Source organism: Erythrobacter sp. JB1-15, from assembly GCF_057365035.1.
This window is the reverse complement of record NZ_CP200295.1, coordinates 1314186-1371397: the sequence shown is the minus strand read 5'-3', so window position 1 is coordinate 1371397 and position 57212 is coordinate 1314186. Positions and strand designations below refer to the sequence as shown.

General features: G+C 59.2%; 52 protein-coding genes and 2 pseudogenes (1 of these 54 only partly in view). 31 read left to right on the top strand and 23 right to left on the bottom strand.

Going from position 1 to position 57212, the window contains the following annotated elements; translation table 11 throughout:
- Positions 1 to 428 precede the first annotated feature (428 nt).
- The gene (locus AC0V6L_RS06585; RefSeq protein ID WP_486153522.1) at positions 429 to 1895 is read right to left on the bottom strand and encodes an alkaline phosphatase; all 1467 of its coding nucleotides are present in this window, start codon (positions 1893 to 1895) and stop codon (positions 429 to 431) included.
- 130 nt (positions 1896 to 2025) lie between these two features.
- Here AC0V6L_RS06585 and xth point away from each other — a divergent pair, with 130 nt between their 5' ends.
- From xth to AC0V6L_RS06570, 3 genes are read left to right on the top strand one after another with little or no spacing between them, the layout of a single operon-like run.
- Positions 2026 to 2814, top strand: a complete 789-nt coding sequence (gene xth / locus AC0V6L_RS06580) for an exodeoxyribonuclease III (protein WP_486153521.1) — start codon at positions 2026 to 2028, stop codon at positions 2812 to 2814.
- A complete protein-coding gene (ribA, locus tag AC0V6L_RS06575; protein ID WP_486153520.1) occupies positions 2811 to 3881 on the top strand; it encodes a GTP cyclohydrolase II in 1071 nt (356 codons plus the stop codon). The genes xth and ribA overlap by 4 nt, the downstream gene beginning before the upstream one ends.
- Complete coding sequence (locus AC0V6L_RS06570; RefSeq protein ID WP_486153519.1) at positions 3878 to 4405, top strand: GNAT family N-acetyltransferase; 528 nt, start codon at positions 3878 to 3880, stop codon at positions 4403 to 4405. The genes ribA and AC0V6L_RS06570 overlap by 4 nt, the downstream gene beginning before the upstream one ends.
- A 6-nt stretch (positions 4406 to 4411) precedes the next feature.
- Here AC0V6L_RS06570 and AC0V6L_RS06565 read toward each other — a convergent pair whose 3' ends face one another.
- Positions 4412 to 5641: a hypothetical protein gene (locus AC0V6L_RS06565; protein ID WP_486153518.1), complete on the bottom strand. Its 1230-nt coding sequence runs from the start codon at positions 5639 to 5641 to the stop codon at positions 4412 to 4414.
- 37 nt (positions 5642 to 5678) lie between these two features.
- Entirely contained in the window at positions 5679 to 6632 is a 954-nt protein-coding gene (locus AC0V6L_RS06560; protein ID WP_486153517.1) for a right-handed parallel beta-helix repeat-containing protein, read from the bottom strand.
- A gap of 163 nt (positions 6633 to 6795) precedes the next feature.
- Between AC0V6L_RS06560 and AC0V6L_RS06555 the strand changes: the two genes are divergently transcribed.
- The 6 genes from AC0V6L_RS06555 (at position 6796) to AC0V6L_RS06530 (ending at position 12286) form a co-directional block, all read left to right on the top strand.
- A complete protein-coding gene (locus AC0V6L_RS06555) occupies positions 6796 to 7179 on the top strand; it encodes a hypothetical protein (protein ID WP_486153516.1) in 384 nt (127 codons plus the stop codon).
- The gene (locus AC0V6L_RS06550) at positions 7169 to 7423 is read left to right on the top strand and encodes a hypothetical protein (RefSeq protein ID WP_486153515.1); all 255 of its coding nucleotides are present in this window, start codon (positions 7169 to 7171) and stop codon (positions 7421 to 7423) included. The genes AC0V6L_RS06555 and AC0V6L_RS06550 overlap by 11 nt, the downstream gene beginning before the upstream one ends.
- Positions 7424 to 7556: 133 nt before the next feature.
- A complete protein-coding gene (locus tag AC0V6L_RS06545) occupies positions 7557 to 8762 on the top strand; it encodes an acyl-CoA dehydrogenase family protein (protein ID WP_486153514.1) in 1206 nt (401 codons plus the stop codon).
- A gap of 202 nt (positions 8763 to 8964) precedes the next feature.
- Entirely contained in the window at positions 8965 to 10206 is a 1242-nt protein-coding gene (locus AC0V6L_RS06540; RefSeq protein WP_486153513.1) for a CoA transferase, read from the top strand.
- Positions 10207 to 11433, top strand: a complete 1227-nt coding sequence (locus tag AC0V6L_RS06535) for an acetyl-CoA C-acetyltransferase (RefSeq protein ID WP_486153512.1) — start codon at positions 10207 to 10209, stop codon at positions 11431 to 11433.
- Between the two features lie 10 nt (positions 11434 to 11443).
- Positions 11444 to 12286, top strand: coding sequence for an HTD2 family dehydratase (locus AC0V6L_RS06530; RefSeq protein ID WP_486153511.1), 843 nt, complete (start codon positions 11444 to 11446; stop codon positions 12284 to 12286).
- A gap of 134 nt (positions 12287 to 12420) precedes the next feature.
- Here AC0V6L_RS06530 and ppk2 read toward each other — a convergent pair whose 3' ends face one another.
- Positions 12421 to 13155 carry a polyphosphate kinase 2 gene (gene ppk2, locus AC0V6L_RS06525; RefSeq protein WP_486155066.1) on the bottom strand — a complete coding sequence of 245 codons (735 nt, stop codon included), beginning with the start codon at positions 13153 to 13155 and terminating at the stop codon, positions 12421 to 12423.
- A gap of 96 nt (positions 13156 to 13251) precedes the next feature.
- Here ppk2 and phhA point away from each other — a divergent pair, with 96 nt between their 5' ends.
- The gene (gene phhA, locus AC0V6L_RS06520) at positions 13252 to 14190 is read left to right on the top strand and encodes a phenylalanine 4-monooxygenase (protein WP_486153510.1); all 939 of its coding nucleotides are present in this window, start codon (positions 13252 to 13254) and stop codon (positions 14188 to 14190) included.
- Positions 14191 to 14197: 7 nt separating this feature from the next.
- On the opposite strand, the gene AC0V6L_RS06515 is transcribed toward phhA, so the two are convergent.
- The 3 genes from AC0V6L_RS06515 to AC0V6L_RS06505 all read right to left on the bottom strand — a co-directional run bounded on the left by AC0V6L_RS06515 (position 14198) and on the right by AC0V6L_RS06505 (position 17192).
- Positions 14198 to 14455, bottom strand: a complete 258-nt coding sequence (locus AC0V6L_RS06515) for a hypothetical protein (RefSeq protein WP_486153509.1) — start codon at positions 14453 to 14455, stop codon at positions 14198 to 14200.
- 90 nt (positions 14456 to 14545) lie between these two features.
- Positions 14546 to 15403: an undecaprenyl-diphosphate phosphatase gene (locus AC0V6L_RS06510; protein WP_486153508.1), complete on the bottom strand. Its 858-nt coding sequence runs from the start codon at positions 15401 to 15403 to the stop codon at positions 14546 to 14548.
- Between the two features lie 58 nt (positions 15404 to 15461).
- Positions 15462 to 17192 carry an ABC transporter transmembrane domain-containing protein gene (locus AC0V6L_RS06505; RefSeq protein ID WP_486155065.1) on the bottom strand — a complete coding sequence of 577 codons (1731 nt, stop codon included), beginning with the start codon at positions 17190 to 17192 and terminating at the stop codon, positions 15462 to 15464.
- 350 nt (positions 17193 to 17542) lie between these two features.
- Between AC0V6L_RS06505 and AC0V6L_RS06500 the strand changes: the two genes are divergently transcribed.
- Both AC0V6L_RS06500 and AC0V6L_RS06495 read left to right on the top strand, forming a co-directional pair.
- Positions 17543 to 18814, top strand: a complete 1272-nt coding sequence (locus tag AC0V6L_RS06500; protein WP_486153507.1) for a polyhydroxyalkanoate depolymerase — start codon at positions 17543 to 17545, stop codon at positions 18812 to 18814.
- A 55-nt stretch (positions 18815 to 18869) separates the two neighbouring features.
- Entirely contained in the window at positions 18870 to 19928 is a 1059-nt protein-coding gene (locus AC0V6L_RS06495; RefSeq protein ID WP_486153506.1) for a DUF1176 domain-containing protein, read from the top strand.
- Positions 19929 to 19931: 3 nt separating this feature from the next.
- Here AC0V6L_RS06495 and AC0V6L_RS06490 read toward each other — a convergent pair whose 3' ends face one another.
- Positions 19932 to 20981, bottom strand: coding sequence for a TonB-dependent receptor plug domain-containing protein (locus tag AC0V6L_RS06490; RefSeq protein WP_486155064.1), 1050 nt, complete (start codon positions 20979 to 20981; stop codon positions 19932 to 19934).
- Between the two features lie 450 nt (positions 20982 to 21431).
- Positions 21432 to 21814 (bottom strand): annotated as a pseudogene (locus tag AC0V6L_RS06485) (TonB-dependent receptor plug domain-containing protein); the annotation flags it as partial.
- 170 nt (positions 21815 to 21984) lie between these two features.
- Here AC0V6L_RS06485 and AC0V6L_RS06480 point away from each other — a divergent pair.
- Entirely contained in the window at positions 21985 to 24090 is a 2106-nt protein-coding gene (locus tag AC0V6L_RS06480; RefSeq protein WP_486153505.1) for a PQQ-dependent sugar dehydrogenase, read from the top strand.
- On the opposite strand, the gene AC0V6L_RS06475 is transcribed toward AC0V6L_RS06480, so the two are convergent.
- Positions 24087 to 24680 carry a DUF4126 domain-containing protein gene (locus AC0V6L_RS06475; RefSeq protein WP_486155063.1) on the bottom strand — a complete coding sequence of 198 codons (594 nt, stop codon included), beginning with the start codon at positions 24678 to 24680 and terminating at the stop codon, positions 24087 to 24089. The genes AC0V6L_RS06480 and AC0V6L_RS06475 overlap by 4 nt on opposite strands.
- Positions 24681 to 24921: 241 nt before the next feature.
- Here AC0V6L_RS06475 and AC0V6L_RS06470 point away from each other — a divergent pair, with 241 nt between their 5' ends.
- Positions 24922 to 25260 carry a hypothetical protein gene (locus tag AC0V6L_RS06470; RefSeq protein ID WP_486153504.1) on the top strand — a complete coding sequence of 113 codons (339 nt, stop codon included), beginning with the start codon at positions 24922 to 24924 and terminating at the stop codon, positions 25258 to 25260.
- A gap of 120 nt (positions 25261 to 25380) precedes the next feature.
- On the opposite strand, the gene AC0V6L_RS06465 is transcribed toward AC0V6L_RS06470, so the two are convergent.
- The 4 genes from AC0V6L_RS06465 to AC0V6L_RS06450 form a co-directional block, all read right to left on the bottom strand.
- On the bottom strand, positions 25381 to 26562 hold the full coding sequence (locus AC0V6L_RS06465; protein WP_486149362.1) for an acetyl-CoA C-acyltransferase: 1182 nt from the start codon (positions 26560 to 26562) through the stop codon (positions 25381 to 25383).
- Between the two features lie 108 nt (positions 26563 to 26670).
- Positions 26671 to 27120 carry a MaoC family dehydratase gene (locus AC0V6L_RS06460; RefSeq protein WP_486153503.1) on the bottom strand — a complete coding sequence of 150 codons (450 nt, stop codon included), beginning with the start codon at positions 27118 to 27120 and terminating at the stop codon, positions 26671 to 26673.
- 125 nt (positions 27121 to 27245) lie between these two features.
- Entirely contained in the window at positions 27246 to 28640 is a 1395-nt protein-coding gene (locus AC0V6L_RS06455) for a DUF5935 domain-containing protein (RefSeq protein ID WP_486153502.1), read from the bottom strand.
- Positions 28637 to 28885: a hypothetical protein gene (locus tag AC0V6L_RS06450; protein WP_486153501.1), complete on the bottom strand. Its 249-nt coding sequence runs from the start codon at positions 28883 to 28885 to the stop codon at positions 28637 to 28639. Before AC0V6L_RS06450 ends, AC0V6L_RS06455 begins: the two co-directional genes overlap by 4 nt.
- Before the next feature lie 152 nt (positions 28886 to 29037).
- Here AC0V6L_RS06450 and AC0V6L_RS06445 point away from each other — a divergent pair, with 152 nt between their 5' ends.
- From AC0V6L_RS06445 to AC0V6L_RS06410, 8 genes are all read left to right on the top strand, one after another.
- On the top strand, positions 29038 to 29781 hold the full coding sequence (locus tag AC0V6L_RS06445; RefSeq protein WP_486155062.1) for a class I SAM-dependent methyltransferase: 744 nt from the start codon (positions 29038 to 29040) through the stop codon (positions 29779 to 29781).
- 2 nt (positions 29782 to 29783) lie between these two features.
- Positions 29784 to 31046, top strand: coding sequence for a TIGR04063 family PEP-CTERM/XrtA system glycosyltransferase (locus AC0V6L_RS06440; protein WP_486153500.1), 1263 nt, complete (start codon positions 29784 to 29786; stop codon positions 31044 to 31046).
- 57 nt (positions 31047 to 31103) lie between these two features.
- A complete protein-coding gene (locus AC0V6L_RS06435) occupies positions 31104 to 32594 on the top strand; it encodes a hypothetical protein (protein WP_486153499.1) in 1491 nt (496 codons plus the stop codon).
- 231 nt (positions 32595 to 32825) lie between these two features.
- Entirely contained in the window at positions 32826 to 37490 is a 4665-nt protein-coding gene (gltB, locus tag AC0V6L_RS06430) for a glutamate synthase large subunit (RefSeq protein WP_486153498.1), read from the top strand.
- 102 nt (positions 37491 to 37592) lie between these two features.
- Positions 37593 to 39044 (top strand): glutamate synthase subunit beta, encoded by a 1452-nt coding sequence (locus AC0V6L_RS06425; RefSeq protein ID WP_486149346.1) that lies wholly within the window; start codon positions 37593 to 37595, stop codon positions 39042 to 39044.
- Between the two features lie 243 nt (positions 39045 to 39287).
- Positions 39288 to 40706, top strand: a complete 1419-nt coding sequence (locus tag AC0V6L_RS06420; protein ID WP_486153497.1) for a carbohydrate porin — start codon at positions 39288 to 39290, stop codon at positions 40704 to 40706.
- Positions 40707 to 41288 carry a hypothetical protein gene (locus tag AC0V6L_RS06415; RefSeq protein WP_486153496.1) on the top strand — a complete coding sequence of 194 codons (582 nt, stop codon included), beginning with the start codon at positions 40707 to 40709 and terminating at the stop codon, positions 41286 to 41288.
- Positions 41279 to 41512 carry a hypothetical protein gene (locus tag AC0V6L_RS06410; protein WP_486153495.1) on the top strand — a complete coding sequence of 78 codons (234 nt, stop codon included), beginning with the start codon at positions 41279 to 41281 and terminating at the stop codon, positions 41510 to 41512. The genes AC0V6L_RS06415 and AC0V6L_RS06410 overlap by 10 nt, the downstream gene beginning before the upstream one ends.
- Positions 41513 to 41599: 87 nt before the next feature.
- On the opposite strand, the gene AC0V6L_RS06405 is transcribed toward AC0V6L_RS06410, so the two are convergent.
- Together AC0V6L_RS06405 and AC0V6L_RS06400 are read right to left on the bottom strand one after the other, a co-directional pair.
- Complete coding sequence (locus AC0V6L_RS06405) at positions 41600 to 42220, bottom strand: ricin-type beta-trefoil lectin domain protein (protein WP_486153494.1); 621 nt, start codon at positions 42218 to 42220, stop codon at positions 41600 to 41602.
- 66 nt (positions 42221 to 42286) lie between these two features.
- A pseudogene (locus tag AC0V6L_RS06400) lies at positions 42287 to 42972 on the bottom strand (uracil-DNA glycosylase).
- A 115-nt stretch (positions 42973 to 43087) separates the two neighbouring features.
- Here AC0V6L_RS06400 and AC0V6L_RS06395 point away from each other — a divergent pair.
- From AC0V6L_RS06395 to AC0V6L_RS06385, 3 genes are read left to right on the top strand one after another with little or no spacing between them, the layout of a single operon-like run.
- Positions 43088 to 43723, top strand: coding sequence for a ribonuclease D (locus tag AC0V6L_RS06395; protein WP_486153493.1), 636 nt, complete (start codon positions 43088 to 43090; stop codon positions 43721 to 43723).
- 10 nt (positions 43724 to 43733) lie between these two features.
- Complete coding sequence (lptC, locus tag AC0V6L_RS06390) at positions 43734 to 44399, top strand: LPS export ABC transporter periplasmic protein LptC (RefSeq protein WP_486153492.1); 666 nt, start codon at positions 43734 to 43736, stop codon at positions 44397 to 44399.
- A 1-nt stretch (position 44400) separates the two neighbouring features.
- Positions 44401 to 45009, top strand: coding sequence for an LptA/OstA family protein (locus AC0V6L_RS06385; protein WP_486153491.1), 609 nt, complete (start codon positions 44401 to 44403; stop codon positions 45007 to 45009).
- Positions 45010 to 45025: 16 nt separating this feature from the next.
- Here the strand turns inward: AC0V6L_RS06385 and AC0V6L_RS06380 are convergent, their stop codons facing one another.
- The 5 genes from AC0V6L_RS06380 to AC0V6L_RS06360 form a co-directional block, all read right to left on the bottom strand.
- On the bottom strand, positions 45026 to 46429 hold the full coding sequence (locus AC0V6L_RS06380) for a sugar transferase (protein WP_486153490.1): 1404 nt from the start codon (positions 46427 to 46429) through the stop codon (positions 45026 to 45028).
- A gap of 167 nt (positions 46430 to 46596) precedes the next feature.
- Positions 46597 to 47637 carry a DNA polymerase III subunit delta gene (gene holA / locus AC0V6L_RS06375; RefSeq protein ID WP_486153489.1) on the bottom strand — a complete coding sequence of 347 codons (1041 nt, stop codon included), beginning with the start codon at positions 47635 to 47637 and terminating at the stop codon, positions 46597 to 46599.
- A complete protein-coding gene (lptE, locus tag AC0V6L_RS06370; RefSeq protein WP_486155061.1) occupies positions 47634 to 48176 on the bottom strand; it encodes an LPS assembly lipoprotein LptE in 543 nt (180 codons plus the stop codon). Before lptE ends, holA begins: the two co-directional genes overlap by 4 nt.
- Complete coding sequence (gene leuS / locus AC0V6L_RS06365; RefSeq protein ID WP_486153488.1) at positions 48176 to 50689, bottom strand: leucine--tRNA ligase; 2514 nt, start codon at positions 50687 to 50689, stop codon at positions 48176 to 48178. Before leuS ends, lptE begins: the two co-directional genes overlap by 1 nt.
- A gap of 45 nt (positions 50690 to 50734) precedes the next feature.
- A complete protein-coding gene (locus tag AC0V6L_RS06360; RefSeq protein ID WP_486151536.1) occupies positions 50735 to 51142 on the bottom strand; it encodes a DUF3576 domain-containing protein in 408 nt (135 codons plus the stop codon).
- A 455-nt stretch (positions 51143 to 51597) separates the two neighbouring features.
- Between AC0V6L_RS06360 and AC0V6L_RS06355 the strand changes: the two genes are divergently transcribed.
- The 5 genes from AC0V6L_RS06355 to AC0V6L_RS06335 all read left to right on the top strand — a co-directional run bounded on the left by AC0V6L_RS06355 (position 51598) and on the right by AC0V6L_RS06335 (position 53705).
- The gene (locus AC0V6L_RS06355) at positions 51598 to 51987 is read left to right on the top strand and encodes a hypothetical protein (protein ID WP_486153487.1); all 390 of its coding nucleotides are present in this window, start codon (positions 51598 to 51600) and stop codon (positions 51985 to 51987) included.
- A 43-nt stretch (positions 51988 to 52030) separates the two neighbouring features.
- Complete coding sequence (locus AC0V6L_RS06350; RefSeq protein ID WP_486153486.1) at positions 52031 to 52354, top strand: hypothetical protein; 324 nt, start codon at positions 52031 to 52033, stop codon at positions 52352 to 52354.
- Between the two features lie 115 nt (positions 52355 to 52469).
- Positions 52470 to 53192: an acetoacetyl-CoA reductase gene (gene phbB, locus AC0V6L_RS06345; protein ID WP_486153485.1), complete on the top strand. Its 723-nt coding sequence runs from the start codon at positions 52470 to 52472 to the stop codon at positions 53190 to 53192.
- Positions 53193 to 53259: 67 nt separating this feature from the next.
- Complete coding sequence (locus AC0V6L_RS06340) at positions 53260 to 53472, top strand: TIGR03643 family protein (RefSeq protein ID WP_486153484.1); 213 nt, start codon at positions 53260 to 53262, stop codon at positions 53470 to 53472.
- Positions 53469 to 53705 carry a ribbon-helix-helix domain-containing protein gene (locus AC0V6L_RS06335; RefSeq protein ID WP_486153483.1) on the top strand — a complete coding sequence of 79 codons (237 nt, stop codon included), beginning with the start codon at positions 53469 to 53471 and terminating at the stop codon, positions 53703 to 53705. Before AC0V6L_RS06340 ends, AC0V6L_RS06335 begins: the two co-directional genes overlap by 4 nt.
- On the opposite strand, the gene murA is transcribed toward AC0V6L_RS06335, so the two are convergent.
- Positions 53702 to 54985, bottom strand: coding sequence for a UDP-N-acetylglucosamine 1-carboxyvinyltransferase (murA, locus tag AC0V6L_RS06330; protein ID WP_486149316.1), 1284 nt, complete (start codon positions 54983 to 54985; stop codon positions 53702 to 53704). The two genes, AC0V6L_RS06335 and murA, sit on opposite strands and share 4 nt — an antisense overlap.
- A 198-nt stretch (positions 54986 to 55183) precedes the next feature.
- Between murA and galU the strand changes: the two genes are divergently transcribed.
- A complete protein-coding gene (gene galU, locus AC0V6L_RS06325) occupies positions 55184 to 56062 on the top strand; it encodes a UTP--glucose-1-phosphate uridylyltransferase GalU (protein ID WP_486149314.1) in 879 nt (292 codons plus the stop codon).
- Between the two features lie 72 nt (positions 56063 to 56134).
- Here galU and AC0V6L_RS06320 read toward each other — a convergent pair whose 3' ends face one another.
- A protein-coding gene (locus AC0V6L_RS06320) for a flotillin family protein (RefSeq protein ID WP_486153482.1) crosses the window boundary here: on the bottom strand, positions 56135 to 57212 show its 3' portion. It continues 644 nt past the right edge of the window; the window shows 1078 of its 1722 coding nt (coding positions 645–1722); the start codon falls outside the window, past its right edge; its stop codon occupies positions 56135 to 56137.

Here is a 57212-nt window from a genome sequence, read left to right as displayed (position 1 = left end):
GGTTGTAGCTTTGCGACAAATCTCGCGCGATATTCATATACACGAAAGCTGCACTTGCCTATTTTAAGTGTTCAAGCCGGTTGAAGGTGGGTTTCCCCCTGTTGCCCTATCCTTCGTGAAAGACCGTCTTGAACAAGCGTGACGAACGCTAACAAGGAAGCCCCTGTCTCATCGCCCCCGAGACAGGGGTTTTTTTGTTGCGCTTCGCCCGCCCGCTCGGATTGTGCTTGCCTGCGAGTGGCGTCGGCCTGCGCTTCCGGTGCTCAGGCACTTAACGTGCGCTGCGCGCCGGTTCTCGTCCCACACCAATCTTGGCCCACACCATTCTCGGGATACCCCAATCCAAGCTGATCTTGAGCATTCAATTGGCCTCCAGAAGCTCATAGGCTAGGATTTCGTCCCACGAATGGCACACGGGAGAAAAAGCCTTATTCCTCCCAGCCGAATGCGCCCGTGATGATGTCGTAAATCACGTTCTGCTCAATCACGCCGCGCGCTTTGTCCGCGCCCGGCCCCTGTGCATACAGCGCCACATCCTCGCCCGCATGGGTTTCGCTCGATAGCGGGATCAGCGCCTGCTGGCGCGCATCAATGCCGGTATCGGGCACGGGGCGGCCTTTGTCATGATCGTGTTCCACTGCGCCCGGCCCATTGGCGTAGCCAAGCGTTGTGTATGGCTTTCCATCGCGAGCCTTGGTGGGTTCTTCGGTGTTGGAGATATCGCCCGATGGCGGCACGACCAGCCCCAGAATATCATTGCCGCGCCGCGGATAGCCCGAAATGGTGAAAACGTGGCTGTGATCGGCGGTCACCATAATCAGCGTTTCAGCCGGGTCGGTGTTATCAATCGCATATTGGATCGCGCGCGCAAATTCGACCGTATCTTCCAGCGCATAACCCGCCTGGCCCATATGGTGCGCGTGATCGATCCGGCCCGATTCCACCATCAGGTAAAACCCATCGGGATCGGTTTTGAGCCGCGCGATGGCCTGGCTTGTCATCTCGGTGAGCGACGGCTCGCCCTCGCCTTTGCCTTTCGCGCGGTCGGCGGTGTAAGTCATATGGCTGGGCGAAAAGAGGCCGAAGACGGGTTTATCCTTCGGGGCATTTTCCAATGCGTCTGCACTACGCACAAAAGTGCCGCCGGTGCGCTGCGCCCACCGTGCAGGCAGATTGGCATCCGCGTCCAACCGGCGGCCTGTATCATCCGCGCTTTCGCCGTAAAACGCGCCGAGCCCCCCGCCAAGGGCCACGTCCCAATCCGCCTCGATCAGCTGGGCCGCGATATCCTTGCACCCTTTGCCGCGCTCATCTTCGGGGATCGCCGCATCGGCTTCCCAATTGCGATCAGCGCTGCGGGCATAGACGCTGGCAGGGGTCGCATGCGTGATCCGCGCGGTGGAAACGATGCCCAGTGCCAGCCCGCGCCGGGTCGCTTCTTCGCCCATCAAGGGCAGCGGATTTGCAAGCGCGCTTTCGCAATTCCCGCGCTCCGCATCAGGGCCGATCCCCAGCACGCCGATGCGAGTTTTCTTGCCGGAATGCATCGCGGTGGCCGTGCCCGCGCTATCGGGGACTTGTGCATTGGTGTTGTAGGTTTTGACCAAAGCGACATTGTCAAATGTCTCAAAGCTCAAAACCGTTTCTTCGCCTGTGCGCCCCTGTTTTTGCCCGGCATAAATGCGCGCGGCAGTGATAGTCGAAATGCCCATGCCATCGCCGATAAACAGGATCACATTTTTCGCAGTTTTCGGCTCTTCCGCCTGCGTTTCAACCGCAGGTGGGGCCGCAGATGCAGCCGTAGATGCACTGGCGATCCGCTGATTGTCAGCGGCCGAACAAGCGCCCAGAAAGACGGTGCATGCCGCAAGGCTGAGAAGGATGAGGTGTTTCATGGCGGTCTCCAATGGCTTTTGCGCGAAGGTGAGTGCGCGCGGCATCAAATCTGCCTATCGGACGCGAATGTGACGGGAAAGCGAAAGGTTTGGTTTGATTGGCGGGCTGCTGCGTCCTAAGCATTGCGGCATGATTTCTGTCACCACCTGGAATATCAATTCTGTCCGCCTGCGCCTTCCACAGGTGCTCAAATTCCTCGATGAAAAATCACCCGACATTCTCTGCCTGCAAGAGATAAAATGTCAGGAGGAGCAATTCCCGGCGAAAGCGCTGGCCGATGCGGGGTATGAATATCAGGCGATCTGCGGGCAAAAGGGCTATCACGGGGTTGCCACCATCAGCCGCGTGCCGATCCGCGAAATATCGCGGTATGACTGGCAGGCCAATGGCGAAGCGCGCCATGTCGGGGTTGAAATTGTCGGCAAGGATATGGCGGTCGAAAACGTCTATGTGCCCGCTGGCGGCGATATTCCGGATCGCGATCAGAATGCGAAATTTGGTCAGAAGCTCGATTTTTTGGAGCGGATGACGCAGTGGGCCAAGGCGCTGGATCGTCCCACTTTGATCGTGGGCGATTTCAACATCGCCCCGCTGGAAAGCGATGTGTGGAGCCACAAGCAATTGCTCAAAGTGGTCAGCCACACGCCGCTTGAAGTTGACACGTTGCAGCGGTTCAAGCGCGCGCATGGCTGGGTTGATATCGGGCGCGAATATGTGCGCGATCCCGAACGCTATTTCAGCTGGTGGTCCTATCGCTCGCCCGATTGGCGCAAGAATGATCGCGGGCGCAGGCTCGATCATATGTGGGCCAGCCGCGATCTGGCAGCCAAAGCCGCGCGCCATGACATATACGAAGACGCGCGCAGCTGGGAAAAGCCATCTGATCATATCCCGCTCACAACCGAGTTCGATATTTGAGCGACAGCCCATCCCCGGCCCGCCGCGCGGCGCAGGCGGTGGATGCCTTGCGTCATGGCTGGCCGCTTGCCTTTGGCAGCGGGCCGGTTCTGCTCCCGGTGGAAACCGCGATAGCCGCGCAGGCGACAGCGCCGCAAATGCTGATCTCGGCTGCGCGCGCGGCCACTTTGAAACTCGCCAATCAGCGCGAGGCCGCCAGCCCGCACGCGCCCGTTCTCATCCGCGGGGGCGAACATTTTGACATGCGCGCCGCTTTGCCAATCGCTGATCCCGCGCTTGATCTGGGCCATCCGTTAAAAGGCCCCTTTGCCGCTGAGCGGATCAGCTGGGAGGATACCGCAAGCGCCGCGATGGAATTGGCGCGTATTGCGGGCATTCTGCCTGCCTTTCTGGTCAATCCCGATAATGCGGACGAGGCGCATTTTCTCGAAGCAAGCGATCTTGCATCATACACTCAGGCGGGCGCGCTCAATATCATTACGCGGGCCAAATTGCCCGTTTCGGCCAGTGAGGACGCGCAGATCATCGCCTTTCGCTCCACCAATGACACGCGCGAACATGTCGCGCTGATTGTGGGAGAACAATCGGGTGATCGCGAACCGCTGGTGCGGCTTCATTCTGAATGTCTGACAGGCGATATTCTGGGCTCGCTCAAATGCGATTGCGGCCCTCAGCTTAACGCGGCTTTGCATGCCATGGCTGAACACGCGGCGGCAGATGGCGGATGGGGCGCGCTGCTGTATCTGCGACAGGAAGGGCGAGGGATCGGCCTTATCAACAAGCTGCGCGCGTACCGTTTGCAGGATCAGGGGTTTGACACGGTCGATGCCAATCAGCGCCTCGGCCTGCCGGATGAAGCGCGCGATTTTCCCGTGGCAGCGCGCATGCTCGAACTGATCGGAGCGGAGAAAATTCGCCTGCTCACCAACAACCCGGCCAAAGTCACCGCTTTGGCAAAAGCCGGCATCACAGTGACGCAGCGTGTCCCGCATCAATTGCCCGACAACCCGCATAACGCCCATTACCTCGCGACCAAGCGCGACCGCTCAGGACATCTCATCACATGATCGGCCCCGAAACCGCCATCACTTTGCGCCCCGAGGCAAAGGGCGATGAAGACACGATCTTTGCCCTGACAAAGGCCGCCTTTCACGACATGCTGTTCAGCGATGGATCAGAGCCGCACATCATCAATCGCCTGCGCGACGATGGCGATTTGACGCTGTCGCTGGTGGCCGAAGATGGCACGCGCATTGTCGGGCATATCGCGATATCGCCTGTGCGCATAAGCGGCGGCCCGCCCGATAATGACCGCGACAATTGGTACGGCCTTGGCCCGGTATCGGTCTGGCCAGACTTGCAAGGCCAGGGGATTGGCGGCGCGCTGATAACCCGCGCCATCGCCGATATGCGCGCGCGCGGGGCGAAAGGCATCATCCTATTAGGATCGCCCGAATATTACAGCCGCTTCGGCTTTCGCCACGAACCCGGGCTCGCTTATCCCGGCCCGCCGGCGGAATATTTCCAGGCGCTGCTTTTGGACGGCGACCTGCCCAGCGGCGTGGTGACCTATGCGCCCGGTTTTGGGTGAGGCTAATTACAGGCCGTCCAAAAGTCGCATGATATCTTTGTTTTCAGCCTCAATCGCAGCCTCTTGCTCTGGCGTTCCAGGGATACGCTCCGGTCGTTGAGGGATAGCGCGCGAAGGATCAATCCAGATCACTCTAGCACCGGTAGATTTCAGCAGAAGAGATATCTCATTAAAAGTGCCTTCTGGAGCCGCGACATAAAAGGAGGCATATGTCCACGCATTGCGTTCTGCATCCTTTGCAATCACGCGTACCGCTTGGATCAAACCGTCTGGATCGCAGGGCGACGCAAAAGCTTCGTTGCGGGGCTCGCTCCACGCATCTTCCAACCTCTCGCGAAGCCATCCTACCGATTCCTCATACCGCTCGTGATCGCGCGGAAATAGCACAGTTCTCGAAGTGAAATCAGAATAGGGATTGCCGGGCGTCAATCGCAAAAACGCCTCATTTAAATAGTCATGCCAAGGGCGGCGATCACAATTGGAAGGTGCCACTAACGGTTCTCGGAAAAAAGCCTCCCGCTTGCGCTGCGCCTCTTCACGCAAATGATTGACATTCGCCGCAGATACGAGCGCTCGTTCCCAAAGTGCGCCAGTTTTGGCGTCTACAGAGCCATCCTCCAGCGCGATTTGCAAAGATACGATCTCACCCTTGCGCGGATGCACATCGGGCTGGGGAACGAGGATATCCAATTCCAATGTCACACCATCAGCTAAGATTCGTGTGCCATCATTCCAGCTTGTTGAACTAACTGATCTCGGCAAAGCTGCGATGTGCACTTCATCCAAGACATCACTCAGCGCCATTGAGCGGATCATCACACCTTCCGCGCCATAAATGACGATTACGTTTTCGCCCCGTCCAATCGAGTGCCAATTGTCGAAGGTCACAACATAAGCGCCATCATCAGCCATGATTGCGCTTACCGGCGCAACCGCATTTGCAAGGGGTTTTGCCCAAACGGGCCTCCACTCACCATTAGGCAGACGCTTTTCTAGCAAACCGAGAGGTGCAGGGCGCTCCACTTCACGGCCCTCCTCGAGAGCCTCGATTTCATCGCGAAAATAATCAAGCGAGCTGCCAATCGGCGCAGGCTCAACTGTGAAACGAAATTGACCGTTCTGCGATGTGTAGGTTTTAGTTGAAGGAGGTGCCCAGCTATCAGCTAATGCGGGTTCTAGGCCGAAACCTGCAACAAACCCTAATATACCGATCATGATCAACAATAACTGACGCATGCCCCACACTCTCTAAAGTCGATGTCCGTCTTAAAAGTCAGCGCGCGTCAAACATTTCAATCCCTGCAGCCAGCGTGTTGCTGTCCATCACGATCCGGTCCCCTGTCCAATCCGCGACAAAGGATGTCTTGCGCTGCAAGCCGGGGACAAAGCGGGCATTGTTGTTCACAATAGCCAGCCCGTCGGATGAATTTTGCGTGCCTTTTGCGCCCAGCGCAATCAGCGCCGAATAATTCTCTTTATCGCGGCCCTGGATGAACCAATTGTTCGCAATCGTGCCCACACTGCCATTGGGCAGGTCGATCATGTAATTGGTCGAGCGGCCCTGCGCATCGTCAAAGCTATTGTTTTCAATGGCATTGCTCGGCGCGCGCGATTTGACGTAGTGGCCGCCCGTGCCGCGCTCAAACCGGCTTTGCGTGATGGTGAGCGATCCATATTTGCCGACATAGACCGAATGCGCGCACCCGGCGGAATTTTCGCAAGTGCCAAGCCGGCTGAAAGTGGAGCGGGTGATGTAAATGCGCCCCTCAGGGTCGTTAGCTGTCAAAATGCCCTGCTGGCTATCAAGGAACCGGGTGAAGGCGATGTTGAGATTGTTCTTCTCAAGCCTGATCCCTGCACCATTGCCATCGCGCACGCTGATCCCGGTAAAGGTCAGCCCGCGTATCTCTGCCCCTTCGCCGCGCAGCACCAGCGCCGCTTTGCCCTCGCAGGCTGTGCCGGAAAAGATCGCGGTGCCGTATTCCTGCGCGGCAAAGGTGATAACGCCTGCTTTTTGCACCGCGCATTGGCGATAGGTGCCCGGCGCAATCGCGATTGTGGCGGTGCGATTTCCCACCGCATCGACGGCGGCTTGCAAAGTGGAAAAGCTTTGCCCGGTTTCGGTGATGGTAAAGCTGCCCGCAGCGCCCTGCGCAAAACCTGCAGAAGCGAGAGCGATGGCAGCGGCAGCGGTGCCACTTGCGGCGAAGAATGTGCGACGTTTCATGACACACGGTTTAGCACACAAATCAGCCCATGTGTGTTAACGGTTAACTCGGCCCAGCGCGGGACAGGCCCGCTTTACTGCGAATTGCGCTTGGCGAGGGGGCACGAGCCGGGCTATTGTGCCTGCAGAAATGTGATTTGGGATCGCAAGGAGGAACCACCTGATGAAAAAATCCACCACTCTTATAGCAGCCCTTGGCGCCAGCATCGCGCTTGCAGCGTGCAGCGGCAGCGACAATGCCTCTGACGATGCAGCGGCTGAAACGGTCGAAGCGCCTGCCGAAGAGGCGCTCGAAGATGTCACCGAAGTGCCCGTTGAAGATGCCAGCGCGGCGGCGGCAACACCCTCTGAAGAGATCGAAGGCCCGCCTGCCGTCACCGAAGAAGTGGCGACCGAGGCGGCTGAACAAGGCGCATCTGTGGCCGCTGATGCGCAAAGCGCGCTGGATGCAATCGAAGCGGCAGAAGCCGCAGAGGCAGCCGAAGCCGCTGAAGCCGCGAGCGATATCGATGCGCTGATCGATACGGCGGACGACCTTGGCGACTAAACAGGTGATCGCATCGAAAAGCGCGGCAGGAAGGCATGCGGCAAAGCATGCCCTACCTGCGGTGCTGCTCGCCGCAGCGCTTGCTGCCTGTTCAGCAGATAACGACGCGCCTGCTGGCGGGGTGAGCGAGGGCGAGGCGGCGGCGCTTGATGATGCCGCCGCTATGCTTGACGAAACGCCTGCGCCCATCGATGCGATTGCGCCGCCCGGCGCGGATGAAGCGGGCGAAACTGAGGCAGAGTAACAACAGAAAAACAGATCACAATAAACAGGCGACCCCGGCCTGCCTCATGGCCCATAAAGTGGTCCACCCCCGCGGCCTCGCCGCGCCATTATGCCCCCGCGGTCCCGCCGCGCCATTATGAAAGCCTTCCTGTATGAATGTCGCGCCCGCGCACTCGAACCAGTTCAACACCGGCATGGACCCTGAAAGCTTTGAGCAATTTGCCGAGCAGCTGGAGCGTTATGTCAAAGAACGGCTGATCCCGGCTGAGCCTGATGTGATCGCCAAGGATGAAGTGCCCGCCGACATTGTGCAGGAAATGCGCGATATGGGATTGTTTGGCATTTCCGTGCCCGAAGATCACGGCGGCGCCGGGCTTAACACCAGCCAATATGCGCGCGTCGTAAACATCATGAGCTATGCCGCGCCCGCGTTTCGCTCGATCTTCTCGATCAATATCGGCATGTTTGCGAGCGCGCTTAAGAACGGGGCAACACCCGAACAACAAGCGCATTGGTATCCCAGACTTGTCGAAGGCGAGATTGCCTGTTTTGGCCTGACAGAGCCGGGTTCAGGCAGCGATTCGGCCGGGCTTGCCACAACCGCAGTGCCCGATCCGGATGGCAATGGCTGGATTTTGAACGGCACCAAACGTTACATCACTAATGCGCCGCATGCGAAAGTAGCGCTGATAATGGCGCGCACCGAAAAAGAAAACCTGCCCAAAAACGCCCATGTCAGCGCGTTTCTGGTTCCGATGGACACGCCGGGTGTTTCCACCGGATCACCGGACAAGAAAATGGGCCAGCAAGGCGCGCATATCTCGGACATTATGCTCGATGATGTGAAAGTGCCGGGCGAAGCTTTGCTGGGCGGGGAAACCGGCAAAGGCTTTCGTTTTGCCATGCAGAGCCTTGATAATGGACGTATTTCGGTTGGCGCTTCGGCCACCGCCTATGCGCGCCGCGCGCTCGATTCCGCGCTGCGATACGCCAATGAACGCCAAGCCTTTGGCGAACCGATTGCACGCTTTCAGCTGATCCAGGCCATGCTGGCCGACAGCGAAACCGAGATCTACGCCGCAGAATGCATGATGCGCGACGTAACAGCGCGCGCCGACCGGGGCGAAAATGTGATCGGCAAAGCGGCCGCGTTCAAAGTCTTTGCCTCCGAAATGTGCGGGCGCGTTGTGGACCGGGTCGTGCAGATCTATGGCGGCGCGGGATACCTCGCGGAATACGATGCCGAACGCTTTTACCGTGATGCGCGCATTTACCGCATTTACGAAGGCACAACCCAAATCCTCCAGCTCCAGATTGCCAAGCATATGCTGAGGGAGTGGGAGAGTTTGAATGGGTAGGTTTTTTGTTTCCGCACGCCATCCGGCGTGCGATGTCCTCGCTCACGCGACCTAAAGGTCGCATCGCTCAGTTTATCCTGAGCGGCTGGCTTGCCAGCAAGCCGAAGGGGCGGGCGGTCGCCCTTGCGGCTCGTTCCACGAGCCGATGTCAATCAATCTCCCCTCCCGCTTGCGGGAGGGGCCGGGGTGGGTCCACAACACTATGTATAAACTTCTATCCGACCTCTCGATCATCGAGGTTTCCAGCTTCGTCGCTTCCCCCACGGCAGGCCTTTACTGCGCGCAGATGGGCGCAGAAGTTATCCGCGTCGATCACAAGGCGGGCGGGCTCGATTATGATCGGTATATGCTGACCAAAGAGGGGCGCTCGCTTTCTTGGGAAAACCTCAACCGCGCCAAGAAATCGGTCGCGCTTGATCTGCGATCTGGCGAAGGGCGCGAATTGTGTGTGGAACTGGCGGCAAAGACCGGTCAGTGCATCACCAATCTGCCTGAAAAGAGCTTTATGAGCCACGCCGCGATGAAGGCCGCCCAATCTGAGGGCGCGACCGATATGACTTCGGTGCGCATTCTGGGCTGGCACGATGGCAGGCAGGCGATGGATTTCACTGTCAACGCGGCCAGCGGATATCCGCTGATGACCGGGCCGGATGATTGGGACATGGATACAGCACCTCCCGTCAACCAAGTGCTTCCCGCATGGGATTTCATCACGGGCGCCTATTGCGCTTTTGCGCTGATGGCGGCGCTTCGCCACCGCGATGCGACAGGCGAAGGCAGCGAAGTGCGCGTGCCCCTTGGCGATGTGGCCATCGGCACAGCGGCCAATGCGGGCATGTATGCCGAAATGCTCTACCGCGGGTCAGACAGAGAGCGGCTCGGCAATGCGATCTGGGGCGCGTTTGGGCGCGATTTCCGCTCAAAAGATGGCGTGCGCTTTATGGTTGCAGCATTGACGGGCAAGCAATGGGCAGGCCTTGTCGAAGCGTTCGGTGTTGCAACCCCCATTGGCCAACTGGAAGCCGAAACGGGCGTGCAGTTTGCCGATGGCGATGATCCGCGCTTCAAACACCGTGAGGCTTTGTTCGCCATCTTCCAGCGGGTCGCGGGCAGCCATGATTACAAAGCGCTGGAGGCGCGCATGAAAGCGTCCGCTTGCACTTTTGAAAAATACCGCACCGCGCATGAGGCGGCGAATGATCCGGCGCTTATTGGGGACAATCCCATGTTCAGCCAAACCACAAACAACCCGTCAGGCTTTGAATATCCCGCGCCGCGTTCATTTGCGAACCTGCCCGCGCACTCTGCCGGCGATCCCGCGCCCGCGCCTTACCTTGGCCAGCATTCCGAAGAGGTTCTGGCGACAAGGCTGGGGCTTTCATCAGGCGCCATCGGCAAACTGGTGGATGCAGGCACCGTCGCGCTTTCAGATAAGGACAGATAAATGACCAGACGCGCAGCCATCGTATCGCCATTGCGCACACCCGTGGGCAAATTCCTGGGCGGATTGTCCAGCCTGAACGCAGGCAAACTGGGCGCGATCATCCTGAAAGCGCTGGTTGAGCGCAGCGGGATTGATCCGATGCGCGTCGATGATGTCGTCTTCTCCCAAGGATACGGCAATGCGGAGGCTCCCGCGATCGGGCATTGGTCGTGGCTGGCGGCTGGCCTGCCTTTGGAAGTGCCGGGTTATCAGCTCGATCGCCGCTGCGGATCGGGCCTCCAAGCGGTCGCCAATGCGGCGATGATGGTGGAAACCGGCATGGCCGATGTCGTGGTGGCTGGCGGGTGCGAGAGCATGTCGAATGTTGAACACTACACCCTGCAAGGGCGCGGCGGGGCGCGAATGGGCGATATCACTCTGCATGACCGGCTGTCGCGCGGGCGATTGATGAGCCAGCCGATTGAACGTTTTGGCGTGATCACGGGCATGATCGAAACGGCAGAAAACCTCGCCAAGGATTACGAGATTACCCGCGAAGAAGCGGATACGTTTGCAGTGCGATCTCACCAGAACGCAGCCGCTGCCTGGGCGGATGGCAAATTTGAAGCGCAGCTTGTCAAAGTGGACGTGCCTCAGCGGCGGGGCGACCCTGTTACCTTCGATCACGATGAAGGCTACCGCGCCGATGCCTCGATGGAAACGCTCGGCAAATTGCGCCCCATCGATGGCAAGCGCGACGCGCAGGCCATCGTGACCGCCGGCAATGCCAGCCAGCAAAACGATGCGGCGGCGGCCTGTCTGGTGGTGGCGGAAGACAAGCTGGAAGAGCTCGGCCTTGAACCCATGCTCTATTTCGGCGGCTGGGCAGCGGCAGGGTGCGATCCCTCGCGCATGGGCATTGGCCCGGTGCCAGCAACCGAGCGCCTGTTTGAACGGCGCGGTTACAGCTGGGATGATATCGGCATGATCGAAGTCAACGAAGCGTTCGCCCCGCAAGTTCTGGCTGTGCTGAAAGGCTGGGGCTGGAGCGCGGATGACAGCCGCCGCGACATCCTCAATGTGAACGGTTCGGGCATATCATTGGGCCATCCCATCGGCGCGACCGGTGGGCGGATACTTGCCGATATGGCGCATGAAATGCACCGGAGCGGCGTCCAATACGGGCTTGAGACAATGTGCATTGGCGGGGGCCAGGGCATTGCGGCGGTGTTTGAACGAGCCAAGTGAGGACCAGGACGTGAGTTTGGATGCGTGGATCGGGCGCGGGGAACGGCGCAGCGACCGGCTCGATGAGGGGCTGGCGGCGCGGTGGCTCGCCACTTTTGATTTGCCCCCGTCCAATCCGCTGCCCCAAGGCATCCATTTCGCGCTGTGCGCGCCCGATGCACTCACAAGCGCGCTGGGCGAAGATGGCCACCCTGCGCGCGGTGACAGCGCCGACAGCTTTCTGCCTCCTTTCGAAATGCCGCGCCGCATGTGGGCCTCATCCAAGGTCACTTTTCGCGCGCCTCTCACCAGCGGCGCGGTGATTGAACGCACCAGCCGCATTGCCTCCATCGCGGAAAAAGAGGGCGGATCGGGCAAGCTCGCTTTCGTCAATGTCGATCATGAAACCCGCGCCAATGGGACGCTTTCAGTGCTGGAGACGCAGACGCTCGTCTACCGCGATGCGGCCGCGCCTGATGCGCCGCTCAGCCCGCCCGCGCTGGGCGATGAGACATTTGACCCGGTACGGTGGGACGCGCACCGCGCGCTCACCCCTGATCCGCGCCTGCTGTTTCGCTATTCCGCGCTCACATTCAACACGCACCGCATCCATTACGATGCGCCTTATGCGCAGGATGTGGAGCGGTATCGCGGGCTGGTGGTCCACGGCCCGCTTACCGCATCTTTGCTGCTGCAATTGGCCGCGAGCAAGCTGGGGGACAACGCCCTTCGCACATTCGAATTTCGCGGGGTGTCGCCCGCCATCGCTGATGAGCCGCTGCATCTGGTGATGCGCCGTTCGGATGAGGGGTATGATCTGGCCGCCTTTGCCGATGATGGGCGGCAAGTGACGAAGGCGAGCGCTCAAGTGTGATGCCGCTCGCCCTGAGCCTGTCGAAGGGCCGCATAATCTCCCACCCCCAGCCCCTCCCGCAGGCGGGAGGGGAGCGAGACTTAGCAAGCCGAAGGCGCGCTTACCCGCAGCGGGGTGGGCACCATGCTCGCATATCAGCCCACCGGAAAATCCTTGATCGGCTTCAACACGCCATAACTTTCCTCAAGCAGCTTGCCCTCAAACTTGGGAAATTCAATTTCCGGCGGCTCCACATGCGTATCGGGCAAGCGGTCCAGCAGGTCGCGGATCAGGGTTAGCCGCCCGCGTTTCTGATCGTTGAAATCCACCAAAGTCCAAGGCGCATGATCGTAATGCGTGGCTTTCAGCATCGCCTCGCGCGCGTTTGTATAGGCATCATATTGCTCGCGCGCAGCCAGATCTATGGGAGACAGTTTCCAGCGTTTGAGCGGATCATCCAAACGCTCTGCCAGGCGTTCTTCCTGCTGCGCCTGATCGGTGGTCAGCCAGTATTTGAACAGGTGAATGCCATCATCGGCGAGCAGCTTTTCAAACACCGGCACCTGCTGAAGGAACAGCGAAACCTGATCTTCATCGGCAAAGCCCATCACCGCCTCAACACCGGCGCGGTTGTACCAGCTGCGATCAAACAGCACGATCTCACCCGCACTGGGCAGATGCTGGATATAGCGCTGGAAATACCACTGCGTCTGCTCCGCCTCGGTCGGTTTGCCCAAAGCGACCGTGCGGCATTGGCGCGGGTTCAATTTGTCGCGCACAGCCCGGATCGCGCCGCCTTTGCCCGCCGTATCGCGCCCTTCGAACAAGACCACAATCCGCGCGCCCGTTGTCCGCGCCCAGCGCGCCATCCCGACGAGCTCTGCCGTCATCGGCTCCAGCAATTTGCGGTATTCCTTGCCTTTCAAACCCACGTCTGCGCCCCTTTTCGCTTGTCTCAGGCGGGTTGTAGTATCACATGATACCGTATGGCTACCCTTCCCCAGACCGAAACCGATTTTAGCACACTTCCCGAAATGCCGGGCGATGTGTTCACTGCGCCGCTGGCGAAACCCGCTCATATCGGAGACGATTGGCTGGAGCCTGCGCAAACGGTGTATTCCTCGGAAGAGAACGCGATCTGGGATGATCTGTTTGCGCGCCAGATGGATGTGCTGCCGGGCCGCGCGGCGAGCGCGTTTTTGAAAGGGCTCGACCGGCTTGATCTCGCGCGCGGCGGCGTGCCTGATTTTGCCGCAATGTCCGAAGAACTGGGCAGCCTAACAGGGTGGAGCGTGGTGCCCGTCCCTATGCTGATCCCCGATCACGTGTTTTTCTGGCACCTTGCCAACCGGCGTTTTCCCGCAGGCAATTTCATCCGCACGCGCGAAACATTTGACTACATCCAGGAACCCGACGTGTTCCACGATGTGTTCGGCCATGTGCCGATGCTAACCGATCCGGTGTTCGCCGATTACATGGCCGAATATGGCCGCGCCGGGTGGAAAGCGATGCGGTATAACAGGCTGAAATCGCTGGGCGCATTGTATTGGTACACGGTTGAATTTGGCCTCATCGAAGAAGCAGACGGGGTCAAAGCCTATGGCGCAGGCATCCTGTCCGGCCCGGCAGAGGCTGTGTTCGCCACCGAAGCGAAAAGCCCCAATCGCATCATGCTGAACGTGGACCGGGTAATGCGCACTGATTATGTCATCAGCGATCTGCAACCGACCTATTTCGTGATCGAAAGCTTTGATGACTTGTACCGGCAGACAGTGGAGCGTGATTTTGACCGGCTGTACCGAAATTTAAGCGCAGGATTTACCTATGCCAATTCAGCCGTGATCGACGTTGATAATGTGGTGCATCGCGGCACACAGGAATATCACCTGCGCGGCGGGCGCGGCAGCGGAGCGGTTCCGGTTTAGTCCGCGCCTACCAGCCTGATTTGCGGCGGATCAACAGGTGGTATGCCGCCAGCACCAATGCCGAAGCCCCCACGGCAATGCCAAGTGCGCGCAAGGACACGCCGCCCAGCATGGTGAAATCATTGACGATCAAACCGGATATCAAAGACGCCGCCAGCGCAAGCCCCATTTGGCCCATGATCTGACCTGCCGCCTCGGTCCGGGCAAGGATCGAAGAGAGCCAGCCAAATACAAGTCCAATTAGAATGAGCACCATAAGCGCCATCGGATGCGCGTCGCCTTTTTAAAAATGAGAGTTACTCTCACTACAAGCGACACGCGCACTTGGTTCCGCAGCTTTTGGGGCGCGGGCGGATTAAAACAGGTATAACAGCGCAATACCCATGGCCACCCGGTACACTACGAATACCATCATTGAGGCGCGCTTAAGAAAGTTCATCAGGAACGCCATCGTCAGGAACGCCGCGATAAAGGTGAACACGCCGGCAATCAGCGCATCCATCGCAAGCTGCGTTCCCGCCTCGAAAATCTCCGGCACAATCAGCACGCCTGCGCCTGCCACGGCGGGAATGGAAAGCAGGAAGGAAAACCGCGCTGCTTCCACCCTTTTATACCCCAAAGCGCGCGCCGCCGTCATCGTCACACCAGATCGGCTGGTGCCCGGAATAATGGCGAGCGCCTGCGCAAGGCCCACGATCAAACCGTCGCGCCAGGTCATATCCTCAAACACCTTAACCTCGCGCCCGAGATAATCGGCCAGCCCCAAAAGCAGCCCGTAAACGATCAGGTTGAAAGCGATGAGATCGGTAAAGCGAATGGAGCTCATCAGATCGCCATCGATAATCTCCACGCCGAACACGCCGGCCGCGATACCGTTGAACAGCCCCATCTTGATCGACAGGCCAAAAGCAACCGCGGGGATAGTGCCCAGCACAATCCACCAGAACAGACGGCGTTCGAACGGGGCATTGGGCGCTTTGGCTCCCACCCCGATACTGGCAAAGCCGCCGCGCGCCAGAACCAGCACATCTTTGAAGAAATAGACGATGATCGCGAGCAAAGATCCGACATGCACCGCGACATCAATCAGCGGACCCTGATCGGGAAAATCGGTGAAAGTCGGGATCAGGATCAGATGCCCTGACGATGATATCGGCAGAAACTCGGTGATCCCCTGCACCACGGCGATGATGAGCAATTGAAGCAATGTCATGGTGCGCACGCAATGGCAGGGGCGCGGGTCAAGTCAATACGTCTATACCAAATGGCCGTTAAACCGGCTCGCTTTCTCCAAATTGCAGCTTTGCCAGCCGCGCATACAATCCGCCTGCCGCCGTCAGCTCAGCATGGGTGCCCTGTTCGGCGATGCGGCCCTTATCAAGCACGATGATCCGGTCCGCTGCCCGCACTGTCGCCAGCCGGTGCGCAATCACCAAAGTCGTGCGCTGCGCCATCAGCGCATCGAGCGCCTGCTGCACCAATTGCTCGCTTTCGGCATCCAGCGCGCTGGTCGCCTCATCCAGCAACAGGATCGGCGCATCGCGCAGCAAAGCGCGCGCAATTGCCACGCGCTGGCGCTGGCCGCCCGACAATTGCGTGCCCCCTTCGCCAAGATATGTGTCCAGCCCCTCCGGCAGATCGCGCAGGAACGTCTCCGCATTGGCTGCGCGCGCTGCATCCCAGATCGCATCCTCGCCCGCATCCCAGCGGCCATAGCGCAGATTGTCGCGGGCATTGGCGCTGAACAGCACGCCTTCCTGCGGGACAAAAGCGATCCGCGCGCGGATATCGGCGGGGTCAGCCTGCTTCAATGGTACTCCATCCAGCCGGATCGTGCCGCCCTGCGGATCGTAAAACCGTTCAACCAGCTGGAACAAAGTGGATTTGCCCGCCCCTGATGGCCCGACAATCGCAATCGTTTCGCCCGGTTCAATCTCAAGGCTGAAATCGGACAATGCGGGCGTTTCGGGCCGCGCAGGGTAGCGGAAAGTCACATTGCGGAACGACAGACTGCCGCGCGGGGGATCGGGCAGTTTTTCGGGACGCTGCGGCGCGGCAATATCGGGCTTCGCTTCCAGCAATTCGGCAAGGCGGCTGGCCGCGCCTGCCCCGCGCAACAAATCGCCATACACTTCGGTCAAAGCGCCGAACGCGCCTGCGACAATTCCGCCTGTCAGCACGAATGCGGTGATCGTTCCGCCGGATATCACCCCTTCGGATACAGCGGTCGCCCCGCGCCACATCACCAGAGTGATCCCGCCGAAAATCAGCACAATCACAATCGATGTCATCGCGGCGCGCAGCATGATGCGCTGGCGAGCGGTTTCAAATGTGCGTTCAACCACGCCTGCAAACCGTTCGCCTTCGCGGGTCTCTTGGCCAAAGCTCTGGACGACTTTCATCGCGCTGAGCACTTCAGTCACATAGGCCCCGACATCGGCGACCCTGTCCTGGCTGGAGCGTGATATAGCTCTGATCTTGCGGCCAAAAAAGACGATGGGCGCAAGCACCAGCGGAATACCGACCAGCAGCCCCAAAGTCAGCGTCGGCGCAAGATATAACAGCAGCGCAGTGCCGCCTATCGCGGTCAGCATATTGCGCAAAGCCACCGAAACCGTCGTCCCCACCACCGTTTCGATAATGGCGGTGTCCGATGTCATCCGGCTGGAGATTTCCTTGGGGCTGTTATCCTCATAAAAGCTGGGCGACTGTCGCAGCAGGTTGCGCTGCACCTTGGCGCGGATATCGGCGACCACGCGTTCACCGATCCAGCTGACGAAATAGAACCGCAAAGCGGTGCCAACGCCCAAAATCACGACAATCATCAGCAGATATTGGAACGCAGTGGCAATCTCTTCTGGCCCCGCACCCCCGCCAAAGGCATCATCCACGATCACCTTGAAGCGCCAGGGTATGGCCAAAGTCGCGCCTGCGGTGACTATCAAGGCAAGCAGCGCCCAGCCGATTTGCGCCGGATATTTGCCCGCCTCGCGGTACACCATTGTCAGCGGGGCGAGCGAGCGGGGTTTTTTCTCCGGCGGGTTCTTCTCAGCCGCGTCCCCATCGCCAGCGACACCGACAACCGTATCGCCAGTGCCAGCGGCCTTAACGTCAGATATGTCTTGGGGTTCGCTAGCCATTTCAGCGCTCACTTAAGGACAGTGCGGCCAAATTTCACGTGCAAAAAGCGCCTCGTCCCCGTTCCATTTAAGGACCAGAAACAAATTGTGCATTGCACAATGGCAATAAAGCGCCCATTTCACGAGGTAACCAATTTAAGGTTTCGCGCATAATCCGCACGCGAACCGCACGGTCAGGCCGCCTTTTGGTGCGGCGCACAAAGGGGCACGCAATGCTTTACCACGCCTATGAACTTCAACGCAGCTGGATGAACAGCGCCAGCTCTTTGGCTGCGATTGGATCATCCATGCTGTCCAACCCGGCCAATCCGATGGGATATATGGGCCTCAGCTCGATGGCGGCCAATGCGCTTGATGTGTTTGCCCATGCCACCGCGCCTTATGCAAAGCCCGCCTTTGGCATCACCGAAATCGAACAGGACGGCGCGCCGGTATCGGTGATTGAAAGCACTGTGCTCAACCGCCCCTTTGGCGATCTGAAACGCTTCCGCCTCGAAGGGGTGGATGTAGTGGACGGCGAAGCCACCAGCGCGCGTCCCAAATTGCTGATCGTTGCGCCGATGTCGGGCCACTACGCCACTCTGCTGCGCGGCACGGTGGAGCGGATGCTGAAATCGTGCGAGGTCTATATCACTGATTGGGCCGATGCGCGCACGGTTCCCCTGCATGAAGGGCATTTTGATCTGGATGATTATATTGATTATCTGATTGAATTTCTGGAATATATCGCCGCGCAATCGGGCAAAGGCCGGGCCAAGGCAAGCCGGCCGCACATGATGGCAGTGTGCCAGCCATCGGTGCCCGCTTTTGCAGCGACCGCTCTGCTAAATCAGCGAAAATCACCCGCCAGCCCGGATACACTCACCATGATGGGCGGGCCGATTGATACCCGCGAAAGCCCCACGACTGTCAACGATCACGCGATGAACCGTCCGATTGAATGGTTCCGCCAGACAGTGATCGCGACCGTGCCGATGAATTATCGCGGTGCGGGCCGCCGGGTCTATCCCGGTTTCATGCAGCTTTCTGCGTTTATGAGCATGAACCTGCAAAGCCACATGATGAGCCATTACGAGATGTTCAAACATCTGACCGCTGGCGATGCGCAAAGCGCGCAGGCGACCAAGGATTTTTACGACGAATACCGCGCGGTGTGCGATATGACGGCGGAGTTTTATCTCCAAACGGTCGAGGAAGTGTTCCAGAAACACTCAATCCCGAACGGCACATTCGAACATCGCGGCGAAATCGTCGATCTGGGCGGGATCACGCACACCGCCTTGCTGGCGGTCGAAGGCGAGCGGGACGATATCTCCGGCATTGGCCAGACCAAGGCTGCGCTGAAACTCACGCCCAATCTCGCTGAGAGCAAAAAGCGCTATTACATGGCCGAGGGGGCCGGGCATTACGGCATTTTCAACGGCAGCCGCTGGCGCGACAAGGTTGCGCCCGTGGTCGAGGAATTTATCGAAGCCAATAGCTGATCGGGTGCGCGGGATAGTTGCGGCGCATTAAGCCTGCATCTGCTAGGTGCATGCCATGTCGATTATCCTCGCTCTAAGCCTTGCTGGCGCTGCCAGTTCGCCCGATGCCGCTGCCCCCGCTGCCTATCTGGTTGCCGAAATCCCTCAGCCAGCCGAATTTCGCGACTGGATCATTGCGTGCAACAATGTGCGCCATTGCGAAGCCTCTGCTGGCAAGGAAAACGGCGCAGCCCTCGATTGGACCTTATCCGTGGTGCGCGGCGCTGACGGGGATGCCGCACCCATTGTCAGCGCGGCCCCCGCTTTCGAAGTCTACAGCCAGCCCGCTCGTATCCGTGTGGATGGCAGGATGACCCGCTTTACGCTCAATGATGCAGGCTATGTCGAGGGTGATCAGGCCGTATTTCTCAAAGCCATCGCCCGCGCTCTTTCTGCTGAGGTTGTGGCAGCTGACGGCGAAGTGGTCGGCAGGTTGCCCGTCATGGGCGCCACTGCCGCTTTGCGCTGGATGGATGATCAGCAGCAACGCGCAGGGACAGTAACCGCCATTCTTGCAACCGGGCGAAAACCGGCAGATGCGGTGCCACCGCGCCCGCCTTTGCCCGTGATTGACCAGCCAGCCCCCTCCGCCGCGCCCCCACGCACGCTCGATGACGCCGGCATTGCTGCGGCAAAAGAGCTTGCGGAATGTTCCAATGCTCCGGGCGAGACCGAATTTTTCCGGCTGGATGCAGGGCATAGTCTGGGGCTTATCCCGTGCAATCTGGGCGCGTATCAGGGATATTCGATGGCGGTCCTGATTGATGAGGCAGGCGATTGGTCTTTTGCCCCGCTCGAACAGGGACGCGCCTGGCGCGAGGATTTTCGCCCCATTGAAGCGTGGATGGTTTCGGGTGTGACCATGGCAGATTTCGCCAGCGAGACGCGCATGCTGTCAGGATTTGCAAAATACCGCGGCCTTGCCGATTGCGGAGACAGCGCGTCATGGGCGTGGGATGGGGCAATGTTTCGCCTCGCCCGGTACAATGAAATGCGCGAATGCCGCGGCACTCCTCCGGGTGATTGGCCCTCGCTTTGGATAACGCAGAACGCGGCCGCGCCCGGCTCGCAATAATCGCTACATTTTCGCGCGCAGCCCGGCGAATACGTTGCGCCCCGGCTCGGTAAAACCGGCAGCGCGGGTGAAATCGGCATTGGCCGCATTGCGCAGCGATCCAAACAGCTCAAGGCCGTCTGAGACAGACCAGCTTGCATCCAGACCCAGCGTCTCAAATCCCGGATTGCGGACAAGTCCTGTTGGCACAGAGCTGTCATTGAACGCGCTCACAAATTGCGCGTGCCCCGTGATCGCCAGCCGCGCCGAGGCCTGCCAACGCACCGCCAAACGCCCGGTCCATTCGGGCCGAAACCGCAGCAGCGCCCCATCAGCAGACCGCGATGTCTGATACGTCAGAGCCGCGCGCGCGGTGATATCGCCTTGCCGCGCGGTGCCGGAAAATTCCGCCCCTTCCACTTCCACCCGGTTGCGATTGACATTGGTGAAGAGCGCAGGGTCAAAATCGATCAAATCGCGAAAAGTGGAGCGGAAATAGGTGGCCGACACAGCCAGCGGATCATCCGGCTCGCCATAAGAAATGCCTGCATCAAAAGTTTCGCTGCGCTCGTCTTCAAGATCAGGATTGGCAATCAGCGGAAATCCCAGCGCGAACAGGCTGGGCCGTTTGAACCCGCGCGCATAATTGGCAAGCAGAAACGCGCCAGACCTGCCCAAAGCGATGGCGGTGCCAAGGCGCGGGGTCCAGCGCGCATCGCTGCCTTCGGGCCAGTCCGCGCGCAATCCGGCGGACAGCTCAAACCCGCGCAAGGCTTCCGCTTTGGCGGTCACGAACAGGCCGGGCATATCGCGCTCAATGGTGAAAGCCGTCGGGATCAGCACTCCGAAATCGAGCGTCCCTTCGCTGACCCCATCCTCGCGCGAATACGACGCTCCGCCTTCGATGATCAGCCAATTGCCCGACGCGTATTCGATGCTCGCTACCGCTTCATAGCGTTTAAGGCGGCTATCGGTCACAATCGGCGGCACCGGATCAAGCGCGCCGATCACGGCGGATGTGCCGATACCAGGGGAGGCGGAGGCAAGCTTGCTTTGCGAAAAGCCCAGCCGCATATTCGCGGTGACACCTTGCCCCAAACGCGCCGCCATTGCCGCGCCCAGCGCCACCTGTTCGCGCTCGCGCGGCTCCAGCTCGCGGATCACCGCAAGCTCAGGCCCGCCGCTGTCTTCGGGAAAACCGGCGGAATTGCCGGCGGCATAAAGCGCAAACAGATCAAGGCTCGCATCCGCGCCCAGATCGGGGCTGGCCGCGGCCATCACGCTCGTGCGTTCTAGCGTGCTGCCGGGGTTCAAATTTGCGCTGTCGGAATAATCCGCCGCAATGCTCAGCGTGCCAGCATCGCCGCTTAATCCCGCAGCGCCGCCCAGCCGGTAACGGCCTCCGCTGCCAAGCCCTGCATAGGCGGACACTCCATCCGCGCGCGCGCCCAGTTCCAGCGCGATTACTCCCGACAAAGCATCCGCGCCATAAGCGGTGGATTGCGGGCCGGAGATCACCGCGAGGCTGCGCACCAATTCAGGCGGCACAAGCGTGAAATCAAACCCGCCTCCGCTCGAATTGAGCGGATCATCCACGCGCACGCCATTAATCGTGACAAGCGCGAAATTCGGCTCTCCCCCCTGATCGCAACATAGGAACCCGCCCCCGGCCCGCCATTTTCAAACGCCACCACGCCGGGCAGCAGCGACAAATCTTCGGTAACCGATAGGGCGCCCGCCAGCGCCAGCCGGTCAGGCCCAAGCGTTTTGACAGAGGCCGGATTGTCGCGCGCCGGATCATCAAGGCTGGCTTCAACCACGATTGCGCCATCTCGCGTTGGGGCCTGCTCCGAGGACCGCTCCTGTGCCTGTGCCGGGAAGGGTGCGGCAACAAAGGAGGCGGCCATAGCGGCGCGGACAAGCGGCTTTGGTAGATTTAACATTTGAACGGGTGATATTCGCTTTTGGCAGGGGCGCAGGAATGGTTTAATTGCTTAATCAGATTAGACGGTTAATGCCGCAAAAATTTTACGATCCGGGCCGATTTATGCATAGAATTCTGACAATAGCGATCAGCGTGGCCATCGCTGCCTTGGCATTGGCTGTGGGGCATTTCGCCGCCGATCTGGTCCACACAGTGATCCGCGTGGTGCTGCCATTGCCATCGGTGACCGTGTCGGGCGAGGATCTGATCACGACTGTCAAATACCTTGTGGGGGCAAGCATTGCGGTGTTCGCGCTGGTGTCTGTCTTCAATCCAGCGCCCCTTTTCGGCAGCGCGCGGCGCACAGCGGTGCAGATATTCGCCTGGGGCGCGGCGTGGGGCAGCGGATCGCTAGCGCTGTTCTTTATGAGCGCAAGCGTCTTTCCCCATCAATTGCTGGTCGGCGCGTTTGTCGTTGGGGTCGCCCTTTTCATCATCGGATATGGCGTGTTTGGGCGCGATCACACCGCGCCCATCTTTGGCCGCGCCTTTGGCGTTATCGGCGCGCTGTTTGGCCTTTTGGCAAAGCCGCTTTCCTGGCTTGCCATCCTCATCACGCTCGCCCCGCTGATTGCCGCGTTTATGTATGTGAAAAGCCAGGATTTCCGCGACGCGGTGGCAGAATTTCGCATCCAGCAAAATGTCTCGGTTGATGGTGACTGGATGACAGTGCCGGTCAACACGCAAACCCAATTGCTCCAGCCCATCATGATCCGGATGGAGCCGGGCAGCGATGCGTCCATGCTGGTGCTCGAACGCGCCGGGCGGCTTTACCGCATGGGCTATCCCGATAACGGGACCAAGGAATTGCTGATCGATTTCGCCGATCAAGTGGGCGAGGTGAACCTGGAAAACGGCGCGCTTGGCTTTGATTTTGACCCCCGCTTTGGCGATGGTGAGAACGATTTTGTCTATCTCTATTTCACCAGTTTTACGAGCGATGCGCAGACCAATTACCTCTCGCGCTTTGATCTGTCGGCAGGCAATGCAGATGCGATCCTTGCCACGCGGTATGATCTGATGGCCATTGGCCGCCCGCCGACGCAATATCACAATGCCGGCCATGTCGAATTTGGCGCAGATGGAATGCTCTATCTCGCGATTGGAGAGCTGGATATTGCAGACAGCCACCAGACGATAAACACCACTTTGGCAGGCGGCATCATGCGCATTGATGTGATGAACCAGGGCGGCGAAGTATCACGCCCCATCACCCGTCAGCCCGAAAACGGCGTGACGCAGGGCTATTCGGTCCCGCTCGACAACCCTTATGCCGGGCGAGACGATGTGCTGGGCGAGTTCTTCGCGCACGGCCTACGCAATCCGTTCCGCTTCGCCTTTGACCCGGCCAATGCCAATATCTGGGTGGGCGAAGTTGGCTCCACGGTGTGGGAAGAAGTCAATGTCATCGAGGCGGGCAAGAATTACCAATTCCCCTTTGTCGAAGGACGCGAGGCGACCACCGTTCCCAAACCCGATAAGGTCGAAGGGACCGAGCAAGGCCCCGTCTACACCTATCGCCACACAGCCTATGATCGCTCCGTCATCGGAGGCATCGTCTATCGCGGATCGCGCTGGCCGGGGCTCGATGGCAAATACATCTTTGGCGACAATTATTCGGGCACGTTCTGGGCGATCCCAGCGGTGAACGAAGTCACCGAAACGGTCGAGACTTTGGGACAGGCAACCAAATACGCCCAGCGCGGCTTTACCTCGCTGATCCAAACGCCCGATGATCGTATTTTGATAACGGTGATGGGTTCCTCCTCCTCGCCCAATGGCGCGATTGTCGAATTGGTGCGCAAAGATGCGGGCGCTCAGGCCAGCATTGGCGGCGGCGGAGCGGCTGCTGGCGTGGCCGAGGGCGCGCTTTCCTCAGCCGCCATCCGCGAAAGCTACATCACCAATTGCGCGCGCTGCCACGGAGTGGATGGATATGCCGACGGCCCCGATGCAGACATGCTGGAAGAAGCGGGCGCCCGGCCGAAAAGCTTCCACTCAGACGAATTCGCAAGCCGCAGCCGCGATCATGTGCGCACCGCCATCGTGGGCGGCGGAGAGGCCGTGGGCATGTCGGGCCTGATGCCCCCATGGGAAGGCGTGCTGACCGAAGACGAGATCGACGCGATCACGGATTACATCATCGCGATGCGCGAGGAGGAGAGCGGGGAGGAGAGCGGGGAGGCCGGCAGTAACTAGGTCTTGGGCGATCGAAAAAACACCCGCTTCACCACCCTACTCGCGGCCCACAAAAGCCCCAGCACCAGCACCAACAGCACCGCCGCAACACCAGCGGCGGCAGTGGGATATTCATACGCCACATAGAGCAGCCCCACGGACGCGACATCCTCTGCGCTGGAGGTCACCAGATTGCTCACAGGCTCAGGCGAGGTGTTTACCACCGCGCGCGCCGATGCCTTGCCGCCATGCGCCAGAAAGCTCGCCCCGCCGCCCAGCAGGAATGCAATAACCTGCGTTGCCGGATCAGACGGATCAACAATCGCCAAAGCCAGCAAAGCGCCGCCAACAGGACGGATAAAGGTGTGCACGCCGTCCCACACGCTATCGAGCCACATGACCTTGTCGGCAAAAAACTCCGCGCATGCCCCCACCAGCGCGATCCCCATCACCCACGGGTTTTCAAGCACGGCAAGGCTGGCCAGATGTTCGGGCACAGGCACCGCGTCCAATCGCATCGCCAGACCAGTGGCGAAAACGCACAGATAAAGCCGCCAGCCCGACAAAAGGCTGACGCTGCCTGCGATGCCGATGATTTCCATGATGCCCATGGTCTTCGATAATGCGATATCGCGCACGGTTTGGCCAGCCGGCGCTTACAAACATCGCAAGTATCTGATTTATAGTTAATTTTCCGGGCTCAAGGCATTGACCGCCCTCGATTGGTCGCGTCTCATGCACGCTTGCAACCGTTGGTCATAACACCGCGCACGGCTCATCCGATCCAATTGAACGATCACCAATGGCGCCCGTTGGTTTGGTAAGGTCACACGAAATGAAAGGAGAATGACCATGACAAAGACATTCACCACCGCCGCCGCCGCTGCGATTGCGCTTATTGCTGCACCAGCCGCCGCCGACGATGAGCCCAGCATTACTGTTCGTGCGGATGTGCTCGAAGAAGCACCCAATAACGACTCAAACAGCTTCTGGCTCGATTACAAAACCGATATCAGCGAGGCAGAGCGTGAGCTGAAAAGCGACCTTGAACGCGCGACCGATGAAGAAGACCGCCGCGAAGCCTATGCGGAATATTACAGCGAAATTCGCGATGCGAAAAGCGATTACCGCGAAGAAATGACTGAGCGCGGTTACCGCGTGGTCGATTTCCAAGAAGAGCCGGTATTGTAAGCATACCAGCGAAGGGCGGAGCACAACGCCGCTCTATCGCACATATGAAAAAAGGGCCGAACCTCTCAGACTGGTTCGGCCCTTTTTTTGTATCTTAAGCCCTAGGGCGAGAAGAGCGGCTTAGAAAACCTCGAACAATCCAGCAGCGCCCATGCCGCCCCCGACGCACATGGTGACGACGACATATTTCGCGCCCCGGCGTTTGCCTTCGATCAGAGCGTGGCCGGTGCAGCGTGCGCCTGTCATGCCGTAAGGGTGGCCGATGGAGATAGAGCCGCCATTGACGTTGAGGATATCGTTATCAATGCCCAGCTTATCGCGGCAATAAAGGACTTGGACAGCGAACGCTTCGTTGAGTTCCCACAAACCGATATCGTCCATTTTCAGACCCGTTTGCTTAAGCAATTTGGGGATCGCGAAAACGGGGCCAATGCCCATTTCATCAGGCTCTGTGCCCGCGGCCGCCATGCCGACATAGCGGCCCAAAGGCTCAAGGCCTTTTTGTTCGGCAAGCTTGGCTTCCATCAAAACGCTGGCCGACGAGCCATCGGAAAGCTGCGAGGCATTGCCCGCTGTGATGACTTTATCAGGGCCCATGACGGGGTTGAGGCTTTGCAGGCCTTCCAATGTGGTGGAGGGGCGGTTGCCTTCATCTTTGGTCAGAGTGTGCTCGACCATTGAGATTTCGCCGGTCTCTTTGTCTTTCACACCCATAGTGGTGGTGCATGGCACGATTTCATCGTCAAACTTGCCCGCTTCCTGACCAGCAGCCGTGCGCATTTGCGATTGCAGCGCATATTCGTCCTGCACTTCGCGGCTGATATTGTACCGCGCAGCAACCGTTTCAGCAGTGCTGAGCATGGGCATGTAGACATCCTTGTGCATCGCGATCAGCGAAGGATCGGGTGCGACACGCATTTCAGGCGTCTGGACCATCGAAATAGAATCTTGACCGCCGCCCACGACAACATCCATATTATCGACCACGATTTGTTTTGCAGCGGTCGCAATCGCCATCAGGCCCGATGAACACTGACGGTCAATGGTTTGGGCTGCAACGGTAACAGGCGCTCCGCCGCGAAGGGCGACCTGGCGGCCGATATTGCCCGCTTGCGTGCCTTGGGTAAGGACTGCGCCCCACACAACATCATCAACTTCTCCGCCTTCGATGCCGGCGCGTTCTACCGCGGCTTTATAAGAGAATGAGCCGAGCGTTGCGCCCGGTGTGGCGTTAAATCCGCCTTTATACGCGCGGCCAATAGGCGTGCGGGCGGTGGAGACGATGACTGCGTCACGTGACATATTGGGGGTGTCCTTGTTTATGGTGAATCCCAGCGAAGGCTGGGATCTTTTCAAATCTTGGTGCTTGGTTGAGGGAGGTCCCAGCCTTCGCTGGGACTCGCGCAATTCTCAAACGAAATACTGCGTGATCCATTCGCAGATCAGAGCGGGTTTTTCCTCGCCTTCGATCTCGATGGTGATTTCAGCGGTCTGCTGCCACTGGCCGGGGCGTTTTTCGATCATTTCAACCAGTTTCCAGTGGCCGCGAATGCGCTTGCCCACGCGAACAGGCGCGATAAAGCGGGTTTTGTTGCCGCCGTAATTCACGCCCATTTTCACCCCATCAAGCTTGGGCATATCGCTGTTCGCGCCAAGATAGGGGATCATCGAAAGCGTCATGAAGCCGTGCACAATGGTGCCGCCAAACGGGGTCATCTTGGCGGCTTCTTCGTCGATATGGATGAACTGGTGATCGCCTGTCGCATCAGCGAACATGTTGACCTTTTCCTGAGTCATTTCGGTCCACTCTGAGCTGCCGATATTCTCGCCGACCTTGGCGGCCAATTCCTGTGCGTTCATGCTGTGTCTCCTCTACCCTTACGCTTGCATGCCATATGCCGCGCAAGCCGGTTTACGTTTACGTTAACTGGCCGCCTTATTGGCAGGCGATTGAGCAGAACGCAATGATAAAGGTAAGGAGCGGTTTATGCCGTTACGGCATCCTCGCTTGGCTCATCTTCACTGGGGCGGCGGCGATGCCGACGGGGCGGTGATGCGCTGTGATCGGCCTGTTTTTCGAGCAGCCGGGTATAGCTCCACAGCCCCGCCTGAAACGCCAGGATCAGCATTATGAATGGCTGGAAGGCAATGCCCACAAACAGCGCGCCGACCAGGTAGATGATATGCGATTGCTGCAAAGCCATGGCGAGCGGCGAGACCCAGCTTTCCTGCGCGCTGGTGCGATTTTTCCAGCCCTTATACAGCTTGCGCATGTGATAAAGCCCGATCAGATGCAGCAGGCCAAACAGGCCAAGCCCCGGCCAGCCCTGTTCGCCCAGCATCTCAAAATAGCTGGAGTGATAAGCGCGCGCTTTATCGACGACCGTCTTTTCGCGCGTGACCGATGAATTGGCGCCTTGGCTTTCCTTGACCAGATCAACCTCAATCGAATTGCTGCGATAGGCGGTAAATCCTCCGCCCATGGGATTGTCGAGCGCATAGTCAAACGTCCACGCCCACACCGCCAGCCGGCTGGAAGCGGATTGGTCGCCTTCGTAATTCTGGATGGTCGCCATCCGATCGGTAAAAGAGGATGGCAGGAACGGGATCGAGACAATCAGCGCAAATCCCATCAGCGCGCCATACAAAACCCGGTTCTTCATCTGCACCAGCAGCAACAGTCCAAACACCGCCAGGCACACAAGACCCGTGCGCGCGCTGGTGCCGATGGGGATCAGAATGGCGGCAAAGGTGTAGCCAAGCGCAAACGCCTTGGTCCGCCAATCGCGCGGGAACACTTTGCCATGGGTCGCCAGCCACCAGATCATTGGGATTGCCGTGATCGCAGCGCAGGCGATGATCGAGCTTTCATAAAGGCCCGAATTGTCATCCACCAGCAGCCGCAAAGTGCCATAACCGCCGCCGCCCAGAAACGTCTTTACCCCGCCATTGATAACGATGACTGCCAGCGCGAGCACATAGAACAAGATCGCCCCTTCGAGCCGCATTCGCGATGTGAGAGTGAGCGGGAGGAAAGCTGCAAAGATAAGCGACTTCCACACCCAGGCCCATTTCTCTGCCGCCGAATCGGGGAAATCCGCCATCCCTGTGGTGATGTAGCAATAGAGCAGCAGCGCCATGATCAGCGCCTGCGCCATGCCAAATCGCGCTTTGCCCTTGGTGCGGTCAAACAGCAGCCAGCCGCCCACCATCACGCCAAATGCGATCAGCGACATTTGCAGGTCTGCAAGGATCTTTGTGCCGACTTTGCCGGGGGAGACGATCTCGACATAGAGATACAGCAGCACCCAGACGAATGGCTGCCTGAGGCCAAACAGCAAAAGGACCGCGAAAAAGGCGAGAAGAAACAGCTCTGTCATGAACCGCGCTCCGCACTACTGTGTGCTGGCCCCTGGCCTTGCATCTGCGCGCGCCGCCGCGCCAACCGCCGTGCGGAGGGGGACAAGGCCGCCTCTTCCGCCGCTCCAGCATCTGCGCCATTTGCCGCTTCGCCATCGCTTTGGGGCAAATCCGGATCGGCATCCAGATCGGTGCGCAGCATCAAGCGAAACGCCGCGATAAACAAAATCGCATGCACAAAGGCAATTGTAAGAATGTTTACCATCGGTGGGCCTTGGTCTTCTCAGCTGGTGCAAATCATGCTCTGACCCGCATAGGGAGTGGTAACGATTTTCGTTTAACAGGCTCCTAAGCGCTCGCCATCTTTAGCATGGTTTGAGCGTTTAGCATAAGCGCGAAGCGAGGCGATTGAGTTTGATGATTGGGTTCTGGACATCTGTATCCGAGCAGCGCCGCGCGTGGTTTCCTGCCGATACCCATCCCAATCAGATCCTTGAAGCTGAGGTGGAGCGGCGGCTGTCGCCCGGCTGCGCAGTGCTTGATATCGGCTGCGGGCGCACCGCGCCAAACTTGCGCAAACTGATCGGCAAAGCCGGCGCGTTATACGGCATTGACCTTGTCGATTTCACCGTGTCCGATCCCAATCTTAAGCTTCACACCAACAATATCGGCGCCATGCGCGATATTCCCGATAACGCCATCGACATCGCTTTTTCGCGCGCTGTGATGGAGCATATCGACAATCCTGACGAAGCTTTTGGCGAGATTGCGCGGGTTCTGAAACCGGGCGGCGTGTATATCTTTGTAACGCCCAGCCTTTATGATTACGGCACGCTGATCGCGCGGATCGTGCCCAATCGCTTCCATGCAAAAATCGTCCGCATGACCGAAGGCCGCGCCGAAGAAGACGTGTTCCCCACCGTCTATGCCTGCAACACTTTGCGCACACTGGACGCGCAAACCAGCAAAGCCGGGTTGAAGGTGCGCGAAGGGCGGTATCTGGGCCAATATCCCAGCTATTTCATGTTTAGCCGCGTCCTGTTCTGGATCGGCAGTGTCTATCAAAAAGCAATTGAGAAATTCGACCTCACCCAGCCCTTGCAGGGTTGGATTTATTGCGTTGTTGAGCGCCCCTTGGCGCCAAACCAAAAGGCTGTGTAACCATGCGTGTTCTCCACGTTCTTGACCATTCCCTGCCGATCCATTCCGGCTACACTTTTCGCACGCGCGCCATCCTGAAAGCGCAGGAAGGCCTCGGCATCGAAGTGCGCGGGGTCACCGGCCAGCGGCACGAGATTGACGCGCCCGAACCATCCGCGCCGGGCGCGGTGGACACCTGCGATGGGCTTACCTTTTACCGCACCGCCGGCACGCCCACAGGGCCCACGGGCCTGTCTGAAATGCGCGAGATCAAACGGCTTAGCGATAGCATCAAAGCAGCCGCGCGCGATTGGCGGCCCGATATCCTGCACGCGCATTCGCCATCCTTGAACGGCGCAGGCGCGCTGCAAGCGGCGAGCGCGCTGGGCATTCCGCTGGTTTATGAAATTCGCGCATTCTGGGAAGACGCAGCGGTTGGCAATCGCACTGGCCAGGAAGGCTCGGCCAAATACCGGCTCACCCGGTCACTGGAAACTCAAGTGGTGAAACGCGCCGATGCCGTGTTCACCATCTGCCAGGGGCTGCGCGATGATCTGATTGCGCGCGGAATTTCGGGCGGCAAAATCGGCGTAATGCCCAATGGCGTGGACTTGTCGCTGTTTGGCGATCCGCCGCCGCGCGATGACGGCTTGGCCGCCGAATTGGGCCTTGATGCGGGCGCGCCTGTCATCGGTTATATCGGCAGTTTCTATGATTATGAAGGCGTCGATGGCCTGATCGCGGCCATGCCGATCCTGCGCGAAAGCCACCCGAATGCGAAATTGCTGCTGGTGGGCGGGGGCGAAATGGACGCGGAATGGCGCGCTGCTGCTGCTGGCCTGCCCGATCCGAATGCGGTTATCTTCACCGGCCGCGTGCCGCACGCCGAGGTTGAGCGGTATTACTCGCTGATCGACGTGCTCGCCTATCCGCGCAAGGCATCGCGGCTGACCGATCTGGTCACTCCGCTCAAACCCTTGGAAGCGATGGCGCAGCGCCGCTTGGTCGCGGCCTCTGATGTTGGCGGGCACCGCGAATTGATGACGCATGGCGAAACCGGCACTTTGTTTGCGCCTGATGATCCCGCGGCTTGCGCACACGCCCTTGCGGACTTGCTAGACAACCAAAGCGGGTGGGATGCGATGCGCGCCCGCGCGGCGGAGCATGTGCGCAGCCGTCATGACTGGGCTATCAATGCTGAGCGTTATGCCTCTGTTTACCAACTCTTGTTAGCTGAAGGTCAAAGCGGCCAAAGCGCGGCCTCCCAGCCCGCTGCCGCACAATAGGCGCATTGCGGCATCTGCCCCCTTGCGCATCGGCAGCACGGGGAGCACATCAGGGTTATGCGCGCATTTTCTGGCAAGACAAAAACCGAGGACACTCCTCGATCAGGCAGCCGCAAAGCGGGCGGCCTGGCGATTGCTTCGCATCCGATCTTTACGCCTGCGCTGACCGGATGGGCCGCGGCCATTCTGGCGCTGGTCGTAGTGGTGCTGCCATCATCGCTGATTGCGCGGCTCGCAATGGTGAGCGGGCTTGAAATATTGGGCGATTTTGCCCGGTTCGCGCTGGCTGTGATTGCAGGCCTTGTGGGGGCTGGCATCGGATATGGTCTCGCGCGGCTGCTGAAAGGCGAATTGAACCGCACTGCCAGCTATGACGCAGATGCTGCAGCTGGCAATGAAGCGGCCGGCAACGAAGCGGCTGATGCGATCGAAGATGCGGAATTTGAAGAGGCCGATTGGGAGGATGACGGCGTGCGCCCGATTGATCCCGCAACCGAATTGGGCAGCGAATATCTCGATGCGCCAATCGAAGAAGCGGATTTTGAGGAATGTGCTGCCGAAGAATTTGGCGAAGAGCTGGGCGAAGCCGAAGCAGAAGCGCCTCAGATAGCGCCTATCCCGGCACCTGAACCAGAACCTGAAACCCCAGCGACATCTGGCCGCCGCAGAGGTTTGGCGCAGCTCGCGCGGGCCGAGGCGATGGCAAACGACCCGCAATTGTCCGAACCCGGTTATGGGGCCAGCAACGGGGACAATCTAGCGCACGACGCGCCCGAACCCGAGCTTGAACCCGAGCTTGAACCCGAGCTTGCTGGTGAAGCTGCCCCCGAGACAGAAAACGAAAACGGGCAAGAGCCTGAAGCAGAAGTTTCCGAAGAACCCGCTCCCCGCGCTCTCGCCGAGGAGCCTGAACAAGACCCGCACACTCAAAGCCGCCCTGCCGGACTGCCCGATGCAGCCGGGGCGCAATCGGCTCTCGATGCGCTGATTGAAACAGCCTCGGCCAAGCCTGTCGAACCGCTCATTGCGCAGGCATCCCCGGTTGAAATGGAATTGGAAGAATTTGGCGCTTTGGCGGGCCGCAATGGCAATTGGGTCGAAGATGAAGGAGCTGAGGCCACAACAGAGCCCGCACCTGCGCCTGCGCCCGAACCGGAACTCGAACCCGAACAATCCGCCCCGCCGCCCGCGCAAGATGCAGTCCCCACTGCGCTTGCCAAGCTGCGGGCAAAGCCCATCGAAGAGCTTAGCATGGTTCAGATGATCGAACGCTTTGCCGCCGCGCTTGAAGATCGCAAATCCGCGCGAGTCGCTGATCCTGAGGTGACCACCAGCCCAGCGCGTAAACAGGCTTTGGCCAACACCCTAAAAGGGCTCACCGGCGAGGCTGACACCGCACCATCCGAAGAAGAGCCTTTTTGGAACCTGAACAACGGGTCGAACGGGAAAACGCCAAGCTGCGTGATGCGCTTGACCAATTGGGTGACTTGCGCGGCGCTGCATAAACTTGGGCGCTTTGCCGCGCCCTATGCAACCGGCGGTGCCTAAAGGCATGCCTGCGCAATCAAACTAAAGCGAAAATATCCACCTGTGAAATAAAGCTACGCTATTCCCCATTGCAAAAACGCGTTTGCGTCGGCAAGAGGGTGGCGAAGGCATGGGAGACGGGCGACACGCTGACAGTCTCACACCCATTGCCTGCCTTGCATGGGTCTGGCCTCCCCTTTCACCAGGGGACGGCGCATCCTGACAAGGCATCTGACAGGATGGATATGCACTATGGGATACCCCAATTCCCAGGGTCTGTACGACCCCGCCAATGAACATGACGCCTGCGGTGTGGGCATGGTCGCCCATATCAAGGGTGAGAAAAGCCACGCTATCGTTGGCCAGGCGCTCGAGATTCTCGAAAAGCTCGATCATCGCGGCGCGGTGGGGGCTGATCCGCTGCTGGGCGATGGCGCGGGGCTTCTCATGCAGATCCCCGATGCGCTGATTCGGCGCTGGGCGGATGAAAAGGGCCACGACCTGCCGCAGCCCGGCGATTATGCGGTCGCCATGTGCTTTATGCCGCAAGACGAAGCATCGCGCGCGTTCTTCGCTGAGCGGTTTGAAACCTTCACTGTGAAAGAAGGCCAGCGCTTTATCGGCTGGCGCGATGTGCCTGTCACTCTGGATGGGCTGGGCGATGCGGTTATCGAATCGATGCCTGTCATCCAGATGGCCGTGCTAGCCCGGGGAGAAGCCTGCGCCGATCAGGACGCGTTTGAACGCAAGCTGATGGTGATCCGCAAGCAGGTCCAAAACCCGCTTGCCAAACTGGCTGAAAAGCATGGTCTGGCCGGACTAACCGAGACATATCTGCCCAGTTTTTCCAGCCGCACGATTGTTTATAAAGGTCTGCTGCTCGCCAGCCAAGTCGGCAGTTTTTACGATGATCTGCGCGATCCTGAATGCGTGTCGGCGCTGGGGCTGGTCCACCAGCGATTTTCCACCAACACCTTCCCCAGCTGGCGGCTGGCGCATCCGTTTCGTCTGATTGCGCATAATGGAGAGATCAACACGGTTCGCGGCAATGTGAACTGGATGAATGCGCGCAGGCGAACGATGGAATCGCCTTTGCTGGGCGCTGATCTGGATAAGATGTGGCCGCTGATCCCGCACGGCCAATCGGACACTGCATGCCTTGATAACGCGCTCGAACTGCTGCTGGCGGGCGGATACAGCCTCGCTCACGCGATGATGATGCTGATGCCAGAGGCGTGGGCGCAAAACGCGCTGATGGACCCGGCGCGCCGGGCATTTTACGAATATCACGCCGCTTTGATGGAGCCGTGGGATGGCCCGGCAGCGGTGTGCTTTACCGATGGCCGCCAAATCGGCGCGACACTGGATCGCAATGGCCTGCGCCCTGCGCGTTTCTGCGTAACCAAGGATGATATCGTGTGCCTCGCATCGGAAAGCGGCGTTCTGCCCTTTGCCGAAGAAGACATCACGCGCAAATGGCGCCTGCAACCGGGCAAGATGCTGCTGATCGATCTGGAACAGGGCCGCATCATCGAAGACGGCGAATTGAAAGCCGATCTCGCTGCCGCAGAACCCTACGCCAAATGGCTGGAAGAAGCGCAATACAAGCTGGACGATCTCGCGGTTGTTGATCCTGAATTTGAAGAACTGCCGCAGGACGAAAACCAGGAAACGCCAACTTTGCTGCAAGCTCAGCAGGCGTTTGGCTACACTCAGGAAGATCTCTCGCGGTTCCTCGAACCCATGGCGATCAAAGGCGATGATCCGCTGGGATCGATGGGCACCGATACGCCGCTTGCGGTTTTGTCGAACAAATCGCGCGTGCTGTATGATTACTTCAAACAGAACTTTGCGCAGGTCACCAATCCGCCGATTGACCCGATCCGCGAAGAATTGGTGATGAGCTTGCTCTCGATGATCGGCCCGCGCCCCAATCTGCTGGGCCATGATGCGGGCACGCACAAACGTCTGGAAGTGCAGCAACCGATCCTGACAAACGAGGATCTTGCCAAAATCCGGTCAGTGGAAAGCGCATTGGACGGGGCCTTCCGCTGCGCCACCATCGACATCACGTGGGATGCAGAAAGCGGCGCTGAGGGGATTGAGCTGGCGCTGAAAGAAATGTGCTGGGCCGCGACAGAAGCGGTGCTGCAGGATCACAATATCCTCGTCCTGTCCGACCGCGCGCAGAACGAAAACCGCGTGCCCATGCCCGCTTTGCTGGCGACGGCGGCGGTGCATCACCATCTGGTGCGTCAGGGCCTGCGGATGCAGACGGGACTTGTGGTGGAAAGCGGCGAGCCGCGCGAAGTCCACCATTTCTGCGTGCTGGCAGGATACGGCGCCGAAGCGATCAACCCCTATGTCGCGTTCGAAACGCTCGAAGATATCCGCGCGCGCAAGCACTCCGATGTGCCCGCAGGTGATGTTGAGCAAAACTATATCAAAGCGATTGGCAAAGGCATTCGCAAAGTCATGTCCAAAATGGGCATCTCAACCTATCAATCCTATTGCGGCGCGCAGATCTTCGATGCGGTTGGATTGTCATCCGCCTTTGTCGAGAAATACTTCACCGGCACCGCGACCACAATCGAAGGCATTGGCCTTGCCGAAGTGGCGCAGGAAACTATTGCCCGCCATGCGCAGGCTTACGGGGACAACCCGCTTTATGCCAGCATGCTCGATGTGGGCGGCATCTACCAATATCGCCTTCGCGGCGAAGAACACGCCTGGACCCCGGAAAACGTCGCCCAATTGCAGCACGCGGTGCGCGGCAATGATGGCAAAGGCGATGCGAAAAACTACGAAGAATTTGCCAAGTCGGTGAACGAACAGTCCGAACGGCTGCTCACCATTCGCGGCCTGCTGGAGTTTAAGAAATCCGACATCGCCATCCCCATAGAGGATGTCGAACCCGCCAGCGAAATCGTCAAACGGTTCAGCACGGGCGCGATGTCGCTCGGCTCGATCAGCCACGAAGCGCATTCGACCATGGCGCTCGCCATGAACCGCATTGGCGGGCGTTCGAACACGGGCGAAGGGGGCGAGGAACCGTTCCGCTTTACCCCGATGGACAATGGCGATTCCATGCGCAGCCGGATCAAACAGGTTGCCAGCGGCCGTTTCGGTGTGACCACCGAATATCTCGTCAATTCCGATGATATCCAGATCAAGATGGCCCAAGGCGCAAAGCCGGGCGAAGGCGGTCAGCTGCCGGGCCACAAGGTGGATAAACGCATTGGCGCGGTGCGTCATTCCACGCCGGGCGTGGGGCTGATCTCTCCGCCGCCGCACCACGATATCTACTCGATTGAGGATCTCGCGCAGCTGATCCACGATCTGAAAAATGTGCAACCGGAATCGCGCATTTCGGTAAAGCTCGTCTCCGAAGTGGGCGTGGGCACGGTTGCAGCCGGCGTATCCAAAGCCCGCGCGGATCATGTCACCATTTCGGGCTATGACGGGGGCACCGGCGCATCGCCGCTCACATCGCTCACTCATGCCGGTTCCCCGTGGGAAATCGGTCTTGCCGAAACGCAGCAGACCCTGCTGCTCAACAATCTGCGCAGCCGCATCGCGGTGCAGGTTGACGGGGGCCTTCGCACGGGGCGCGATGTCGCGATTGGCGCTTTGCTGGGAGCGGATGAATTTGGCTTTGCCACCGCGCCTTTGATCGCGGCGGGCTGCATCATGATGCGCAAGTGTCACTTGAACACTTGTCCCGTGGGCGTGGCGACGCAAGATCCGGTGCTGCGCGCGCGCTTTACCGGCCAGCCGGAGCATGTCGTCAATTACATGTTCTTTGTCGCCGAAGAATTGCGCGCGATCATGGCAGACATGGGCTTTCGCACTATGGACGAGATGATCGGGCGCGTGGACCGCCTCGATATGACGCGTGTGCATCGCCATTGGAAAGCGCGCGGCATTAATCTGGATCGTGTGCTGCACATGCCAGAGCTCGCCTATGGCACATCGCTCCAGCACACCGAAGGGCAGGATCACGGCCTTGGCGCGGCAATGGACAATGCGCTGATTGCCGATTGTCAGGACGCGATCGAGGCGAAAACGCCTGTGCAGCTCGATTACGAGGTCCGCAATGTGAACCGCACGGTCGGCACCATGCTCTCAGGCGAAATCGCAAAAGCGCATGGCCACGAAGGTCTGCCGCCAGAAACGATCCGCATCAATCTGACGGGCGTTGCCGGGCAAAGCTTTGGCGCATGGCTCGCCCACGGCGTCACGCTCGATCTGGTGGGCGATGCCAATGACTATGTCGGCAAAGGCATGAGCGGCGGCCGCATCATCGTGCGCGCGCCCGAAAACGCCCCGCGCAAAGCTGATGAGAACATCATTGTCGGCAACACCGTTTTGTACGGGGCGATTGCGGGCGAGGCGTATTTTGGCGGCGTTGCCGGGGAACGCTTTGCCGTGCGCAATTCAGGCGCAATCGCTGTCGTCGAAGGCGCGGGCGATCACGCCTGCGAATATATGACCGGCGGCGTGGTCGTGGTGCTGGGCCAGACGGGCCGAAATTTTGCCGCCGGGATGAGCGGCGGCGTTGCCTATGTCTATGATCCCGATGGCTCGTTTGCATCGCGGGTCAATCATGCGCAGGTCGATCTGGTGCCGATTGCCGCGGATGCGGATCTGGATGAGGGAACAGGCCGCCCGCAACAGCGCGGGCGTTCGGTTCACGATTTCGGAATGGGCGATATGCTGCGTCATGATGGCGAGCGGCTGCGTATCTTGATCGAACGGCATCAATTGCACACCGCCAGCGCGGTGGCGGCTGATTTGCTGGGCGACTGGGAGGCGGCTTTGGGCAAATTCGTGAAAGTGATGCCGCGCGATTACAAAGCCGCTTTGGAAGCTCTGGAAGCAGAGCGCAAAGAAGCAGAAACCGTCGCAGCGGAATAATGAGCAGTTTCATTCGTCATCCCAGCGAAAGCTGGGATCTCTCTCACCTCAGACCGACCCCTGCTTTCGCAAGGGCTTCGGCCAAATCGGAGATTTGACCTCGTGGGCAAAGACACCGGATTTCTCGAACTGGACCGGCGCGAGCGCGATTATATCGATCCCAAAGAGCGGCTCGAAAACTACCGCGAATTTGTGGTGCAGCCGGCTGATGATGTGCTCGCCAGCCAGGCGTCGCGGTGCATGGATTGCGGCATTCCTTATTGTCACAATGGTTGCCCGGTGAACAATATGATCCCGGACTGGAACCATCTGGTCTATGAAAACGACTGGAAGAACGCCTTGGACGTTCTGCATTCGACCAACAATTTCCCGGAATTTACCGGCCGCATCTGCCCCGCCCCGTGCGAGGCATCGTGCACTCTCAACATCATCGATCAGCCCGTGACGATCAAATCGATCGAATGCGCGATTGTTGATCGCGGATGGAAAGAAGGCTGGGTCACTCCGCAAATCCCGGAAAAGAAAACCGGCAAATCGGTCGCGGTGGTTGGTTCCGGCCCTGCCGGCATGGCCTGCGCCCAGCAATTGGCGCGCGCGGGCCACTCGGTCACTTTGTTTGAAAAGTCAGACCGGGTCGGCGGATTGCTGCGCTATGGCATTCCCGATTTCAAAATGGAAAAACACCTGATCGCGCGGCGCTGTCTTCAGATGGAAGCCGAAGGGGTTGAGTTCAAAACGTCCAAGGAAGTGGGCGTCGATGTCTCGTTCAAAAGCCTTCAGGAAAATTACGACGCAGTTGTCCTGTCAGGCGGCGCAGAGGATGCGCGCGCTCTGGCGATACCGGGCGCAGAAATGCCGGGCGTGCGGCTCGCGATGGAGTTTCTCACTCAGCAGAACAAGCGCAATGCCGGCGATGACGAAACCCGCGCCGCCCCGCGCGGCACGTTGAAAGCCACGGGCAAACATGTCGTCGTAATCGGCGGCGGCGATACGGGCTCTGATTGTGTCGGCACATCCAACCGTCAGGGCGCGGCCAGCGTCACCCAGCTTGAGATTATGCCGCAGCCTCCTGAAAAGGAAAACAAAGCGCTGACCTGGCCCGATTGGCCGGTGAAATTGCGCACGTCCTCCAGCCACGAAGAAGGCGTGGACCGGGATTGGGCGGTGCTGACCAAGCGCGTTATTGGCGATGGCGAAACGGTCACCGGCCTTGAATGCGCGCGGGTTGAATGGGTCGCGGATGAAACGGGCAAGCGCGAAATGCGCGAGATTGTCGGCAGCGAATTTACGCTGAAAGCCGATCTGATCCTGCTCGCCATGGGCTTTACCGGGCCGAAAAAAGCGGGCCTGATTGAACAATCGGGCGTTGAGCTTGGGCCGCGCGGCGCGGTTGCAGCGGACGAAGTGAGCTATGCCACCAGCGAGCCGGGCGTGTTTGCCTGCGGCGATATGCGCAGAGGTCAAAGCCTTGTCGTATGGGCCATTCGCGAGGGGCGCCAATGCGCTGCCAGCGTGGATGAAGCGCTGATGGGGGTTACCGAACTACCGCGCTAACCCCTAGCGTAGATCTCTGATATACTTAATAAAACCTTTGTACCAAAGCGAATATGTCGGACCAATACTATTGCAATTGGCCGGGATAGCTACAGCATGCGGCGCGCCAACAGCACACCTCATCGCCGAAGTGTTCTATTACTTGCGTCTTGGTTTGACTTTGGATTTTTCAAAGCTCAAACCGCAATCACAAAGTGGCCATTTTCAAGGCCCGCATAATCGGTACGGGGACACACATAAGCCATGGCTCATTCGTCACAAGGATCGCGCGCGCGCGCAATGCTCTTACGGTTTGGCTTTGCAGCATCCACGATTTTTGGCGGACTGGGAGCCATGCCTGCATGGGCGTCTGACGATGAGAAACTGCCTGAGCAGTCAGTTGAAGAAGCCAGCGAAGCACGCTTAGAGCCTGAAAATGTTCAGATTATCCGCACCAGCCCCCCGCGAACAGGATGGACAGAACCCTCTGCCCCCACCCTTTCGCTCGCACCGATTGCTCTTTCTGCTCTTCAGCAGGCCCCTTCCGCCCCTGCAACAACGCCCGCGCCCAAACCGGCCCCGCAGCGCCCGCCCTTTGACCCTGTCAAACTCGTCGTCTCCCAATTTGTCGATGTGCCGGTTGCAGGCAGCGCGCCGGGCACGCTGCGGTATTCAGGCCGCGCGGATGCCTATATCAAGCTGCGCGGCAGCACCTGGGGCGCAGATGACAGCTGGACGATCAATGTCCGGCCTGAATTCACTTGGGGCGAAACTTCGAACGGCGAAATTGGGCTGATCCCCGGCAACACCGCTTTGTTCCGGCCAGAGGGATCGGAAGATTACGACCTCTCGCTCTCGGTCAAAAAGCAATGGAAATCGGGCGCAAGCCTTGAAGTGGGCAAAATTAACGTGCTCGATATTTCGGGCGAATTGCCGATTGTGGGCAGCAATGGGCATTTCGGGTTCCAGAACCTTGGCATCGCGCTTCCGCCCACCGCAGTTGTGCCCAACACGCTGACCGGGGCCGCGCTGCAAATTTCCGAAGGCAAGATGATCTACCGCTTTTGGGTGTTCGATCCTGACAGCCAATATAACCGCACCGGCTTTGAAACCGCATTTGAAAGCGGCGTTGCGTTTATGGCGGCGGCTGCCCGGCGCACAAATATTGGCGGAAAGCCCGGATTGTTCAACTTTGCAGTCGTCGGATCGAGCCGGTCCGGCCCCGCATTCGACATTTTGCCGCGCGCCTTAACCCCGCCCCCCGGCGGCAATTTCGGCAATGAAGAAGGCGAGTTGGCGCTGCAATTGTCGGGCTTTCAATATCTCAAATTGAACCCGCGCGCACGCGGCAAAGGGCTGGGCATTTTCGCCCGGTTCCAGGCATCCATGGGCGATCCCACTTTCCTTGATTATTCGGGCTTTGTCGGCATTTCCGGTAATCCGGCCAAACGCCCGCAGGACCGCTTTGGCCTTGCCGCTTTTGTCTATTCGCTCACCGATGAACTGGTGGATGACATCGCTTTCCGTCTGCCCTTGGAAGATGAGCGCGGCGTGGAAGCCTTCTACACCTACGGCTTTGCCAAAGGGTGGGAAATGACTGCCAATGTGCAGGTCGTCGACAGCGCTATCGCCTTTCGCGACACCGGCGTGACAGTGGGAGCGCGGCTGACTACAAGCTTTTGAATGAAGCTTTCGCTACTTTGCGGCCTCGCGGTCCTGCTCATCGCCCCTAATTCAGCGCTGGCCCCTGCGCTGGCGCAAGACGAACACGCTGAACAAGACGCATCCGCACTTGCGCCCAAAGACGACAATGAAGCGCGGGCAAACTCGCCTTTCGTGGGGCGTTATGATGGCAATTCGTTCGAAACGGCAATGCGTATGGCAGTGCGCGCCGATGGCACGTGGGGATGGGAGCTGTCGGTGGGCGCGTTGGACATGCGCGCGATTGGTACATGGGAAGAACGGGACGGATTTCTCCATCTAACCAGCACGCCAAAACCGGTTGCACCTGAATTTAAATGGTCGGGGCTCGAAAAGACCGGCGTTTCCTCCGACAAAACGCCATTCATCACGGTGGTCTGGGCCGAAAGCGGCAAGCCGTTTCGATATGCCAGCGTGAACCTGCTGTGTGAGAACGGGCAGATCTTCTTCGGCCAAGTGCGAAGCGATGGCTATCCGTCTGCAAGCGAGCAGGATTGGGCCGCCCCCTCCCGCCCGGCAGCGATCCGCGCCAATCGTGCGATGCGCCGCAACAAGTGGTGCTGAAAAAGGAAACGCATGATGTCCGCTCCAAACCATTTGATCTCAAACAGCTGGGATGGGAACCGGGCACCACGGTGCGATTTGCCTTTCACCGCAATGATCTGGGTGTTGCCGATTTCACCGGAATGACCGGCTATCTAGAAGGCGGCATGCTGAAACTGACAGGCGGGCAATATCCGATGGAGCTTCGCAAGGTTGCAAGCAAGGCAGCTCAAAACAGCGAATAGTTTGGCAGCAAACAGTGTGGCTGCGAAAATGACAAAGGCGAGAGCAGCCGCCAAGCTGCCCCCGCCTCTATCCTGCGTTCAATTTGATTACGCGTCAGCAGCTGGTGCTTCTTCTGCAGTGCGACCGCCCCATTGTTGGCGCCCTGCCGCTTCTTCACTGCACGCTTCGACCGACAGATCGCGGATCTGGTGAACATCGCTGCGGCCAAAGCGGGATTCCTCACCAGCCGTCAGGCACATTTCGGGCGCGCCCGCTGGCGAAACCTCACCCGTTTCGGAAACGACAAAGGACTGCGCTTCGCTTTCGTCGCATGCGGCAAGGCCCACTTGCGAACCCGCTTCGATGCCGCTCACGCTGGCACACACATCATATACAGGCATATACAGCGTGCCTTCGGCAAGCTTGGCCGGATCAAACGCCTGATCGCTGCCCAATTGGCCCTGATAGCTGTAACAGGTGTGCGCTTGCAGGCCATTGGCCGGATCAACATCCTTGTTGCCGCCCGCAATATCGAGGCAATAACTGCTGGTCACCCCATCGAGCTTGTCCAGCAACGTGATTTCAACGCTGCCTGCGGGCACTTCGCTTGCTGTGGCCGCATCACCGCCGCTTGCATCGCCGCCGCCAGCCTCTTCGGCACCGCCTGAACAGGCCGCAATGGCCACGAATGCCGCACAAGCGGCGCTATTTCTTAGGAAATTCATCATGTGTCTTCCTCCAAATCAACCGCGCGGAAGATAGGCAAGACACAGACCATGTCAAAGACATTGCGATCAAAGTGACCAGTCGATCGGCTTGCTGCCGTGACTTTCCAGAAACGCATTGGCCGCGCTGAACGGTTTGGACCCGAAAAACCCGCGATAGGCAGACAGCGGGCTGGGATGCGCGGATTTGAGGATCAGGTGATCTGGCTTTTGGCCAAGGCCGCGCACCCGGCTCGCCTTCTTGGCCGCATGGCTGCCCCACAGGATGAAAACGCAAGGGTGATCGCGCTGCGCGACAGCCTCAATCGCTGCATCGGTGACCGCGTCCCACCCGCGCCCGGCATGGCTGCCCGCTTGCCCTGCCTCCACGGTAAGCGTGTTGTTCAAAAGAAGAACGCCCTGCTTTGCCCAAGGGCTCAGATCGCCAGTTTGGGGGCGCGCAAGGCCGAGGTCATCTTCAAGCTCTTTGAAAATATTCGTAAGCGACGGGGGCACTCGCACCCCGTCTTTGACCGAAAACGCCAGCCCATGCGCCTGGCCCGGCCCGTGATAGGGATCCTGACCCAGGATTACGGCGCGCACCTGCTCAAGCGGGGTCAGCTCAAACGCAGTCAATCGCTGCCCGCGCGGGGGTATACGGTGCGGCCTGCCGCTTCCTCAGCGCGCAGCCACCCGCCCAGCCTGCGCGCTTCTGCGCTCTTCAGCGCCGGTTCAAGCACCCCGTGCCAGCTTTCAGGGATCGCCTCTGTCGTCATCGCGCCTGTCCTCGTCTTAATTGGAGACTACACGCCCGCTCCATGCTGGTGCCACTCATGCCGCCTACGCTATCCCCCCTTTCCCTCCTGCACCATGTCGCGTAGGAGCGCAGCGATGACAGTGCATTTCCATGAAGAAGACCTGCCCGCTGGCGTGCTCGAAGGCACCAGCGCGCTTGCCGTAGACACCGAGACAATGGGGCTGGTGACGCACCGCGACAGGCTGTGCGTTGTCCAGATATCCGATGGATCAGGCGATGAACATCTGGTTCGCTTTTCGCCGGGCAGCGATTATGAAGCGCCCAATCTCACCAAAATCCTGAGCGATGAAAACCGGGTGAAGCTGTACCATTATGCGCGCTTCGATCTGGCGGCGATCCACTATTATCTGGGCGTGATGGCAGCGCCGGTGTTCTGCACCAAGATCGCGAGCAAGCTGGTGCGCACCTATACGGACCGGCACGGTTTGAAGAACCTGGTGGGCGAATTGCTGAACGCGGATATGTCCAAACAGCAGCAAAGCTCAGACTGGGGCGGGCCGGTGCTCAATGATGCGCAGCGCGATTATGCGGCTTCCGATGTGCGCTTTCTCCATGCTCTGCGCGATGAACTGGCGGTCCGGCTGGAACGCGAAGGGCGCACCGATATCGCGCAGGCCTGCTTTGACTTCCTGCCGACACGCGCCGTGCTCGACATTGCCGGGTGGGAAGATCGCGACATCTTCCACCACAGCGAAGGAAAGCACTCCTAAAGCGCCCGTTATGGTCATCAAACGCCGCATCGAAACCAGCGAAGCTGCCAATCTGCGCTCCCGCCGACAGGTGTTTGCGAGCCCGGGCGGATCGCATGATCGGCTGGTTGGTTTCCTCGCGCGGGCATTGCCCGTGGGCGTGGGCGTGATGGCGGCGCTGATGATTGTCACCCCGTTATCGCCGCGCGGAGAGATCAGCTTTCTGCTGGACCGCAACAAGGTCGCGGTGATTGATGAGCGGCTGCGAGTCGACAATGCCATGTATCGCGGGCGCGATGATACGGGCCGCCCGTTCTCGATCACGGCAGGCGAAGCGGTGCAAAGGTCGAGCGCCGAAGGGCTGGTGCGGATGGACGATGTGATCGCGCAGCTATTGATGGAAGATGGCCCTGCCAGGCTGCGTGCAGAAGGCGGCGTCTATGCCATCGAGGAAGAGACCGTCACCGTCGATGATGCCGTGCGCTTCACCGCGGCAGATGGCTATGCGATGACTGCGCGCGGGGTTGCGGTGAATCTGGAAAACCGCGTGATGACAGGCAGCGGCGGGGTCGAAGGCGAGATCCCTGCAGGCACATTCAAAGGCGACACCATGCGCGCTTCGCTCGATGATCGCACTGTCACATTGACTGGCAATGTCCGCTTGACCATGGTTCCGGGCAAATTGAGAGTTCCCTGATATGACGACACCCCCAAGCCCCGATGGTAAGCCTGCACAAGCGGCCAAACGCCGCAAAAGCCTCACGCGCATTGCGCTTGGATGGGGCGCGGGCAGTTTCATCCTGACAGCCGGCGTTATGGGCACTTTGGGCGCCAGCGCGCAGAGCTTTGCCGCGCACAATACGCGCGCGCCGGTGACTTACGATGCGGGCGCTGCGGCATGGGATGACCGGGCGAACCGGGTGGTGTTCTCAGGCGGGGTGATCGTGACGCAGGCAGGTCTGACCGTGCGGTCCAACCGGATGCTGGTCAATTACACCGATGCGGGATCGCTCGCCATTCAGCGGATCACAGCGAGCGGCGGGGTCAGCTTTGTGCGCGGCAATGAACGCGCCAGCGGCGATGTCGCGGTCTATGATCTGGACCGGCGGATCATCACCATGGCGGGCAATGTCAAGCTGGCGCGCGGCGGCGATACGCTGAATGGCGGGCGGCTGACGATCAATCTGGATACCGGCGTTTCAAGCGTTGATGGCCGTGCAAGTGGGGGCGGAGCCGCTACGGGTGAATCGGGTGAGGCAGGGTCCAGCGGCAGAGTGACAGGCACATTCACCGTCCCTCAGGACTAGGCGTGATGACAGCGCGCTAGAACGCGTTTTCATGCCGCAGCACCAGCAGCGTGCGCGCCATAATCTCGATATCGCGCGGCAACGACCAGTCAGAGATGTATTCAAGGTCAGCATCCAACCGATCCGCCAGATCCTGCGGACGCTCTGTCGACCCGCGAAGACCGCGCACTTGAGCAAGACCTGTAAGGCCCGGTTTTAAGCTGTGGCGCAGCAGATATTTGCGATGCGCAACCCAGAAAAACTGGTTGTTCGACATGCTCCCCAAAGCGTGCGGCCGCGGGCCTACAATCGACATATCGCCTTTCAGCACATTGAGCAGCTGCGGCAGTTCATCAATACTGTTGCTGCGCATCCATGCGCCAATTCTGGTCACCCGGCTATCGCCCCGGCATGTCGAGCGCGCGCCATTATCGTCCTGCGCATCGACGCGCATGGAGCGAAACTTGATCATGTCGAAATAACGATTCCCGCGTCCCAGTCGCCGCTGATAAAAGAACACCGGGCCCCCGTCCTCCAGCTTAATCAAGGCGGCGATTATCAGCAAAGGCACGCATGATATTATAAGCGCAGCGGCCGCGATGGCTGTGTCAAACAAGCGCTTGGTCACCCGCGCGCGCATTCCCAGCGGGCCATTGGATACGACCAAGGTTGTCTGATCTGTTGCGCCGTAATGGTGGACACCAAGCGCGCCAAGCTCGTGCGCGGTTGTGCTCACAATCTCGCCATAGACACCAGTGGATTTGAGCAGCATCGACCATTTCTGACGCTTTTCGGGCGGGCAAGTGACCACCACTCTATCCTGATCGCGCAGCAAAGTGCCAAGCCGATCAAACATGCCCGGATCATTGCTGAAGGGATCAAGATTAAAATCCCGCGCAGAAATGCTGACCGAACCCGGTATGACAAAAGGCGGCCCGTTATCGTGGATGACCAATTCGTTGCGCGTGCGTCCCTTCCAGACCCGCGCAATAATGGCAGGCACCGCCTGGCGAAAAGCGATCAATGCCATGGCCGTCAGCAGCAATCCAATCGTCACCGAAGCGCGCGAAAACTGCGCGTTGGATTTGGTGTAGAATGCCAGAAAATTGAGCAAAGCTGCGGACAAAAGCAGTGCGAACACCGCCTTTTTCGCACCGAACACCCAGCTCGACAACGCATGAGTGCTGTAGGTTTTGTTGTACAAGGCAATGGTGAAAAACACCGGCAGCAATGTCTGGGCCGGCAGCATTGTGCGCGGCTCCCACCATTGGTTTTCGTAGACCAAAGATGCAATCGCGAAACAGCCAAGCACCAGAGCCGCATCCGTGATCATCATCAACGCATAGGCTCGCAAACGGCGCCGCTCGAGCGAAGGGGTTGTCCCCTGCGCAAGATCGGCTTTGCCCGATGCGTTTAGCAAAATCCCTGTTTGTTCGTTCACTCGGTGTAGCCCCACCTACAACGCCGATAGCGCTGTCCCCCGTTTATGACCCCGTGTTAACACGTAGCATGCCGGACATTGAAGGGTAGCCGTTGCCGCAATTTAATCGTCAGCAAATGCCCGGCACGCCGGCTTGATCCGGCAAGGTACGGGGCCACCGCGCACGATTAACGGCGCGATGCAAACCGCGCGATCTGGGTAAGATCCTGTGCCAAAAGCAATTCTGCAGCCTGGCTATTGGCAAGCAAGGATCGGTGCAGAGCAACAAGGCGCGGGATCAAGCGTTCCAGTTTGCCGCGATGCCAGCGCCCCAATTGCTGGCGGATATCGCGCTCTTCCTTCCAAAAAATGCCCAATTGCGCTTTTTCGCCTTTGGATAAGTCATCCAGCGAGCCGCGCGGGCCAAGCTTTGCGCTGATCTGCACCAATTGCGCCGCCCTCCGCTCCATCGCCAATAAAAGGCCAACCGGATTAAGCCCAAGCTCGCGCATGCGGGCAATTTCGCGGCTGATTTTTGGCAATTCGCCGCCCATCACGGCATTGACGATCGGGCCAAATCCATCCTCTTCGGTCGCGGCTCCAATCTCGGCATATTCTTCCACGCTCGCGGTCTTCGGCTCCAACGGATCAGCCCCGCAATACAACGCCAGCTTGGTCACCTCAGATTGTGCCAGCCGTACATCAAGACCCGCAGCGCGCGCGATCCTCTCTGCCAGATCGCCGCCGAGGCGCAATCCTGCGCTATCCGCCATCGCTCTTACAGAGGCGGAAACGGCGCGCAGATCGGGCGGATAGAACATCGCCACCAGCGCATCGCCCCGCTTTTCCAGCAGCTTTGCAGAGCGTGATTTGTCGGTTGCAGACGTGGCGACCACAATGACCGGCGCAGCATCGCCCGCCCCCGCATCACCCGTTTCGATTAGCGTTTTGAGCGCATCATGCGCCTCATCCCCGCTCGCCCGCACCCAGATATGGCGCTTGTCGCCAAACAGAGAGGAAGATCGCGCTTCATCGCCCAGCAGCGCGGGATCGCGTTTGAGATCACCGCCGGATAATTCGACCCTCTCGCCCGGATCGCTCAAGCTTTCGACCACTGCGCCCGCCGCAGCAGATGCGCCCGCTTCGTCGGGACCGCAAAAAAAGAACACATTGGCCTGAGCGGCAGAGCGCGGCAATCCGCGGGCAAAGTCGGAGTTTTTCGCTTTCACCGATCCGCAATCGCGCCAGCATCGCTTGGCGCAATGCTTTCTTTCTCGCGCAGGGTGAGCGCGATGCGCGTCGTCATCTGATCGGCCACTTCCTTGGCAAGGTTTTCAAGCGCGGTCTGTTCCGCAGCAATGGTCGCATATTCGGACGAGACCACATCAATCCCGGCATCGGACCCCGCGGTTGCATCAAGCAGGATCTCTCCCGTGACCAGATCGACCAGCTGATAGCGCGCGCGCAAAATCCGCCGTTCGCGGCTGATGGTGTCATCGTTGAGAACCCCGAGCGCCTCGAGAGCATCATCAAGGCGCACGTCCAGCCTGTAACGCGCGCTTGCATTGGCGCTATCCGCATCGCCGCCTGCACCCAGCCTTTCGGTAAGAGCGTTGCGCACAAGCCACCCGCCGCGACCCGGAATGGACGGGACATCAACAGCCGCAAGACCGCTGGCGATATTCTGTCCGCCGGCGCCTGAATAAAGCGGTTGGAGCTGACACCCGGCCAGCCCCAGCGCGCAGGCGATGATGGCGAAAAGGCGCATCATGTGACGATATTGACCAGCCTGTCGGGCACCACGATCACTTTCCTTACCTGCGCTCCATCAATCGAACGCTGAACCTTATCGGACGCGAGCGCAAGCGCTTCAAGATCATCTTTGGACGCGCCTTTTGGCACAGTCAAAGTGTCGCGCAGCTTGCCTTTGTGCTGAACCGCAATGGTCACCTCATCTTCCACCAGCAAAGCCGGGTCATGCTCTGGCCAGGCCGCATCCGCGATCAGGGCCTCTGCGCCCATCATTGCGTGTGCTTCTTCGGCCAAATGCGGCATCATCGGGCTGACCATTTGCAGGATCGCCTGAATGGCGAAATTGCGCGCGCTGCTGGGCGGGGCTTTTTCGGCAGCTGCGGTGAGCTCATACAGCCGCGCGACCGCTTTGTTAAAGCTCAATGCCTCAATATCGTCTGCCACTGCGACGATTGTCTGATGGGCTTTTCGCAAAAGCGCCTTGTCCTCGCCTGTCGCGGCGGGATCATACGCATTGAACAAACGCCACAGCCGCTGAACAAACCGCCAGCACCCCTCAATCCCTGCTTCCGACCAGGGCAGATCGCGTTCTGGCGGGCTATCGGAAAGCATGAACCAGCGCACCGCATCCGCGCCATATTGCGCGATAATGGCATCGGGATCGACGACGTTCTTCTTCGACTTCGACATTTTGACAACGCGGCCAGCGGTGACGGGTTGTCCGCCCTCGAGGGTGACCCAGTCCGCGCCATCCTTGGTCACTTCGCCCGGTGACAGCCAGGAGCCATCGCCAAGGCTGTAGGTTTCATGCGTCACCATGCCTTGCGTAAACAGCGCGGCAAACGGCTCTTTTACGTCGATCTTGCCAATATGCGCCAGCGCCCGCGTCCAAAAACGGGCATAGAGCAGGTGCAGGATCGCATGCTCCACCCCGCCAATATAATGCTGCACGGGCAGCCATTTGGCGATTTCAGCAGGGTCAAACGGCGCATCCACCGGTTGGCTGGCAAAGCGCAGGAAATACCACGATGAATTGGTGAAAGTGTCCAGCGTATCGGTTTCGCGGGTCGCTTCGCCGCTGCATTTTGGGCAGGCGACATGCTTCCAGGTGGGGTGGCGTTCGAGCGGGTTGCCCGGCGTCTCGAAATCAACGTCTTCGGGCAAAGTGACCGGCAGTTGATCCTTGGGCACCGGCACGATGCCGCAGCTGTCGCAATGGATGAAGGGGATGGGCGTGCCCCAATAGCGCTGGCGCGAAATGCCCCAGTCGCGCAGGCGCCACACGGTGGTCCCCTCGCCCCAGCCGCCCAGTTCTGCTCGCTTAATGACTTGCGCCTTCGCATCCTCGACGCTCAGTCCATCGAGGAAGCCCGAATTGACGATTATGCCGTCGCCAGCTTCGGCTTCGCCTTCGAATGGCTTTTCAGCATCATCGGCACTGGGCGCAACAACGCGCTTGATTGGAAGTCCATACTTGGTCGCGAACTCGAAGTCGCGCTGGTCATGCCCCGGCACACCCATCACCGCACCGGTGCCGTAATCCATCAGCACGAAGTTCGCGATGTAGACGGGCAGCTTGGCGCTCACATCAAGCGGGTTCTCGGTCCTCAAACCAGTGTCGAAACCAAGTTTTTCAGCCGTTTCCAGCGCAGCAGCTGTCGTACCGCCGAGTTTGCATTGCTTGATGAACTCGGTAGCTGCCTCATTTTCGCGCGCGATAATCTCTGCTACGGGATGATCTGGCGCTACAGCAACGAAACTTGCGCCGAAGATCGTGTCCGGACGCGTCGTGTAAGCTTCAATTTCGATCCCGTGTCCACAATCGAAACGGAATTCCAAACCCTGCGACTTGCCGATCCAGTTTTCCTGCATCAGGCGGACCTTTTCGGGCCAGTCTTTGAGCTCACCCAAACCTTCGAGAAGGTCTTCGGCGAAATCGGTGATCTTTAGAAACCACTGGTCCAGCTTGCGCTTTTCCACTTCAACGCCTGAACGCCAGCCTTTGCCGTCAATCACCTGCTCATTGGCGAGCACGGTCATATCGACCGGGTCCCAGTTTACCTCTGATGATCGGCGATAGACCAGGCCTGCGGCATACAGTTCGAGGAAAAGCGCCTGCTCGTGGCCGTAATATTCAGGATCGCAAGTCGCGAATTCCCGCGTCCAGTCGAGCGCAAAGCCGATGCCTTTAAGCTGCGCTTTCATCGCTTCGATATTGGAATAGGTCCAGCTGCCTGGATGAACCTTTTTCTCCATCGCGGCGTTTTCAGCCGGCATCCCGAACGCATCCCAGCCCATCGGATGCAGAACTTCGCGCCCGCGCATTGCGTGATAGCGCGCCAGCACATCGCCCATCGTGTAATTGCGCACATGGCCCATATGAATGCGCCCTGAGGGATAGGGGAACATTTCAAGGATATAGCTTTTGGGTTTGTCGCTATTGGAATCGGCGACAAATGTGCCCGCTTTTTCCCATACGCTTTGCCAGCGCGCATCGGCCTGCGACGGATCGAAACGAATATCAGTCATAGAGCGCTCGCTAACGTGCCTGCTGCGCGGCGCATAGAGGCAATTTTAGCCTGATATCGCTTTGCGGCGCAGATCGCGCGCTTTGGTCAGGATAATGTCTTCGAGTTTTTGCACAGTCGCGGCCTGAACAGGCGCATCGACCCATGCCCCGCTTTGCGAAACCTGCCGTGTGGCGGCAACCCGCAAGGCATCAGCGCGCAAATCCTGATCGAGAATGGTGATCGTCATCTTCACCCGCTCTCCCGGATTGCCGGGATTGGCATACCAGTCGGTGACAATAACCCCGCCAGAGCTGTCTGCGCTGAGCAAGGGGGCAAAGCTGACCGTATCAAGCGCCGCACGCCACAAATAGGCATTCACGCCGATGGTGTTGATCTGCGCCGATTGCAGTTCGGTTGTGGGGCGCTGACCGCCGCCGCACGCCGCAAGTCCCACCGCCGCAACGCCTGCCATCGCGATATTGGCCGCCGGGCGGAAGGAGAAGCCAGAGGCTGATTTTTTGGCCGATGTCACTGCGATGCGTTCCTTACGATAAATTGGCGTATTTCTTGACTGTCTGCTCTATAACCTGCGCATGGCTTGTCGCAAGCGCTCAAACCTGCACGGCGAAGCAGAGTTAACGGATTGCTCTGAGCAGGCTGAAAGTTGATCCGCGCTGAATGACCCTGCGGCAAGGCCGGGTTTACATCCGCTTAAACTGTGTGCGCCGCGTGCAACAGGTGCCCAACAAAAGCTCTATCCACCTATTGGGATGATGTGGAAAAGATTGCCATGGCCCGCTTCATCATTGTATCACTTTTGCGTGCCATCTAAAGACTCACATAGGGTTCAGGTGCGATTTGTATAAGTTCGCTCAGAACTTTGAACAATCAGCACCCGGCACGCAGAATGGGGACGACAGGGCAATAATGGCACGTGGCAGCATCTTTCAAGCGATCAAGCAGCGCAAGCTGCCGCTTGTTATGGCAGCCTGCGCGGTGACGCTCGCCTTGCCCAGCACGGGGCTTGCCCTCGTGAAAGCCGGCGATAATGCAGCCTCCTTCGCTGCCAATGGCTTCGATATTTTCACCCCGGCTTCAGTTGATCCTGAATTGGCAGCCCGTTTTGCACGCGTTGCAGCGGACGATTCGATGCGGTTTACCCCTGCAGGCGGCAGCGCGGTGGAACGCGAACGCACGGTGACTGTCGCTGTGCGAGATCGATGGGCAGACGGCCAAGGCAATCTCTGTACGCAAAGCGATCGACGCCGCGCCGGGCGCTGGCAAAGCGATCAGCAAACTGCAAACCAGCCGCTTTAATCTGGGCACCGCGCGCGGCTATCAAAGCTTTGCGCGCACCACGGTGGAATTGCCCGACAATGTCCGCAGCCTGACAGTGCCCGATCTGTCTGAATTTGAACCGGCAGGCCCGCGCGCTGAAAAAGAACCCAGCCGTCTCCAGCCTCGGATCGAGCTTGAAGACGAACAGGTCGCTGGCCGTTCGCCCAACACGCTTGATTCGCTTGGTTCGCAAACCGTGGGTGTTGGCGGGTCTTTCCGCTTGTCGCCCAATCTCGATGTGACAGCGGGCGTGCGCTATTCGCAGGAACGTGAACGCCTCGCGCCTCTCACCACTTCGCAGCAGGATAGCCAGGCCGTGTATGTCGGCACGCAAATCCGTTTCTAACCGTTGATCGGTTGCCGGCATCAAAAGACCCAGTTTCGGCTGGGTTTTTTATTGCCTGACGTTACGGCACGGCTATGCCAGAAGAGCAAAGCGACTCGTTGAAAGGCATGGATTTATGAGCAAGGTAGCAATCGTCACAGGCGGAACACGCGGCATCGGGGAAGCCATCAGCGTGGCGCTCAAAAATCAGGGCCGCACCGTCATCGCCAATTATGCAGGCAATGACGAAAAAGCTGCCGCTTTTACCGAGCGCACCGGAATTGCCGCACGCAAATGGGACGTGGGTGACCACGACGCCTGTATTACAGGATGCGGCGAGGTCGCCGAAGAATTCGGCTCTGTCGATATCGTCGTCAACAATGCCGGGATCACCCGCGACGGCACATTGCACAAGATGAGCTTTGATGACTGGAACGAGGTTATGCGGGTCAATCTTGGCGGATGCTTCAATATGGCAAAGGCGTGCTTTCCCGGAATGCGAGAACGCAAATGGGGCCGGATCGTCAATATCGGATCGATCAACGGGCAGGCCGGACAATATGGCCAGGTGAATTACGCCGCAGCCAAATCGGGCATTCACGGCTTCACCAAAGCGCTCGCGCAGGAAGGCGCGAAAGTCGGCGTGACCTGCAACGCGATTGCGCCGGGATATATCGACACTGATATGGTTGCGGCCGTGCCCGAACCAGTGCTGGAAAAGATTGTCGCCAAAATCCCGGTGGGCCGCTTGGGCCAAGCCAGCGAAATCGCGCGCGGTGTCGCGTTCCTGACCTCTGACGAAGGCGAATTCGTCACCGGTTCCACAATGAGCATCAATGGCGGCCAGCATATGTATTGAGGGCCAGGTTCGCCCAAAACTCATGCATTGACGCCCCGCGCCGCTACACACCGCAATGGAACCAAACGTGCAGCAATCAAATCTCACCGAGGCCGAAATCAGCGCCGTGATCGAAATGGCGCTGTCCGATCATATCGCCTTTGCAGAGATTGAGGCGCAATTTGGCCTGTCCGATAAACAGGTCAAAGTGCTGATGCGCGATAACCTTAAGCCGTCGAGCTATCGCACCTGGCGCAAACGTGTGCGCGAATTTGGTGATCGGCGCGAGCATTATAAGTGAACCCGCCCGCCCCTTTTCACCCGCCTGTCAAACGCTCGGTCCAGATCGCAGGCCACAAGACCAGCATTTCTTTGGAACCTGTGTTCTGGGACATGCTGCGCGATGTCGCGGCGCGCGAAGGTGTGGCGATAAATGCCCTGGTCGCGCGGATTGATGCAGAACGGATCAAGGCTGAAACCCCGCCCGGCCTCGCCAGCGCGATCAGGGTGTGGCTGGTTGCGCGCCTGTCCTAATCATCTCCGACCCGCTCAATATCTGCGCCCACGAGCTGCAGTTTTTCCTCAAGCCGCTCATAGCCGCGATCAAGGTGATAGATGCGGCGAACCTGGCTTTCACCCTCAGCGGCGAGCGCTGCGATCACAAGGCTCATCGAAGCACGCAGATCGGTCGCCATGACTTCTGCGCCGGTAAGGTCCACCGGCCCCGAAACAATCGCGGTGCGCCCCTCGGTCGCGATGTCTGCACCCATGCGGCTGAGTTCGGGCACATGCATGAAACGGTTTTCAAAAATCGTTTCTTTAAGGACACTTTTGCCTTCTGCCTTGCACAGCAGGCTCATCAATTGGGCCTGCATATCGGTGGCAAGGCCCGGATAAGGCGCGGTCGTCAGATCAATCGGTTTAATCGCTCCATTGGTCGTTATCTGCATGCCTTTGGCATCTTCTTCGACATGCACGCCCATGCTTTGCAAAGCGCGCGTGGTGGCCTGCATATCGTCTGCCTTGGCCCCTTCAAGCCTCACATCGCCGCCCGTGATTGCCGCCGCACAGGCGTAAGATCCCGCCTCGATCCGGTCGGGCATCACGCGGTAAGTCGCGCCGTGCAGACGTTTGACCGGATGGATGGTCAGATCGCCTGTGCCGATGCCTTCGATCTCTGCGCCCATGGCAACCAGCAGATTGCAAAGGTCCACAATCTCAGGCTCCCTAGCAGCGTTGAACAGGCGGCACGTGCCCTGCGCCAAAACCGCCGCCATCAGCGCATTTTCCGTCGCGCCAACCGAAACGACAGGAAAATCAAAATCGCCGCCCTGCATGCCGCCATCGGGCTGGATCGCTCTGACATAGCCTTGGGCAAGCTCAATCACCGCGCCGAACGCTTCCAAAGCTTTCAAATGCAAATCAATCGGGCGGTTCCCGATCGCGCACCCGCCCGGCATGGATACGGTCGCTTCGCCCGCGCGGGCAAGCAGCGGGCCAAGCACAAGGATCGAGGCGCGCATTTTGCGAACGAGATCATAGGGCGCAACCGAGGAAGTGAGCCGCGATGCTTCGAATGTGACCACCCGTCCAAATTCTTCTGGCCGCTTGCCATGGATTTCGGTCGAGACGCCGAATTGCGTCATCAGGTGCTGGAACCCGTCAATATCCGCCAGCCGCGGCAGATTGCGCAGCGTCAGCGGTTCCTCTGTCAGCAAAGCGCACGGGATAAGCGTAAGCGCGGCGTTTTTGGCGCCCGAAATGGGGATCGTGCCCGTAAGGCGATTGCCGCCTTTGATAATCAGTTTGTCCATCCATGCCCCTTACCCGATCCGGCCGGTCACGCAAACACGCCGCGCCGCCGGCTCAACCTACCCTTTAGAACCAGCGCTTCCCCGCAAAAATACCCCATCGGGACCATCACCTCTATTGCCATTGCTTTTGCGCAGGCCAAACGGCAGTTGAGCCATCATCAGCACGTCTGTGTGCCTTAAAGACAGGATGACAAATTCATGTCCCCCAAGCCGATTAAGAAAGCCGTTTTTCCCGTCGCCGGACTTGGCACACGCTTTTTGCCAGCGACCAAGGCGATCCCGAAAGAACTGCTCCCCATCGTGGATCGTCCGCTGATCCAATATGCCGTCGACGAAGCGCGCGAAGCTGGCATTGAACAGATGATCTTTGTCACCGGGCGCGGTAAAACCGCCATCGTTGAACATTTCGATGTGGCTTACGAGCTTGAGGCCACCATGTCCGAACGCGGCAAGGATATGGGCGTGCTGGAACCAACCCGCGCAACGCCGGGCGATATCATCACTGTGCGCCAGCAAGTGCCGATGGGCCTTGGTCATGCAATCTGGTGCGCGCGCGCGATTGTTGGCGATGAACCCTTTGCGATCTTCCTGCCGGATGAATTGATGGTCGGCAAAAAAGGCGGGACCGGCTGCATGAAGCAGATGGTGGATGCCTATAACCAGACCGGCGGCAATCTTATCAGTGTCCTCGAAGTCCCGCATGACGAGGTTTCGAGCTACGGCGTGATTGATCCCGGCGCGGCCGATGGAGCGTTGACCGAGGTAAAGGGCTTGGTCGAGAAACCGCCAGTGGATGAAGCGCCTTCCAACAAGATCATCTCAGGCCGCTACATCCTGCAACCCGAAGTCATGCGGACTTTGGAGACGCAGGGCAAAGGGGCTGGCGGCGAAATTCAGCTGACCGATGCGATGGCGCGGATGATCGGCGACCAGCCGTTCCATGCGGTAACCTTTGACGGGAACCGCTATGATTGCGGCAGCAAGCTGGGATTTGTCGAGGCAACATTGGCGCTGGCGCTGGAGCGCGATGATATGGGCGCAGATGTGCGCGCCATGGCAAACAGATTGCTCGGGTAATAACACCGCAAAGCACGAAAAAGCCCCGCTGCGCGGCGAGCAAAGCGGGGCTTTTTTATTGAGTTTGATCGCTTATTCAGCGGCGTCGGCATCATCCTTTGAAACAGAACCGTCATCGTTAAAGGTCAGCTTTTCCAAAGCCTCCTCAACGCTCTTGGGATCATCGGTTGCCGCCTGCACCAAAGTGCCAAGCGATGAGCCATCAAGGCCCAGCTCTTTCATCAGACCATCGAGCACCGGGGCCTGCGCGCGGTAGGCCAGCGCGGCTGAGACAGCGTCGCTCGCCAGATTGCCCGAACCGCCGCCGGCGCCATTTGCGCCAGCAGGTGCGCCGCCAGAACCGCCGCCTTGCGTAAGCCCATCGACCTGAACGATCTTGATCGAATCGATCGCTTCCATCGGTTTCGCGCTTTCACGCACGACCTCGGGCAGCACTTTAAGCAGAGCCAGCTTGGTCTGAAGGCTGATCTGATCCATCGAGAGGATATTGGCCGCCTCGTTCACCGCTTGCTGACCGGCCGCTTCAACTTCAAAGCGCACCCTGTCAGCTTCGGCGCGGAGAATTTCTGCGTCTGCTTCACCTTTCGCCTCGAGCCGTGACGCTTCTGCGCGGTTGGTCGCAGCGTCTTTCTCCGCTTCGGCTTCGACCTTGATGCCAATCGCATCGCGTTCAGCTTGCTTTGCCGCTTCGATCAATTCGATCATCTTTTGACGTTCAGCAATCTCGCTTTCACGAGCGGTTGCGACCTGCTCTTCGGCGGCGACCGCTTTGGCGCGGGCAGCGTCAGCTTCGGCTTTCGCCTGGCTTTCCTCACGCGATTTGTTTTGGACCGCGATCTGCTGTTCCTGACGCGCAATTTCCAGCGCTCGGCCCTGATCGATCCGAGCCTCTTCAACCAGGCGGTCTGCCTCAATTTGCTGGGCATCAACCTGCTTCTTCGCCTCGATCCGAGCCGCTTCAGCTTCGCGCTCACGCTCCGCTTGTTCGCGCGCGATTTCCGAGGTTTGCGAAGCGCGGCGGATTTCAACCTCGCGCTCTTGTTGCAGGCGCGCATATTCGTTGTCGCGCCCGATTTCAAAGCTGCGCGTGTCCGCTTCGAGGTTCTTCGTCTCCATCTGGACGCGGGTGTCCTGCTCGATATCGTTGCGC

What these genes read in the sequence shown, in the direction of transcription:
- AC0V6L_RS06585 (WP_486153522.1), bottom strand. Translation starts at nt 1,895, where the DNA reads ATGAAACACCTCATCCTTCTCAGCCTTGCGGCATGCACCGTCTTTCTG.
- xth (WP_486153521.1), top strand. Translation starts at nt 2,026, where the DNA reads ATGATTTCTGTCACCACCTGGAATATCAATTCTGTCCGCCTGCGCCTT.
- AC0V6L_RS06570 (WP_486153519.1), top strand. Translation starts at nt 3,878, where the DNA reads ATGATCGGCCCCGAAACCGCCATCACTTTGCGCCCCGAGGCAAAGGGC.
- AC0V6L_RS06565 (WP_486153518.1), bottom strand. Translation starts at nt 5,641, where the DNA reads ATGCGTCAGTTATTGTTGATCATGATCGGTATATTAGGGTTTGTTGCA.
- AC0V6L_RS06560 (WP_486153517.1), bottom strand. Translation starts at nt 6,632, where the DNA reads ATGAAACGTCGCACATTCTTCGCCGCAAGTGGCACCGCTGCCGCTGCC.
- AC0V6L_RS06555 (WP_486153516.1), top strand. Translation starts at nt 6,796, where the DNA reads ATGAAAAAATCCACCACTCTTATAGCAGCCCTTGGCGCCAGCATCGCG.
- AC0V6L_RS06545 (WP_486153514.1), top strand. Translation starts at nt 7,557, where the DNA reads ATGAATGTCGCGCCCGCGCACTCGAACCAGTTCAACACCGGCATGGAC.
- AC0V6L_RS06540 (WP_486153513.1), top strand. Translation starts at nt 8,965, where the DNA reads ATGTATAAACTTCTATCCGACCTCTCGATCATCGAGGTTTCCAGCTTC.
- AC0V6L_RS06535 (WP_486153512.1), top strand. Translation starts at nt 10,207, where the DNA reads ATGACCAGACGCGCAGCCATCGTATCGCCATTGCGCACACCCGTGGGC.
- ppk2 (WP_486155066.1), bottom strand. Translation starts at nt 13,155, where the DNA reads ATGACGGCAGAGCTCGTCGGGATGGCGCGCTGGGCGCGGACAACGGGC.
- phhA (WP_486153510.1), top strand. Translation starts at nt 13,252, where the DNA reads ATGGCTACCCTTCCCCAGACCGAAACCGATTTTAGCACACTTCCCGAA.
- AC0V6L_RS06515 (WP_486153509.1), bottom strand. Translation starts at nt 14,455, where the DNA reads ATGGCGCTTATGGTGCTCATTCTAATTGGACTTGTATTTGGCTGGCTC.
- AC0V6L_RS06510 (WP_486153508.1), bottom strand. Translation starts at nt 15,403, where the DNA reads ATGACATTGCTTCAATTGCTCATCATCGCCGTGGTGCAGGGGATCACC.
- AC0V6L_RS06505 (WP_486155065.1), bottom strand. Translation starts at nt 17,192, where the DNA reads ATGGTGTACCGCGAGGCGGGCAAATATCCGGCGCAAATCGGCTGGGCG.
- AC0V6L_RS06500 (WP_486153507.1), top strand. Translation starts at nt 17,543, where the DNA reads ATGCTTTACCACGCCTATGAACTTCAACGCAGCTGGATGAACAGCGCC.
- AC0V6L_RS06495 (WP_486153506.1), top strand. Translation starts at nt 18,870, where the DNA reads ATGTCGATTATCCTCGCTCTAAGCCTTGCTGGCGCTGCCAGTTCGCCC.
- AC0V6L_RS06490 (WP_486155064.1), bottom strand. Translation starts at nt 20,981, where the DNA reads ATGCGGCTGGGCTTTTCGCAAAGCAAGCTTGCCTCCGCCTCCCCTGGT.
- AC0V6L_RS06475 (WP_486155063.1), bottom strand. Translation starts at nt 24,680, where the DNA reads ATGGGCATCATGGAAATCATCGGCATCGCAGGCAGCGTCAGCCTTTTG.
- AC0V6L_RS06470 (WP_486153504.1), top strand. Translation starts at nt 24,922, where the DNA reads ATGACAAAGACATTCACCACCGCCGCCGCCGCTGCGATTGCGCTTATT.
- AC0V6L_RS06465 (WP_486149362.1), bottom strand. Translation starts at nt 26,562, where the DNA reads ATGTCACGTGACGCAGTCATCGTCTCCACCGCCCGCACGCCTATTGGC.
- AC0V6L_RS06460 (WP_486153503.1), bottom strand. Translation starts at nt 27,120, where the DNA reads ATGAACGCACAGGAATTGGCCGCCAAGGTCGGCGAGAATATCGGCAGC.
- AC0V6L_RS06455 (WP_486153502.1), bottom strand. Translation starts at nt 28,640, where the DNA reads ATGACAGAGCTGTTTCTTCTCGCCTTTTTCGCGGTCCTTTTGCTGTTT.
- AC0V6L_RS06450 (WP_486153501.1), bottom strand. Translation starts at nt 28,885, where the DNA reads ATGGTAAACATTCTTACAATTGCCTTTGTGCATGCGATTTTGTTTATC.
- AC0V6L_RS06445 (WP_486155062.1), top strand. Translation starts at nt 29,038, where the DNA reads ATGATTGGGTTCTGGACATCTGTATCCGAGCAGCGCCGCGCGTGGTTT.
- AC0V6L_RS06440 (WP_486153500.1), top strand. Translation starts at nt 29,784, where the DNA reads ATGCGTGTTCTCCACGTTCTTGACCATTCCCTGCCGATCCATTCCGGC.
- AC0V6L_RS06435 (WP_486153499.1), top strand. Translation starts at nt 31,104, where the DNA reads ATGCGCGCATTTTCTGGCAAGACAAAAACCGAGGACACTCCTCGATCA.
- gltB (WP_486153498.1), top strand. Translation starts at nt 32,826, where the DNA reads ATGGGATACCCCAATTCCCAGGGTCTGTACGACCCCGCCAATGAACAT.
- AC0V6L_RS06420 (WP_486153497.1), top strand. Translation starts at nt 39,288, where the DNA reads ATGGCTCATTCGTCACAAGGATCGCGCGCGCGCGCAATGCTCTTACGG.
- AC0V6L_RS06415 (WP_486153496.1), top strand. Translation starts at nt 40,707, where the DNA reads ATGAAGCTTTCGCTACTTTGCGGCCTCGCGGTCCTGCTCATCGCCCCT.
- AC0V6L_RS06405 (WP_486153494.1), bottom strand. Translation starts at nt 42,220, where the DNA reads ATGATGAATTTCCTAAGAAATAGCGCCGCTTGTGCGGCATTCGTGGCC.
- AC0V6L_RS06395 (WP_486153493.1), top strand. Translation starts at nt 43,088, where the DNA reads ATGACAGTGCATTTCCATGAAGAAGACCTGCCCGCTGGCGTGCTCGAA.
- lptC (WP_486153492.1), top strand. Translation starts at nt 43,734, where the DNA reads ATGGTCATCAAACGCCGCATCGAAACCAGCGAAGCTGCCAATCTGCGC.
- AC0V6L_RS06385 (WP_486153491.1), top strand. Translation starts at nt 44,401, where the DNA reads ATGACGACACCCCCAAGCCCCGATGGTAAGCCTGCACAAGCGGCCAAA.
- lptE (WP_486155061.1), bottom strand. Translation starts at nt 48,176, where the DNA reads ATGCGCCTTTTCGCCATCATCGCCTGCGCGCTGGGGCTGGCCGGGTGT.
- leuS (WP_486153488.1), bottom strand. Translation starts at nt 50,689, where the DNA reads ATGACTGATATTCGTTTCGATCCGTCGCAGGCCGATGCGCGCTGGCAA.
- AC0V6L_RS06360 (WP_486151536.1), bottom strand. Translation starts at nt 51,142, where the DNA reads ATGGCAGGCGTTGCGGCGGTGGGACTTGCGGCGTGCGGCGGCGGTCAG.
- AC0V6L_RS06355 (WP_486153487.1), top strand. Translation starts at nt 51,598, where the DNA reads ATGGCACGTGGCAGCATCTTTCAAGCGATCAAGCAGCGCAAGCTGCCG.
- phbB (WP_486153485.1), top strand. Translation starts at nt 52,470, where the DNA reads ATGAGCAAGGTAGCAATCGTCACAGGCGGAACACGCGGCATCGGGGAA.
- murA (WP_486149316.1), bottom strand. Translation starts at nt 54,985, where the DNA reads ATGGACAAACTGATTATCAAAGGCGGCAATCGCCTTACGGGCACGATC.
- galU (WP_486149314.1), top strand. Translation starts at nt 55,184, where the DNA reads ATGTCCCCCAAGCCGATTAAGAAAGCCGTTTTTCCCGTCGCCGGACTT.